At 63.8% G+C, this 57671-nt stretch carries 47 protein-coding genes and 3 pseudogenes (1 of these 50 running past the window's edge); 34 read left to right on the forward strand and 16 right to left on the reverse strand.

The annotated features are described in order from the left end of the window. The 12 genes and pseudogenes from IEY60_RS34520 to IEY60_RS34575 form a co-directional block, all read left to right on the forward strand. Positions 1–713, forward strand: a pseudogene (locus tag IEY60_RS34520) (hypothetical protein); the annotation flags it as partial. Between the two features lie 30 nt (positions 714–743). Further along, positions 744–1820: a glycosyltransferase gene (locus IEY60_RS34525; protein WP_189034759.1), complete on the forward strand. Its 1077-nt coding sequence runs from the start codon at positions 744–746 to the stop codon at positions 1818–1820. A 9-nt stretch (positions 1821–1829) separates the two neighbouring features. After that, positions 1830–3569: a DUF707 domain-containing protein gene (locus IEY60_RS34530; RefSeq protein WP_189034760.1), complete on the forward strand. Its 1740-nt coding sequence runs from the start codon at positions 1830–1832 to the stop codon at positions 3567–3569. 59 nt (positions 3570–3628) lie between these two features. Beyond that, positions 3629–4363, forward strand: a complete 735-nt coding sequence (locus tag IEY60_RS34535; protein ID WP_189034808.1) for a transposase — start codon at positions 3629–3631, stop codon at positions 4361–4363. A 116-nt stretch (positions 4364–4479) separates the two neighbouring features. Continuing rightward, entirely contained in the window at positions 4480–4827 is a 348-nt protein-coding gene (locus IEY60_RS34540; RefSeq protein WP_189034761.1) for a histone-like nucleoid-structuring protein Lsr2, read from the forward strand. 491 nt (positions 4828–5318) lie between these two features. Further along, a pseudogene (locus IEY60_RS36655) lies at positions 5319–5420 on the forward strand (hypothetical protein); the annotation flags it as partial. Then, positions 5402–6370, forward strand: coding sequence for an AraC family transcriptional regulator (locus IEY60_RS34550; RefSeq protein ID WP_268241510.1), 969 nt, complete (start codon positions 5402–5404; stop codon positions 6368–6370). The pseudogene IEY60_RS36655 and the gene IEY60_RS34550, both read left to right, overlap by 19 nt. 141 nt (positions 6371–6511) lie before the next feature. Then, the gene (locus IEY60_RS34555) at positions 6512–8107 is read left to right on the forward strand and encodes a flavin-containing monooxygenase (RefSeq protein ID WP_189034764.1); all 1596 of its coding nucleotides are present in this window, start codon (positions 6512–6514) and stop codon (positions 8105–8107) included. Between the two features lie 304 nt (positions 8108–8411). Next, positions 8412–9557, forward strand: a complete 1146-nt coding sequence (locus IEY60_RS34560; protein ID WP_189034765.1) for a zinc-binding dehydrogenase — start codon at positions 8412–8414, stop codon at positions 9555–9557. A 197-nt stretch (positions 9558–9754) separates the two neighbouring features. Beyond that, entirely contained in the window at positions 9755–11296 is a 1542-nt protein-coding gene (locus tag IEY60_RS34565) for a long-chain-fatty-acid--CoA ligase (RefSeq protein ID WP_189034766.1), read from the forward strand. Between the two features lie 1150 nt (positions 11297–12446). Continuing rightward, positions 12447–14192 carry an acyl-CoA dehydrogenase family protein gene (locus IEY60_RS34570; protein ID WP_189034767.1) on the forward strand — a complete coding sequence of 582 codons (1746 nt, stop codon included), beginning with the start codon at positions 12447–12449 and terminating at the stop codon, positions 14190–14192. A 46-nt stretch (positions 14193–14238) separates the two neighbouring features. Then, positions 14239–15246: pseudogene (locus IEY60_RS34575) on the forward strand (aldehyde dehydrogenase family protein); the annotation flags it as partial. Between the two features lie 246 nt (positions 15247–15492). On the opposite strand, the gene IEY60_RS34580 reads toward IEY60_RS34575, so the two are convergent. After that, complete coding sequence (locus tag IEY60_RS34580; protein WP_189034768.1) at positions 15493–17232, reverse strand: GMC oxidoreductase; 1740 nt, start codon at positions 17230–17232, stop codon at positions 15493–15495. A 342-nt stretch (positions 17233–17574) separates the two neighbouring features. Here IEY60_RS34580 and IEY60_RS34585 point away from each other — a divergent pair, with 342 nt between their 5' ends. After that, positions 17575–18384, forward strand: a complete 810-nt coding sequence (locus IEY60_RS34585) for a thioesterase family protein (protein ID WP_189034769.1) — start codon at positions 17575–17577, stop codon at positions 18382–18384. 539 nt (positions 18385–18923) lie between these two features. Here the strand turns inward: IEY60_RS34585 and IEY60_RS34590 are convergent. After that, a complete protein-coding gene (locus IEY60_RS34590) occupies positions 18924–19565 on the reverse strand; it encodes a TetR/AcrR family transcriptional regulator (protein WP_189034770.1) in 642 nt (213 codons plus the stop codon). A 299-nt stretch (positions 19566–19864) separates the two neighbouring features. After that, positions 19865–22081 carry a fatty acid desaturase gene (locus IEY60_RS34595; RefSeq protein WP_189034771.1) on the reverse strand — a complete coding sequence of 739 codons (2217 nt, stop codon included), beginning with the start codon at positions 22079–22081 and terminating at the stop codon, positions 19865–19867. Positions 22082–22153: 72 nt separating this feature from the next. On the opposite strand from IEY60_RS34595, the gene IEY60_RS34600 reads away from it, so the two are divergent. After that, positions 22154–23191, forward strand: coding sequence for a helix-turn-helix transcriptional regulator (locus IEY60_RS34600; RefSeq protein ID WP_229740388.1), 1038 nt, complete (start codon positions 22154–22156; stop codon positions 23189–23191). A 160-nt stretch (positions 23192–23351) separates the two neighbouring features. Here IEY60_RS34600 and IEY60_RS34605 read toward each other — a convergent pair whose 3' ends face one another. Both IEY60_RS34605 and IEY60_RS34610 read right to left on the reverse strand, forming a co-directional pair. After that, positions 23352–25007: an FAD-dependent oxidoreductase gene (locus IEY60_RS34605; RefSeq protein ID WP_189034772.1), complete on the reverse strand. Its 1656-nt coding sequence runs from the start codon at positions 25005–25007 to the stop codon at positions 23352–23354. Between the two features lie 12 nt (positions 25008–25019). Beyond that, positions 25020–27176 carry a molybdopterin-dependent oxidoreductase gene (locus IEY60_RS34610; RefSeq protein WP_189034773.1) on the reverse strand — a complete coding sequence of 719 codons (2157 nt, stop codon included), beginning with the start codon at positions 27174–27176 and terminating at the stop codon, positions 25020–25022. Between the two features lie 74 nt (positions 27177–27250). On the opposite strand from IEY60_RS34610, the gene IEY60_RS34615 reads away from it, so the two are divergent. Then, a complete protein-coding gene (locus IEY60_RS34615; RefSeq protein WP_189034774.1) occupies positions 27251–27877 on the forward strand; it encodes a TetR/AcrR family transcriptional regulator in 627 nt (208 codons plus the stop codon). 144 nt (positions 27878–28021) lie between these two features. On the opposite strand, the gene IEY60_RS34620 is transcribed toward IEY60_RS34615, so the two are convergent. After that, positions 28022–28639, reverse strand: a complete 618-nt coding sequence (locus IEY60_RS34620; RefSeq protein ID WP_189034775.1) for a TetR/AcrR family transcriptional regulator — start codon at positions 28637–28639, stop codon at positions 28022–28024. Between the two features lie 87 nt (positions 28640–28726). On the opposite strand from IEY60_RS34620, the gene IEY60_RS34625 reads away from it, so the two are divergent. The 6 genes from IEY60_RS34625 to IEY60_RS34650 all read left to right on the forward strand — a co-directional run bounded on the left by IEY60_RS34625 (position 28727) and on the right by IEY60_RS34650 (position 33017). After that, positions 28727–29437: an SDR family oxidoreductase gene (locus IEY60_RS34625; RefSeq protein ID WP_189034776.1), complete on the forward strand. Its 711-nt coding sequence runs from the start codon at positions 28727–28729 to the stop codon at positions 29435–29437. Positions 29438–29523: 86 nt separating this feature from the next. Then, positions 29524–30333, forward strand: coding sequence for an oxidoreductase (locus tag IEY60_RS34630; RefSeq protein WP_189034777.1), 810 nt, complete (start codon positions 29524–29526; stop codon positions 30331–30333). A 95-nt stretch (positions 30334–30428) separates the two neighbouring features. Beyond that, entirely contained in the window at positions 30429–30797 is a 369-nt protein-coding gene (locus IEY60_RS34635; protein WP_189034778.1) for a DUF1330 domain-containing protein, read from the forward strand. Positions 30798–31031: 234 nt separating this feature from the next. Continuing rightward, positions 31032–31817, forward strand: coding sequence for a crotonase/enoyl-CoA hydratase family protein (locus IEY60_RS34640; RefSeq protein WP_189034779.1), 786 nt, complete (start codon positions 31032–31034; stop codon positions 31815–31817). 10 nt (positions 31818–31827) lie between these two features. Next, positions 31828–32565: an SDR family oxidoreductase gene (locus IEY60_RS34645; protein ID WP_189034780.1), complete on the forward strand. Its 738-nt coding sequence runs from the start codon at positions 31828–31830 to the stop codon at positions 32563–32565. Continuing rightward, positions 32562–33017: a MaoC family dehydratase gene (locus IEY60_RS34650; RefSeq protein WP_189034781.1), complete on the forward strand. Its 456-nt coding sequence runs from the start codon at positions 32562–32564 to the stop codon at positions 33015–33017. Before IEY60_RS34645 ends, IEY60_RS34650 begins: the two co-directional genes overlap by 4 nt. A gap of 93 nt (positions 33018–33110) precedes the next feature. Here IEY60_RS34650 and IEY60_RS34655 read toward each other — a convergent pair whose 3' ends face one another. The 5 genes from IEY60_RS34655 to IEY60_RS34675 form a co-directional block, all read right to left on the reverse strand. Beyond that, positions 33111–33665: a TetR/AcrR family transcriptional regulator gene (locus tag IEY60_RS34655; protein WP_189034782.1), complete on the reverse strand. Its 555-nt coding sequence runs from the start codon at positions 33663–33665 to the stop codon at positions 33111–33113. 281 nt (positions 33666–33946) lie between these two features. Continuing rightward, on the reverse strand, positions 33947–34777 hold the full coding sequence (locus tag IEY60_RS34660; protein WP_189034783.1) for an MBL fold metallo-hydrolase: 831 nt from the start codon (positions 34775–34777) through the stop codon (positions 33947–33949). A 53-nt stretch (positions 34778–34830) separates the two neighbouring features. Then, positions 34831–36051, reverse strand: coding sequence for an acetyl-CoA C-acetyltransferase (locus tag IEY60_RS34665; RefSeq protein WP_189034784.1), 1221 nt, complete (start codon positions 36049–36051; stop codon positions 34831–34833). Positions 36052–36102: 51 nt separating this feature from the next. After that, positions 36103–37752 (reverse strand): acyl-CoA dehydrogenase family protein, encoded by a 1650-nt coding sequence (locus IEY60_RS34670; protein ID WP_229740389.1) that lies wholly within the window; start codon positions 37750–37752, stop codon positions 36103–36105. 86 nt (positions 37753–37838) lie between these two features. After that, a complete protein-coding gene (locus IEY60_RS34675; RefSeq protein ID WP_189034810.1) occupies positions 37839–38621 on the reverse strand; it encodes an SDR family oxidoreductase in 783 nt (260 codons plus the stop codon). A 99-nt stretch (positions 38622–38720) separates the two neighbouring features. Between IEY60_RS34675 and IEY60_RS34680 the strand changes: the two genes are divergently transcribed. Next, a complete protein-coding gene (locus IEY60_RS34680) occupies positions 38721–39626 on the forward strand; it encodes an enoyl-CoA hydratase/isomerase family protein (protein ID WP_229740390.1) in 906 nt (301 codons plus the stop codon). 53 nt (positions 39627–39679) lie between these two features. On the opposite strand, the gene IEY60_RS34685 is transcribed toward IEY60_RS34680, so the two are convergent. Then, the gene (locus IEY60_RS34685) at positions 39680–41701 is read right to left on the reverse strand and encodes an NADPH-dependent 2,4-dienoyl-CoA reductase (protein ID WP_189034786.1); all 2022 of its coding nucleotides are present in this window, start codon (positions 41699–41701) and stop codon (positions 39680–39682) included. Between the two features lie 53 nt (positions 41702–41754). On the opposite strand from IEY60_RS34685, the gene IEY60_RS34690 reads away from it, so the two are divergent. The 9 genes from IEY60_RS34690 (at position 41755) to IEY60_RS34730 (ending at position 49923) form a co-directional block, all read left to right on the forward strand. Next, on the forward strand, positions 41755–42408 hold the full coding sequence (locus IEY60_RS34690; protein WP_229740391.1) for a PadR family transcriptional regulator: 654 nt from the start codon (positions 41755–41757) through the stop codon (positions 42406–42408). 146 nt (positions 42409–42554) lie between these two features. Then, entirely contained in the window at positions 42555–43460 is a 906-nt protein-coding gene (locus IEY60_RS34695) for an alpha/beta hydrolase (protein ID WP_189034787.1), read from the forward strand. Between the two features lie 206 nt (positions 43461–43666). Continuing rightward, on the forward strand, positions 43667–44548 hold the full coding sequence (locus IEY60_RS34700) for an MBL fold metallo-hydrolase (RefSeq protein ID WP_189034788.1): 882 nt from the start codon (positions 43667–43669) through the stop codon (positions 44546–44548). Between the two features lie 102 nt (positions 44549–44650). Continuing rightward, on the forward strand, positions 44651–46114 hold the full coding sequence (locus tag IEY60_RS34705) for a class I adenylate-forming enzyme family protein (RefSeq protein WP_189034789.1): 1464 nt from the start codon (positions 44651–44653) through the stop codon (positions 46112–46114). Positions 46115–46356: 242 nt separating this feature from the next. Then, positions 46357–46794, forward strand: a complete 438-nt coding sequence (locus tag IEY60_RS34710) for a tautomerase family protein (RefSeq protein WP_189034790.1) — start codon at positions 46357–46359, stop codon at positions 46792–46794. A gap of 155 nt (positions 46795–46949) precedes the next feature. Next, positions 46950–47354, forward strand: coding sequence for an SCP2 sterol-binding domain-containing protein (locus IEY60_RS34715; RefSeq protein WP_189034791.1), 405 nt, complete (start codon positions 46950–46952; stop codon positions 47352–47354). Between the two features lie 158 nt (positions 47355–47512). After that, positions 47513–47965 (forward strand): hypothetical protein, encoded by a 453-nt coding sequence (locus IEY60_RS34720; RefSeq protein ID WP_189034792.1) that lies wholly within the window; start codon positions 47513–47515, stop codon positions 47963–47965. Positions 47966–48141: 176 nt separating this feature from the next. After that, positions 48142–48549 (forward strand): SCP2 sterol-binding domain-containing protein, encoded by a 408-nt coding sequence (locus IEY60_RS34725; RefSeq protein WP_189034793.1) that lies wholly within the window; start codon positions 48142–48144, stop codon positions 48547–48549. Positions 48550–48930: 381 nt separating this feature from the next. Further along, on the forward strand, positions 48931–49923 hold the full coding sequence (locus IEY60_RS34730) for a helix-turn-helix domain-containing protein (RefSeq protein ID WP_229740392.1): 993 nt from the start codon (positions 48931–48933) through the stop codon (positions 49921–49923). Position 49924: 1 nt separating this feature from the next. On the opposite strand, the gene IEY60_RS34735 is transcribed toward IEY60_RS34730, so the two are convergent. After that, entirely contained in the window at positions 49925–50662 is a 738-nt protein-coding gene (locus IEY60_RS34735) for a TetR/AcrR family transcriptional regulator (RefSeq protein WP_229740393.1), read from the reverse strand. A gap of 180 nt (positions 50663–50842) precedes the next feature. On the opposite strand from IEY60_RS34735, the gene IEY60_RS34740 reads away from it, so the two are divergent. From IEY60_RS34740 to IEY60_RS34750, 3 genes are all read left to right on the forward strand, one after another. Then, positions 50843–51421 carry a TetR/AcrR family transcriptional regulator gene (locus tag IEY60_RS34740; RefSeq protein ID WP_189034795.1) on the forward strand — a complete coding sequence of 193 codons (579 nt, stop codon included), beginning with the start codon at positions 50843–50845 and terminating at the stop codon, positions 51419–51421. 66 nt (positions 51422–51487) lie between these two features. Further along, positions 51488–52129: a lipoyl(octanoyl) transferase LipB gene (gene lipB / locus IEY60_RS34745; protein WP_229740394.1), complete on the forward strand. Its 642-nt coding sequence runs from the start codon at positions 51488–51490 to the stop codon at positions 52127–52129. Between the two features lie 102 nt (positions 52130–52231). After that, entirely contained in the window at positions 52232–53071 is an 840-nt protein-coding gene (locus tag IEY60_RS34750; protein WP_189034796.1) for an enoyl-CoA hydratase/isomerase family protein, read from the forward strand. A gap of 117 nt (positions 53072–53188) precedes the next feature. Here the strand turns inward: IEY60_RS34750 and IEY60_RS34755 are convergent, their stop codons facing one another. From IEY60_RS34755 to IEY60_RS34765, 3 genes are all read right to left on the reverse strand, one after another. Beyond that, positions 53189–56644 carry a serine/threonine-protein kinase gene (locus IEY60_RS34755; RefSeq protein ID WP_189034797.1) on the reverse strand — a complete coding sequence of 1152 codons (3456 nt, stop codon included), beginning with the start codon at positions 56642–56644 and terminating at the stop codon, positions 53189–53191. Positions 56645–56848: 204 nt separating this feature from the next. Next, complete coding sequence (locus IEY60_RS34760) at positions 56849–57388, reverse strand: hypothetical protein (protein ID WP_189034798.1); 540 nt, start codon at positions 57386–57388, stop codon at positions 56849–56851. Positions 57389–57427: 39 nt separating this feature from the next. After that, positions 57428–57671, reverse strand: the final stretch of a protein-coding gene (locus IEY60_RS34765) for a hypothetical protein (RefSeq protein WP_189034799.1). Its footprint extends 419 nt past the window's final position; 244 of the gene's 663 nt are visible here — the last part of the coding sequence; its start codon lies off the right edge, out of view; its stop codon occupies positions 57428–57430.

Below are 57671 nucleotides of genomic sequence, written 5' to 3' on the forward strand. Positions count from 1 at the left end.
GTAACGACAACAACAACAAGAACAACAAGGACGGCGACAAGCAACCCGGTGGCGGTGGCGGGACCGGAGGTGGCGACAAGAAGCCCGGAACCAGTGGTGGCGGCAGCGGCGTCGGGAAATCCGGCGGTGCCCCCACCGGCAGCAGCACCGGCGGGAAGGGCAGCAACCTCGACCCCTCCGCCTTCACACCCTCCTCGAAGTCGGCCACCGAGAAACCGAGCGGCGCCACCGGCCCGGAAGCCCTGTCCTCCCTGTCAAAAGCCTTGCAGGAGTTGATTTCCGGCCTGTCCGGCCCCACCGGCGCGCCACTGACCACCGCACCGGTGGGCGCCACCGGCCCCCTGGGCGCCACCGGCGCGGTCCCGTTCGGCTTCGATCTCGAATCAGCCGGGCTCCGCGGGGGCGGCGGCGGATCCGCGGGCGGGGGCGGCTTGTCGTCGCCGACCGCGAAAGCGGCCGAGGACAAGCTCTTTCCACGCGCGACCACGGCCGGAAAGACCACCGATGCGGTGGAAACCCGTGCCGGGATTGCCCCGTCGGCAGCGATGCCCTACGGCGGCGGCTACCCGATGGGTGGTGGCATGGGCGGTGGCGCGCAGGCTGGCCAGCAACAGCAGCAGCGCAAACGCGCGGCCTACCTCGACGGCACCGAGCACCTGGAGGAAGCCGTCGGCGAGGATCCGCTGTCGGTCCGGCCGATCATCGACCGCTGAGCCCCTTCGAACCCGAACGTGAGTCCCGCCATGCGTTTTCATGTCGTCAACTTCCCCAACACCCAGACCACCAAGCACTACCAGCCGTGCGCCTACACCCAGAAGATCCGGCGTTTCGCCATCATGATGACGGAGCTGGGTCACGAGGTGATCCTCTACGGCGGCGAGGAGAACGACGCGGCCTGCACCGAATTCGTCACCATCGTGACGAAGGCGGAGCAGGCCGAATGGTTCGGCAACACCGACCTTTACACCGAACCGAACAACCTCACCTGGAAGGCTTTCGCGCCGCACTGGACCACCACCAACGAGCACGCCATCACCGAGATCGCCAAACGCAAGCGGGATCGCGATTTCATCTGCCTGCTCGGCGGGATCTATCAGCAGCCGATCGCCGACCAGTTTCCCGAACTCATGACCGTCGAGTTCGGGATCGGGTACAGCGGGGTGTTCGCGCAGTATCGCGTGTTCGAAAGCTATGCCTGGATGCACTCTATCTACGGCGCCCGCAGCCCGGCCGACGTCATGAACACCCGCGGCCAGTTCTACGACACCGTGATCCCGAATTACTATGAGGTGGAAGACTTTCCGTTCTCCGACACGAAGGACGACTACTTCCTCTTCATCGGCCGCGTCGTCGAAGCGAAGGGCATCCAGATCGCCCTCGAAACCTGCCGGCGGCTCGGCGTGAAGCTCGTTGTCGCCGGCCCCGGTGCGGCGCCACCGCCCGAACTCGCCGACTACGTCGGCGTGGTCGACCATGTGCGCCGCGGTGAACTGATGAGCCGGGCCCGCGCGGTGTTCGTGCCGTCGCTGTATCTGGAACCGTTCGGCGGTGTCCACGCCGAAGCGATGCTGTGCGGCACACCGGTGATCACCACCGACTGGGGTGTGTTCACCGAAACCGTCCAGCAGGGCGTGCACGGCTTCCGCTGCCGCACGCTGCGCGAGTTCTGCGACGCCGCCGACGCCGTCGACAAGCTCGACTACCAGCGGATCCGCGACGACGCCGTCGCGCGATTCTCCCTCGATGCCGTCGCACCGCAGTACGAGGCGTACTTCGAGCGCCTCACCACGCTGTGGGCCGATGGCTGGTACACCGCCTAGGAGGACACGATGACACCACGGAGCCAGCGGCGCCGGAACCTGGTCGTCCTGCGCGCGGGCGAGGGGTCGCTGCACGAACAATGGCTCGCAGGATCGCAGCCGCGCACCTGGGATCTCGTCGTCAGCTATTTCGGCGACGACCCCGACCGGTTCCGCTCCGACGACGTCCTGCGGCTGGACCGCAAGGGCACGAAATGGACCGCACTGCATCATGTGCTGACCGTTGATCTGGCGGAGGTGATCGACGACTACGACTACATCTGGCTCCCCGACGACGATCTCGCCACCGACACCGACACCATCAACGACATCTTCGAATACACGGCGCGGTACCAGCTTTCACTGTCGCAACCCGCGCTCACCGAGGACAGCTACTTCACCCACGAGATCACGCTCGTCGACCGCCGCTACGAACTGCGCTACACGAATTTCGTGGAGATCATGGCGCCCTGCTTCCACCGCGACTTCCTGCTGCGCTGCCTGCCGACCTTCGCCGTCACCCAGACCGGGTGGGGCCTGGATTTCCACTGGCCGAAGTTCGTTTCCGACACCTATTCGATCGCCATTCTCGACGTGGCGACGGTGCGGCACACGCGCCCGGTCGGTGGCCCGAACCTCACGGCGGCGCGGGCGACGGGTATCGACCCGTGGAACGAGTACTGCGAATATCTGGTTCAGCACGAGATCTACGACCTCACCACCCGTGTGCACCAGGGTGTCGGGGTCGGCAGGCCGCGCGCGACCGAGGAGCCGATCGCCATCTGCGCCACCATCGACCGGTACTGGCCGGGCCTGCCCACCTGGCTCAACCATCATGGCGCCCAGGCGAACCTGCTCATCGTCTACTCCGGCGATCCGGCTGTCCGCCTGCTGGTCGAAGCAGCAGAGTTTCCGATCATGTTGTGCGACAACACTAGTGACGCGGCCGACCCCGACGCTCGCGAGGTCGCCAATATCGGTGCCGCGATCACCGCAGCGCGCACCGCCGAGATGGAATGGCTACTCCCCCTCGGCCCGCGCGAACTCTTCCACGATGACGGGAGCAGACACTGGCAGATCTCGGGCGCCGACCACGTGGTCTTCCTCGCGCACGAGGCCGTGCCGATGCCGCACCCGGTCGCCGACCCGTTCCGCGAGTGCACCGTGTTCCGGGTGAACGGACGCTCACCTTTCCTCGACGCCCCCGCCACCCGCAGCGCTGTCCGGCTCAGCGCAGCCGGCATCGCTCCGGCGGACAAACACGGGTTCACCGGATTCGCGGGCGCGAGCGGAACAGTCACCGCGCCGGTGATTCTGCACTATCCGTACCCGAGCTTCGAAAGCTGGCTCACCCGCGCGGAACAGGTGGGCAGCACGGGCGGCGCCGCGGCCCGCGACTTCGCCGACTACTCCCGCAACCTGCTGCACGTGGCGGTCGCGCACGGCACCCTCGAGGGCGCCCGCGCCTGCTTCCAGGCCGACATCCCCTGCGACGGCATGGTCGACCAGATGGTGCGGACCGGCGAACTGACCCGCATCCACCCCGATCTCTTCGCACCGCGCACACCACGGATCACCCGGCGCCCACCAGCGAACACGTCCTATCCAGACATGGCCGTCATCTACTGGTTCTACAAGGAACCGGAGGTGACCCGCAACCATCTGCAACTGCTCCGCGAACACAACCCCGACCGCCAGATCTTCGGCCTCTTCGGCGGCCGGATCCACGAAGCCGCCGCCTACCGCGACCTCCTAAGGGATGTCCCGTAAGTTGTTGAGTGGCAACAGGTATCGTGTCACCGGTGGTGATCTCGGCGGCTGACCCGGTGATGGTGGAGTTGTTCTCCGGGCTGCGGCCACGCACGTTCGCTCGCCTGATCACCCGGCTGCGGCGCGAAGGCGCCGACCGGCCGTTGCGAGGCCGGCCCTGGGGGTTGTGTTTCGAAGACCGGGTGCTGCTGGTGGCCACCTACTGGCGGACCAACCTCACGATGCGTCAACTCGCGGCGGTGTTCGGGATATCGAAATCAGCGGCGGCCCGGGTGATCGAAGACCTGGGACCGGCGTTGACGCTACGGCCCCGGGCCCGGTTCCCGCGTGGTGCGGTGTTGATCGTGGACGGCACCCTGGTCCCGACCCGTGATCACAACCTCGCCGCCCAGAGCAAGAACTACCGGTACTCCACCAACCACCAGGTCGTCATCGACGCCGACACCGAACTGGTCGTCGCGCTCGGAAAACCGTTGCCGGGTAACCGCAACGACTGCCGAGCCTGGACCGAGTCCGGTGCCGCCCACACCTGCCGCAACGCGGTGGTGATCGCTGATGGCGGCTACCAGGGCACCGGTCTGATCATCCCGCACCGCCGCTCACCCGGTGTCGAGCTGCCGGAATGGAAACAGGCTCACAACAAGTCCCACCGTAAGGTTCGCGCTCGTGTCGAGCATGCTTTCGCCCGGATGAAGACCTGGAAGGTCCTACGCGACTGCCGCTTACGTGGTGACGGGGTGGGTGTCGCGATGGCTGGGGTAGCGACTCTGGCCAACCTCGCCCACGCCTATTGATTCCTGGCCGGTGGACCTCTCGCCGTCAACAACTCAGACTTACGGGACAACCCTTAGGCACGCAGTACCATCGCGCGGGTACTACAGGCCCTCACCGAACGAACAGGACACAGGTTATGGCGCGCAAGGTAGTTGTCACTCTCATCGACGATTACGACGGCACCTCCACCGCCGAAGAAACCGTCACATTCGGAATCGACGGCGCGACCTACGAGATCGACCTTTCAACTGCCAACGCCGCCACACTGCGGAAGATGCTCGACCAGTGGATCCCCCACGCCCGCCGGACCGGCCGCGGCAAAGGCAAGCCCGTCAGCCGCAAAGACCACACCGCCTCGAACGGTTCACGCCGCAGCGATCTGACAGCGGTCCGCGCCTGGGCCTCAGAAAACGGACACCAGGTGTCCCGCCGTGGCCGCATCGCCGCCGAAACCATCCAGGCCTACCAGAAAGCCACCGCATAGGTCTCTGCCAGCGCCCGGTGCCGATCGACCAGGAGGCACCGGGTTTCAGCCAGCTTGCATCCAACCGCGACCAGTCGACGCCGGGATCGTCCTCAACCAATCACTCTGACCGAAGGGTGGCCTCCTAAGTGCGCACTGCCTGATGGCAGCGTCCGTGCTCAAGAGCCGATCGGCGAACCGCTCACCGGCCACCTCGACGTGGTGTACGCGCAGGCGTTGAGCCCCGATAACTGCCTGCTCGCTCCGAAGGGGCAGTTTGTCCTAGCCGGAACGGCACGACCGTTTCGCCACTCGCGCCAAGGTTCCTTACCTTGGTTGAGACGAATTTTCGTGCGTCTGAAGGTAACTCGTAATTGCGAGTTTTCCCTCCGCGACAACGGCGTCGTCACGAAGGTGAATGTCTCGGTACGCAAGTTCGAAGCGGGCATGTGTGCCCGAAATCGGTGGCGCTGGCCGATCTACGCAACGACCCGGATCGCTTGCGCCGCCCGATGCGTAAGGTCGACGGCAACTGGGTGGAGATCAGCTGGACCGAAGCCATTGATGCGGCGGCCGCAGGCCTGGCCATGGCGCCATCACCGAACTCGGAGGTGATGCCGCCGCTCTCCTCCGGTCCCATGGCATCGATCCGCTCGCAGCCGGCGACTTCGACCGGTATATCCGCTATGAAGACGCTGCCGCGGTTCTTGGACACGCGGCCCGCGAGTTCGACTGTCCCGACTTCGGATTGCGTCTCGGTGGCATGCAGAGCATCTCATCGCTGGGACCGCTGAGCGTCATCCTGCGGAATGCCGCGACAGTGGGCGAAGCGATCACAAACGTCTGTCGTTTCCTCGGAAACCTTGCTCCGGCCGACACGGCGCGGCTGACCACATCGGCGGGATCGGCGATCTACTCGTACTCGACGATCATCCACAACGACTTCGACCTGCGCCAAACGGTCGAGAAGAGCCAAGCAATGGCCATGAACGCGATCAACGTCATGAGCGGCGACAGAGTGGGCCCGATAAAGGTCACGTTCCAGCATGAACGGCTCGCACCATTGGAGTCCTACTTCGCCGTGTTCGCTTGCCCTGTGGAGTTCGGCCAGAGCCAGAACGCTATTCACCTGTCGCCGGCACATGTCACCCGCGCAATCGAGGACCGCGACGAAGCCGCACTCACACTTGCCCAGGAATACCTGCTCCGAGTGCATTCCTGCGTGGCGTTGACCGAGCATGTCCGCGACGTCACGCGGCGCTTGCTTGTGGTCGGCGAGGCGGGCCTCAGCCGGGTGGCTCGAGCTCTGTCACTGCACGAGCGCACGCTGCAACGCGAACTTGCGGCCGAGGGCACGACCTACGAGAAGATACTCGACGAGGTTCGCCGGGCGACAGCCTGGGAGCTCGCCGCAACCGGCTTGCAGGCCTCACAGCTCGCCTCCGCCCTGGGCTATGCCGAGCAGAGCAGCTTCACCCGGGCTTGCCGCCGCCGGTACGGGGAATCGCCACGCGCCCTGCTCAAACGGCGCCGCGGTAGCCGACCGGAAGATCCGATTCTCTAGTTGGTCGGCGCCCAACAGACACCCCCGCGCGAGGATCAGACGCCAAATGGCAAATTTATGTCGGCTGAGGACAAGTTTTAGTGCCACTAGGTTGCGACGCTGTAAGCATCGTCACACTTGAGCTCAACAACGGGAGTTGACATGCCTATCGCCCCTGCACCTGATTCGGGCCTATCATTCGATCACGTCGACGTCCTCGTCGTCGGCGCCGGCCTCTCCGGGATCGGCATGGGATACGCTCTCAAGCACTCACAGCCCGGTCGAAGCTTCGCGATCGTCGATGGACGCGAATCGATCGGCGGTACGTGGGATCTATTCCGCTACCCTGGGATTCGCTCGGATTCCGATATGCAGGCGTATGGCTTCGGTTTCAAGCCATGGCGTCGTGACAACTCGATTGCCGACGCCCACGAGATTTTGGACTATCTCCGGGAAACCGTCAGCGAAAACAGTCTGCAGCGCCACATCCATCTCGGCTTCACGGTCGTTCAGGCAAACTTCTCGACACCCGAACAGCGTTGGGTAGTCGCACTCGAGCGCGTCAGTGACGGAGTCCGACACCACGTGACCGCGTCGATGTTGTTCTCGGCAGCTGGCTATTACGACGTCGGCGAGGGTTTCACGCCGGAATTCGCAGGCCGTGATGACTTCGAAGGACAGATCATCCACCCGCAGCACTGGCCCGAAGACCTGGACTACTCGGGCAAGAAGGTGGTGGTCATCGGAAGTGGCGCCACCGCGGTCACGCTTCTGCCGTCGATTGCAGAGAAGGCCGAGCATGTCACCATGCTGCAACGATCCCCGTCTTACGTGATTCCCATCCCACGCAAGGATCCGATCGCGAACACTCTCCGAAAAATCTTCCCCGAGAAGACTGCCTACTCGATCTCCCGTGAGATCAGCATCCGGAAGGGGAATCTCGTCTACAAGGCCAGCCGGAAATTCCCTCGGCAGGCCCGCGCGCTCGTCCGCAAAATCACGGCCGCCGCCCTCCCTGAGGGCTTCGACGTCGACACTCACTTCCATCCTGAGTACGACCCGTGGGACCAGCGCATGTGCACGGTTCCAGACGGCGACCTGTTCAAAGCAATCGCGAGGGGCCGTGCGTCGGTTGTCACCGACAAGATCGTGCAGTTCACCGAAACCGGGATCGAACTCGAATCAGGCACACGGCTCGACGCCGACATCATCGTGACTGCCACGGGTCTGAATATGGTGCCTTTCGGAAAGATCGCATTCGAGGTGGACGGCCAACGGATCGATCTGCCCGATCACGTGGTGTACAAGGCAGCCATGGTGAGCGGCCTCCCGAACTTCGCGTTCACCGTCGGGTACATCAACCACTCATGGACTCTCAAAGCAGACCTCGTCGCACAGTGGTTCTGCCGACTTCTCGACCACATGAGCGAGAATGGCTACTCCAGCGTCGTACCCGTCGTCTCGGACTGCTCGATGCCGGTCAAGCGATTCTTCGAATTCGACGCGGGCTACGTCAACCGGGCGATGCATTTGTTCCCCAAGCAGGGCACCCACGGACCGTGGAAAGCTCCCCAGGACTTCAACCACGACCGCATCGTCCTCGGCAGGAACCCGATCAACGACCCCGAGCTTCGCTTCACGTCGGGCGCTTCACCCGCCGCCGGTTTCCCGGACGACTCGACCGAGCAAGTCAAAGAAGTCGTGCAGCGAACCACGCGCCGACCACACATGAGATTCCCGCAGTCGATCCAAAGCTGAGCCGCCGTATCTAATTCAGAGCTTTGCCGACGGACTGGCGTGTTTCACTTCCGCCTTCGGGTGCCGTCGAGAAGGCAGTCTTACGATCCGAGATCATCGGCGTGCCGACCGACCGTCAGATGCCGTCCGGACGCCGGTCACTGCGGAATCAACGGGATCGGTTGTCCCGCACTACTTTTCACCACCTGCTGGCAGCAGGAAGAAGATCGCAACCTTCTGACCGCTACAAACGCGACGCCCACATGTCCCTGTCGTCTCTCGCGTTCAGGATTCAATTTTCATCGAAGCATAGGAGAAAGACGCGATGAAGGCCGTTGTCTGTACGCAAGGCGAACTCAGCGTTCGTGAGGTGAGGACACCCGAACCAGGTCCGGGTCAGATCCTGATCAAAGTACTGCGGACCGGGATCTGCGGATCGGATCTGCATGCCAAAAAGGACGCCACCGAGGTGAATGCGTTGTTGCTCGAATCAGGCTACGTAACAGCGATTCTTCCGAACCAAGAGGTAATTCTCGGCCATGAGTTCATAGGCGAGGTGGTGTCATACGGCCCGAAGACACGCGGCCGCTGGGCTCTAGGTACGACCGTGGCAGCGCTCCCCGTCCTGCAGACAGAGGTAGGAATGCATATGACGGGCTTCGACATCCATGCAGCAGGTGGCTACGCCGAATACACCGTTGTGGAGGAAGCTCTGACATTCCCCGTTCCTGACGGCGTCTCGCCCGACAAAGCCGCGTTCACCGAGCCCCTCACCGTCGCCCGGCACGCAGTACGGCGATCGGGAACGGGTAAGAACCGCCCCGCTGTCGTAATCGGATGCGGGCCCATCGGCCTAGCAGTGATCCTGATGCTCAAGGCCGCGGGGGTCACCAGGGTTATCGCCTCCGATCTCTCTCCCGGCCGCCGGAAGCTCGCCAGCCAGTGCGGTGCCGATGTAGTCATCGACCCCAAGGTCCAATCGCCCTGGGAAACCCTCGCCCTCGACGACCCGGTCAATTCGACGCCGGAACTTCTCGCCTTCGCACTCGAGATGACCAAAGCCGTGCGTAGGATCCCGCTGATCCCGGTGGAGAAGATCTTCTTCGGCGCCGATCGACTCGGGCAATCCCCGAGCGGCCCCGTCGTATTCGAATGTGCCGGCGTCCCCGGAATCATCGATCACGTTATCGCCAACGCGCCGCTACGTACGCAGGTGACAGTGGTCGGAATGTGCACCGAGGTCGACAGGTTCCGACCAGCTGTTGCCCTCAGCAAAGAGATCGACCTGCGCTTCGTCTTCGGTTACGACCCCGGGGAGTTCAGCCAAACGCTGGGCATGATCGCATCCGGCAAGGTCGACCCATCGCCCCTGCACACTGCGACCGTCGGCCTCGACGGCGTCGCACAGGCGTTCAACGACCTGGGTGATCCCGAGCGCCACGCGAAGATCCTCATCGATCCTTCCCGGTGAGAGTTCGACATCCAGTGTTGCCATCGGGCGCATAGTTCGATTCCTTCCCACCGCCCGTCATGTGCCGCCGGATCTGATTGCATGTCCGGTCAAGGTTTGCCCACCCGTGCCACGCTGAACTCGATCGACTTCGCAAGTGAAGGCCTCATCGCGGAGCAGTTCAAGCGTCTGACAACTACTCACGACCCAGGAGAACAATGTTGAATCTGTCTGCCCTCCTCGAAGATTCAGCGCGTAGGTATCCGTCCAAGGACGCGCTGGTCCTGGGCAACACCAAGCTGACGTACGCGCAGGTTGACCTAGCAGCGAATCAGGTTGCGAACCTGCTGGTGGAACGCGGCGTCCATCCTGGCGACAAGGTGGCGCTGAGCAGCCCCAACCTCCCCTGGTTCCCGATCGTCTATTACGGCGTCCTCAAGGCTGGGTGTGTTGTTGTTCCGCTGAACATCCTGCTCAAGAGACGAGAGGTGGCTTATCACCTGACCGACGCCGACGCCGTGGCCTTCTTCTGTTTTGAGGGCTCCGAAGAACTCCCAATCGGAGTGGAGGGATACGCCGGATTCCAGGAGTCGATCACCGAGAACTTCTTCCTCATTACCGCTGACCCGGCGGCACCAAGCCCAATCGACGGCCTAGAGACGCTCGGACAGGCCCTCGCTGGGCAGTCGGGCGTATTCGAATCTGTTCCCACCGAGGCCACCGACACCGCCATCATTCTCTACACCAGCGGCACCACAGGCCAGCCCAAGGGCGCGGAGCTCTCTCACGCCAATACACTCCTGAATGTCCTCACATGCAATCGACTATTTGATAACAAGGCCGCAGATACACACATCGTTGCACTCCCGCTCTTCCATACTTTCGGTGCGACGGTGCAGATGCATGCCGGCTTCTCGACTGGCGCCACGCTACACCTGATACCACGCTTTGACGCCCGTCAGGTCATCGATCTCTTCCAGAGAGAAGACATCACGTTCTTCGCGGGTGTTCCGACAATGTGGTGGGGATTGCTCGAGTCGCTCACCGCCGATCTCGACGTCGAGCGAATCGCCCGCAACCTACGGATCGGCCTCTCGGGCGGGGCGAGTCTTCCTGCCGACATCATCTCCCGGGTGCAGGACAAGTTCGGCGTGCAAGTTCTGGAAGGCTACGGACTCTCCGAGACATCACCGCTGGCAACCTTCAATGAGCCCGATCTCGGGACGCGCCCCGGTTCCATCGGTGTCCCAGTCTGGGGTGTGGAGGTCAAGCTCATCGACAACGAGTGGAATGAGATCACCAAAATCGGCGACGTCGGCGAGATCGCAGTCAAAGGCCACAACGTCATGAAGGGCTACTATGGGCGCCCCGCAGCCACCGCGGAAGCCATCCGCGGTGGTTGGTTCCGTACCGGCGACCTTGCCCGAAAGGACGACGACGGCTTCTATCTCATCGTAGACCGATCCAAGGACATGATCATCCGCGGCGGCTACAACGTCTATTCACGGGAGATCGAGGACGTCCTGATGACTCACCCAGAGATCAGTCTCGCCACGGTCATCGGGGTTCCGCACGAACGTCACGGCGAGGAAGTCAAGGCGTTTGTCATCCCCCACGCCGGAGCCACCCTTACGGGTGATGAGCTCATCGACTGGAGCAGGGAGCAGATGGCGGCATACAAGTACCCCCGGATCATCGACATCGTCGACTCATTACCCACGACAGCTACTGGAAAGATCCTCAAACGCGAACTCACCTAACCGTGCACCGCTCGATACCGGCGTTCTGCAGTACCTGCCATATTGGTCTGCGAATGCCGGTGTCGAGTTTGCCGTGGCTGTGGTGGTGCCGGCGATCACCGAGAATAGCCACCAACCCTAGAGTCATATCGCTCGAGTTTCCGAAAGCTGAGCACGCTGCGAAGCGACTACCGGATCGCGTGTATTCCCTTGCGGCCAGAGGAGGGCGGCACCACTTCCCAACCGGGCCAGTTCGCGACATCTATGAATCCAACTCGGCTACAACTTTGGCCAACACCGCACGACAGATGCAACCTCTCGCCATCCGCTGATTTTCGTTGTAGCCAGCTTGCGCCCCAGCTGCCGGTACACCTGAGCCTGGCGGCGGTATCGGCACGGCGAGTAGCCATCGCGTGTCGTCCACGCCGGTATTGCGGTTGGTCGGCCTGCCACGCTGGCCGCCGAAAAGGGTTGCCACTGGCTCCCGCCGCAGCGCCGTATGGGACGCCCCCGATCCGCAGTCGAGATTACCCACACGCGACGGAAAGGGACCTGCACTGTCCTCGGTGCGCTCCTTCTGGGGAGTTCGCGCATACTTGGTGGACTCCGCGAGCAGCTCCATCGCTATCAGCATGGATAAGAACGCTGACCTGCCAGTCCGTCTTGCATTGGCGGCAGCACTGCGTTAAAGGATGTTCGAGAAGCGGCAGCGCCCCGTGGTCGCGTCATCGGGCCCGCGCATCGCTTGACCGCAAACTTCATATAGGTCGCCGAGCCAAGCACGCTGGATGTGCTCACAGCACACCGCCAAGGGCTAGGAAGGCCTTGTTGACTGACACCGGCCGTTTGTAGGTTGACATCTCATTCTGAAGCGCGACCGAGGAGTCCGGTATTGACCACTGAGCGGGTGGGTCCCTGTGCCAAAGTCAGCCGTGCCACGGTCTACCGCCGCTTCAGGGGCGCGACGCTCTGGTGACCGCGATCGCGATGATGATGTGTGAAAGCCGCCGCCTCACAGCGCGTGTCGCCGAGGGAATGGCTAGCACCCAGGCTCCCGAGCAGACCGTCGAGGACTCCACCACCGCGATCCGCTCGCACGTACCTATTCCGACCCACCGTGACCGCACCCGATGTGCGGACATCCAGGACTCGTAGAGAAGAGGAAACACTGATGTTGCCGACAAACGACGGGTTGTTGCTCAATCCGGTGAAGTATGCCCCGGAGCATTTCGATCCGGAGACACGGCGGCTGCTGCGCGCGACGATCGACTGGTTCGAACACCGCGGCAAGAAGCGACTGACCCAAGATTATCACGATAAGGTCTTCTTTACCGATTTTCTGGAGTTCGTCGCCAACGAGAACCTGTTCGCGACGTTTCTGACACCCGCGCGGGATGGCGCCGGCCATCCGGACAAGCGGTGGGACACCGCGAGGGTAGCGGCTCTCTCGGAAATCCTGGGCTTCTACGGTTTCAACTACTGGTATCCGTGGCAAGTCACTGTGCTCGGGTTGGGCCCGGTGTGGCAGAGCGGCAACGACGAGGCCCGCGCCCGGGCGGCGCGCGCTCTTGCTGATGGCGGTGTCGCCGCGTTCGGCCTCTCCGAGAAGGAACACGGCGCCGACATCTACTCCACAGACATGGTCTTGACCCCCGACGGTGCCGGGGGGTACCGCGCGAGCGGGTCGAAGTACTACATCGGCAACGGTAATTGCGCCAGCATCGTGTCGGTGTTCGGGCGCGTGGCCGGAATCGAGGGCCCCGATCAATACGTGTTCTTCTACGCCGACTCCGGACACCCGAACTTCCACGTGGACAAGAACGTCGTCTCGGCGCAGATGTTCGTCGCCGAGTTCACCCTGCACGACTACCCGGTCACCGCGCAGGACATCCTGCACACCGGTCAGGATGCGTTCAACGCGGCGCTGAACACCGTCAACATCGGCAAGTTCAACCTGTGCTTCGGCGGTATCGGCACGGCGACCCACGCGCTGTACGAGACGATCACCCACGCGCACAACCGGATTCTGTACGGGCGCCCCGTCACCGACTTCCCGCACGTGCGCCGCCAGTTCGTCGACGCCTACGCCCGACTCATCGGGATGCGGCTGTTCGCCGACCGCGCGGTGGACTACTTCCGCACCGCGAACCCCGACGATCGCCGGTACCTGCTGTTCAACCCGATCACCAAGATGAAGGTGACCAGCGAGGCGCAGAAGGTGGTCGCGCTGCTATCAGAGATCGTGGCCGCCAAGGGTTTCGAGAAAGACCAGTATCTGCTGCTCGCGAAGATCGACGTCGACGGACTGCCCAAGCTCGAGGGCACCGTCGCGGTGAACCTGGCGCTGATCGCGAAGTTCATGCCCGCCTACCTGTTCGACCCCCAGCCCTACCCGCCAGTGCCTACCCGGCTCGAGGCCGCCGACGACGAGTTCCTGTTTCGCCAGGGACCCGCCCGCGGGCTGTCGAAGGTCCGGTTCCACGACTGGCGCGCGGCGTACGCCGCATCAGCCACCATCCCGAACGTGGCCCGCTTCACCGCCCAGGCCGAACACCTGGTCGCACTGCTCACCGAGGCCGCCCCGGACGCCACCCAGCAGAGCGACCTCGACTTCGGGCTCGCCCTGACCGAACTGTTCACGCTGATCGTGTACGGACAGCTGATCCTGGAACAAGCCGAGATCGTCGGCGTCGACGCCGACCTGGTGGACCAGATCTTCGACGTACTGGTCCGCGACTTCAATACTGCGGCAGTCGGATTGCATGACAAACCCTCCACCACCGAGGCCCAACAGCAGCTCATTCTGGCAGCGATCGACAGACCCGTAGTCGCCGCAGAGCGGTTCGACAGCATCTGGCAGCGCGTCGTCGCGCTGTCCGGCGCCTATGAAATGAACCAAGGACCCCACCAAGGCTGAGCCTCACCACATTTCTTAGCCGGGCCCGGTCGCACAGAAGAGCTGAGCCGAGCGCCCGGTTGCGGAACGTTCCGCCATCTTTCACCGCTACCACGACCTAGTGCTGCAGAATCGCGGTGACCTACTGGACATGGCACAGGCCGAGATCGGCAAGTCGCGCGCCTCCGCCCAGGCAGAGGTCCGCGACATCGCCATGACCGCCCGGCACTACGCGCGCGCCGCACCTAAAGCTGTTGCGGCCAAGCCGCGTAGCCGGAATACTGCCGGGCCTGACCAAGACCGTGGTGCGGTACCAGCCCAAAGGTGTCGGCAGGGTGATCGCCGTGGAACTACCCGATAACTCTCGCGGTATCGGGTAGTTCCGCGGCCCTTCTCGCCGGCAACGCCGTGGTCCTCACACCCGACAGCCAAACCCCATATTGCGCGGTCACACGTGGCGAGCTGCTGTACCAGGCAGGCCTCCCCCGCGATCTATTCGCCGTGGTCCCCGGACCCGGTGCGCTGGTGGGCACCGCCCTAGACCAAAACGCCGACTATGTGATGTTCACCGGATCCACCGCCACCGGTCGGCTGCTCGCCGAACAAGCCGACGCCCGTCTCATAGGCTACTCCGCCGAACTCGGCGGCAAGAACCCGATGATTGTGATGGCCCAGGCCAATCTGCGCGAGGTGACCGACGCCGCAGTGCGCGCCTGCTACTCCAACTCCGGCCAGCTGTGCGCCTCCATCGAACGCACCTACGTCGAACAGTCCATCGCGCCCGAGTTCACCCGCATCTTCAGGGAACGGGTCGCCGCCATTTCGCTGGCACTGACTACGAATTCGGCATCGAGATGGGCAGCCTCATATCGGAAGAGCAGCTCAAAGCCGTGGCCAGTCATATCGATGACGCCGTCGCCAAGGGCGCCACCGTCATCGTCGGCGGCAAAGCACGCCCCGACCTCGGACCGCAATCTTCTACGAGCCAAACGTGCTCAGCGACGCCGAATGCTGCCGCGACGAGACCTTCGGACCGCTCGTCTTGATCTTCCCGGTCGCAGACGTCGATGAGGCTCGCTGACGTTCCAATGACGCAAATCGATGGCATACACCGGCGAGCCCGGAGCGTGCTCCGGATGCGGTCCCGGCTCGCAGATCTACCGCAACGACAGCCCAGCGCGTCCGGCCCAGTCCCGCCAATTCCTCGAACGAGACCCCGTGCGCAATGTCCTGGAGCATCACTGGCGCAAGCGAATGCACGGATCGGGCCGTTACTGGATACCCTCGGCATGGCATCCAAAGCCTCGACGCCGTCCCGATCTCATGATCCCAGATTCGGTTCAGGGGCGAACTGCTGTAGCTTCAATGCACCTGGAGCAGTGGCGGGCACCGCGGGATACTCCGGCCGAATGGGTGCGAGCTGCTTGTAAGGCTGCCCCTGGGCCGGCCGCACGTCTTCCTGTCCCTTGTTCGGCCACAGCGATGCCGCTCGCTCGGCTTGCGCCGCGATCGAAAGCGACGGATTCACACCGAGATTCGCGGAGATAGCGGCACCGTCGGTGACGTAGAGGGTCGGGTAATTGTACACACGGTGATACGGATCGACGACGCCAGTCTCAGCACTGTCGCCGATCGCCGCACCGCCGAGGAAATGCCCAGTCAGCGGGATGTTGAACAGTTCACCCCAACTGCCAACCGCGATGCCGCCGACTTTCTCGGCCATCCGCCGGGTCACCTCGTTGCCGACCGGAATCCAGGTCGGGGTGGGCTCGCCGTGGCCCTGCTTCGAAGACATTATCCGGATGCCGGCCGGTCCGCGCTTGATGAACGTGGTGATCGAGTTGTCCAGGTTCTGCATCACCAAGGCGATCAACGTGCGCTCGCTCCACCGTTTCGGGATGAGCATATTCAGCAGCAGAGCCGGCCGGGTGCGGCTCTGGCCCAGGAATTGGCTCCAGCGCGGCACGTCGGTGCCCTGCGGGCCGGCACCGTCGGTCATCAGGGTCTGCAGCATTCCCATCGCGTTGGATCCCTTGCCATACCGGACCGGTTCAATGTGAGTGTCCGGCGTCGGGTGGATCGACGAGGTGATGGACACCCCGCGAGTGAGATCCAGATCGGGTGACACCCTGACGGTTTGAGCACCAACGATCGATTCCGAGTTCGTACGGGTCAACATGCCCAGCCGCTCGGACATCTTTGGGAGCCTCCCGGTGTCACGCATCTTGAACAGCAGCCGCTGGGTGTTATACGTGCCCGCGGCGACGATCAGGAACTTGGCGGTGAAAGTTCGCTTACTGCGCCGCGCCCGACCGTTGGTGCGACGGGTGGCAACCTCCCACAGCCCGTCGCCCCGCTGCTGGAAGCTGGTCACCGTCGTCAGTGGATGTACCTGGGCCCCAGCGCGTTCAGCCAGACCGAGGTAGTTCTTCACCAGTGTGTTCTTGGCGCCGTATCGGCAGCCAGTCATGCACTCACCGCATTCGACGCAGCCCGTACGCGCCGGACCTGCCCCGCCGAAGAAGGGGTCCGGCACAGTCATGCCTGGGGTCTTCTCGCCGTCGGGCCCGAAGAACACGCCGACCGGCGTTGCGACGAAGGTGTCACCGCAGCCCATATCGTCGGCGACCTCTTTGATGATCCGGTCGGCGTCGGTGAACGTCGGGTTCTTGACCACGCCGAGCATGCGCTGTGCCTGCTCGTAGTGCGGCATCAATTCGGCGCGCCAGTCGGTGATGTTCTTCCACTGCGGGTCGTTGAAGAACGGGTCCGGTGGAATGTACAGCGTGTTGGCGTAGTTCAGGGAACCACCACCGACGCCGGCGCCAGCCAAGATCATCACGTTGCGCAACAGGTGGATCCGCTGGATACCGTACATGCCCAGTTTGGGCGCCCACAAGAACTTTCGCAAGTCCCACGAGGTCTTGGCGAAGTCAGCGTCCGCATACCGCGGACCAGCCTCCAAAACTCCGACCCGATAACCCTTCTCGGTGAGCCGCAGAGCGCTAACACTGCCGCCGAATCCTGACCCGACAATCAGTACGTCATAATCAGGCGTCATGGCAGTCTCCAAACACTCAGCCGACGGTCGTGAGAATGACGTGCAGCGAGGCTACTGCGGGAAGCTAGGAGTGCTGAGTCGTCGTCGGCGTCCGACTCCTCTTCGCGTGTCAGATGGAATGTCTCGAAACCTATAATCGGCGGCTATGCGCCATCAAGACCCCCGCAGCCCTTGCCGATGTGCTCGGAGCACATCCACCGCGAGGTAGGGGACGTTGATATATACACCCCTCGAGAGTCATGCTCATAGCCCAAAGAACCGGCACCCGGATTTCGACCGCGCGCCGAGGCGGGCGCCTACGCTGACTATAGTGAGGTGATGCCAGGGTGCTAGTGTTTCAAGATGACTATCGACAGCGCCGCTGCGCCTCGCAGGACTGCTGCGGACTTCCTTGCAGCTCGTCCAGATGGCCCGATGTCCGCCGACAGGCACCTCTGGGGGTTCGGCGGACTCCACGGCGGACTCAGCCTCGCCTACGCCGCGTCTGCAATGGGCGACCACGCCAGCGACAGGCCTCTGCGTGCGGTCACTGCCCACTTCCATTCACCAGTCAGAAGTGACTTCGCTGTCACTACTGAGCAGATACGCGAAGGCCGCTCGATGACAACGGTAAGCGCAGTCACCGCGACAGCTTCTGGAGTCAACCTCACTGCAACTGGCGTTTTCGGGATCGCCCAGCCACACGGCTCTCCGAGACTGGCGCCCCGGTTCCCTGATGCCGTAGGGCCATCTGAGTGTGAACCGTTCGTCGTACCGCCCGATTTTCTTCCTGTCGCCGAACAAACCGAGGTCAGATTTGCTGGCGCGCACCGCCCTTACTCAGCGAGCGCCACTCCAGAACTTCTCGCTTGGGTTCGCTACGCCAACAACGACACCACGCCGGACATCTACCGACTCATCGTCCTTCTCGACGCCGTAGCACCGTCCTACTCGGTTCTCCTCGACCAACTCATTGCGATCCCCACTGTTGAATTCTCGGTCTATCCCAGCGGACGGCAGGTACGCGTTCAATCGCCGTGGGTACTAGTGCGCGCCACAACCGAGATCGCTTCGTCCAGCGGATGGCTGATTGAAACTATTGACGCTTGGAGCGAGGACGGCACCCATCTCGCGGGCGCACGCCAACTCCGGGTGGCCGTCACCACCCACTAAGTCAGTGTGCTCACCTGCGCGAAAGGTCGTAGGATCTCTCGGCCATTTCCGCCCGCCTCCAGCACGCAGCGGCCAGCACTGTGCACCCGTGAAGGCAATCTCGCGAAGTCTTGTGCCGTGCAGGTCAAGCAGCTCACTCATCGCGGCAGCACTGTCGGCAACTGAATATCGTAGCGCTTGATATCGGCGACGAGGTCTTTCGCGACAGACTTACGTACTCGGCCGGTGCCGGCGACCGGGCGCAGACCCCGCAGCACTGTGGCGGCGTTCGCTGCAGTCAGATCCGTAGGCACACCCACCGGCCAGCAACTCACGCAGCAACGCATGCAACGATTGACCGATCGAGTTCTGTTGCTGGACAGGTTCTTGCGTCGGTCGTCGAGCAGCGCGAGGCATCGATTCTGATCGCCCTCAGGTCAGTACCTCTCCCGATCTCCTGCGGCACGCTACGTGCAGCCGACCCCGGACCACGCAACCGCCCCATCAGACAAGTCGAGGTTCACCTTGACAAACGCAGCGACGACGCCGAGTGACCAGAGTCAGTCGATTGCCTCTGAAGGCAGAATATCGAGATGCAGCAGGCTCGCGAGAACTCGGCGAATCTGTGCAACCGCTTGGTCGACGCGACCGCGCGGCTGATGAAGATGGCTGAGGGTCAGCCGAACCAAGACTTCAACCGAAAGGTCCACCGCCTCGTCGCTGGCAAATTCAGACATGTATTGCTCGCGCACTACCCCACCGATCGCGCGGATCGCACGCATGAAGACAGTTTCGGGATCTGTAATCAGAACTGGGAGAAGCCCGTTGCCTTGGCCATCGCACTCGGAGAGGATCGCCTGCAGTAGGGCGTTGTTGATGCCGAATCGCAGTGCAAAGCGAACGGCCTGCACCATTCCGTCCACAGCGTCTTCTGGGTTGCCCCGAAGCCCTTCCACCACACCCGAAAGGAAAACGTCGACTTCGCGGCCAACGAGCGCCTCCGCGAGCGCCTGGCGCGAACCGAACTCCCGGTAGAGGGCCTGTCGGCTTATGCCGATCTCTTGGGCGACGTCGGACATCGTCACTGCCGACCACCCATCGGCGCATACCAATCCGCGCGCGGAATCGAGCGCCCGCTCTCGCAACAGTGTCCGAATTTCGCCGTGGAAACTCAATGCGCCGTGCGCATTTCGGTTCGCCATCGCTCTCCCTGATCCGACATCATCCAATAGCCAGCACGCCCAACGCCCCGCGCTCGCAAGCTTGGGTACACGGTCGTCGCAACACAATCGAATGAGAGGTTGCGGCGACCGCGTTGTCTTTCGAGAAGTGGTTCAGTTCAGTGGGCAGCTGGTCCGGCTGGTTGATTCAGGAGTGACGGAAATTTTGTGCTACCGACCAGCATGGAAACCACCCGCAGGGCGCGAGACTGGACCGAAACCACCTGGACGCACGAACTCGTATGGAATCTGCATTGGTCCGCGCTGGGAGCGGCTACGAGTCAGAGGTCCAGCTCGATGTCAGAGCAGGCAGTGCTCGTGCACACCGTGATGCGGTCCAATCGCAGACCGTCGACTTCCTCGCGCGTTGTGCCGTTCAGCTTGGGCGTGACGCATGCACGGCACAATCCTCGTTCACATCCGGTGGGCACGCGGATGCCGACACTGGTCGCCGCCTCCAACAGCGTTGTCGCGCCGTTGATCTCGACGGAGCGGTCGCTTCGACGGAATCGGACTGTGTATCGGTGTCCGTCGTCGGCAGGACGTTCCAGCTCAGGGGGCGTGAACGATTCGGCGTGGAACCGTTCGTCGGGTAGGCCGAGTTCGCTCATCCAGCCGCGGGCCAGGTCGATCATCGCGGGTGGTGCGCAGACGTAGGTTTCACGGTCGGCCGCGTCGCCGACACAGCGCCGAATGAGCTGACGCGAGAGCCGTTCTGGAGCAACGTGACTTCGCAGCGAAGGCACATCGGTGAACAGGTGCACCCTGACCCCGGACTTCCTGGCGAGTTCTCGTATCTCGTGCTCGAAGATGATCGACTTGTCATCTCTGTTGAAGTAGAGCAGCACCGCATCCGAGTTCGGCGCGTCCCGGACAATCCGGCGGAGCAAACTGATGATCGGCGTGATGCCCACTCCCCCTGCGATGAAGAGAGATTTGCTCGGAACAGCGTCCATCGCGAGGCCCCCAGACGTCGTAGGTGCCCCGACCAGAGTGACATACTTGCCGGTCCGCAGCTCGTCGTTGAGGCGATTCGAGACCCTGCCTCCTTCCACACGTTTGACGCAGATCTCCATTGCGTCCGAAGAGTCGCTGTCGTGGACCAGACTGTATTGGCGCACCAGCACCTCATCGCCGATCTCGACTCGAACAGACACGAAGGCGCCCGCATCCCAACGCACCGCATCCCACCCGCGCGGCATCTGCAGTCGTATCGATCGCGCCTGGCCATTCGCTACCAGTGTCGAGGACACGACCTTCGTCCGCACGTTATAGAACCCTGCCTTGTTCCGGTACGGCGATTCCGGCAGGGATCTGTAGCCGAGACCGAAAACGACTCGGCGCAGGAGCGAAACCGGATGCGCCAGCAATCGCAGCGGTCGGCCGATTTCCTGCTCACCGAGCGGAACAGACAAGCGTGCCAGCGCCTTTCCGATCATCGGCACCGTGTCCAGCAGAGCGGTCTCGTGATAAGGCATCCCATTGCGTTCTGCGATCGCACGCACCGCCGACGCGACCTCACGCTGTTTGGTCGGCGGAAGGTCCGGAAACATGTGGTGCTCGATATGGGTGTCGAGGCCGCCATAGAAGATACGGAAGTCGGGACGGTTGTCGAATGGCACCTCTTCGACCAGCACTCGCTCGAGGTAGGCATCCAGTCGAGGACTGCGAAGAAAGTTCCTCGTCGCGCGGAACTGTCGCTCGTAGTACTGGTCCGGGGTCTCGTCTGGGCCCGGATCGCTGAACATTTCCAGCTCACCCGCATGGTGTTCGATCATCACCAGAAAAAGCACTGCCGCATACCCGGCGACGCCACCGAGGTAGTTGCCGAAAAGCGCAGGTAGGAACTTCGGCCCCGCGGCCACTGGCTCCCGCACATATCTGCGCAGCGCGTCGCGCGCCGCGATCTTGACAGGATTCCGCAAAGTGTAGGCGCTGAAAAATCGTCGACCCTCGACTTGCCGCGCGATATTGGCCAGGGCGAACGGTGCCGATTGCGGTAGGACGGCGACGATTGCACTGATGATCGCGGTCTGGAAAATGTGATGGCCGAACCAATCCTGACCGTCCATGCCACGCATGATGCTGTATCCGAGATCGTGATCCTTCCCGAGGATATTGGTGTTCGGGTGGTGTCCCACATGATGCATGGTCTTCCAGTGGTCCACATCAACATTGAAGTCCCACCGGTACCGCTCCGAGTGATACTCGCCGTTGTCTGCCACCTCGTCGTAACTACCGTGAATGATGTTGTGGCCGAGCTCGGAGAACTGCATCAGCCGGTACAACATCTCCAGCACCACGGCGCGACCGACCGCACGCGGGCTGCCCTCGCGCAACAGCTCCAAGCGGCGCGCATCGATCGCCTGCCCGTACGCGGTGACATGGCGAATATGCGCCAGGTCTGCCGCACCGACCTCACTCTTGGTCTGGAGGTAGAGCTGTTGGAGCTCGTCGGCGAGACCCAGTTCGGTGCCGACGTCGTTGGCGGTTGTCATAGTTGTGAGGTTAGGTACTCTCCCCGGAGAGGTGAATGGCCCTTCCGGGCACAAATTTGGTATTTTCGGACAGTGGAAATCTCTCCGGTCTGGGCGGTGCCGCGCGGCACCGAAGGCGTGCGCATCATGGTGCAGGCAGGCGTCGCTCACGGCGTACCCGCCGCCGATTGCCTGACCGGCACGGGGCTTGCCGAACAGGACCTCGACAACGAGGACGCCGAGATCTGGGCACATCAGGAATTCGAGGTGATCCGCAACCTCATCGCCGCACTCGGCGACAGACCCGGTTTGGGCGCCGATGTCGGCGGATTCTCCACCCTCGGCCGGACTGGTGTCATCGGTTTCATGATGTTGGCGGGACCAACTTTTCTGGACGCGGTCGAGCGCGCCATTCCGTACCTCGCACTCTCGCCGACACATTTGCGATTCGCGATAGACGTCGGCGAGAATCACGCGCAACTGATAGCCTCGGGCAGCGAATTGCCAGCGGATGTCAGAACTTTCATCATCGAGCGGGATCTAGCTGGATTGGCAGCCGCGTTACGCGGTGCGCACATCGACCTGGCGCCGTTGAGTATCGACACGACGCTCGACCCCACACGCGCCGCCATGCTCGGGCAGACGTGGCGAGTCACGCCCGACCACATTCGGGCGAACCAGGCCGAGAATCAGCTCGTGATTCCGCGATCGATTCTCGATCTTCGCTTGCCGCAGGCAGATGCGAACACCGCGCGTATCTTCGAGCACCAATGTCGCCGTATCCTCGACCGCCGTCTTGCCCGAGTCGGCGTCACTGGGCAAGTCCGCAGCCGTCTCCTGCACAACCCTGACCAATGGCCTTCGATGGACACCGTCGCCGCCGAGTTGCACATCGATCCTCGAACTCTGCGCCGCGCATTGACCAAGGAGGGCGCATCCTACCGAGCGTTGGTTGACGAAGTTCGCCACCAGCGCGCCATTGACATGCTGAGGCTGGGCCAGCGGGTGGACGAGATCGCCAGACAACTCGGCTACGCCGAAACGGCGAACTTCACGCACGCATTCAAACGCTGGGAAGGCCTCGCACCCAGCCACTTCCGCAATCTGAGTGGTAGATCGCCCCGGGATTGATGCGCACTCAGTCATCTGAATCCTCGATCGGCCAATCAGAGCGACTGATCGTGAATGTATCTGCACATCGTCGCAGTACCGGGCTCCGACCCTCGAGGTCCAGGCTCCCACTCGGCCAATCCAGCTATCGGGGACCAGTTCGAAAATGGGTTCGGTAGCTCTACCCCTGACGTCCCAAAGCGGCGTGAAGGAGATCCGCCCTGCTCGTCAGCTTCCGCCGGGGTTTGCCTGCGTTGCGTCCCAGTTCTGTTTCGCGGTCGTGTATGCGACGCCAGCCTGCCAGGTCGACCACGTTCGGCTGACGTTCTCGAATGAGTGTGTCGAAGATGTCATGGTCGTGGGACCGAGACTGCAGCTCTCCGTCGGCGTGGTCGTCGAGCAGGTGGCGCACGGTGTCGCGCGCACATTTCCGATTCGTTCCGATCCCGCCGGTCGGACCGCGTTTGATCCACCCTGTGACGTACACGCCGCGGATCGGAATGCCGGTGGCCGGGTCCAGGACGCGGCCGTCCTCATGGTGGACCACGGAGCGGTCGGCGTCGAACGGCAGGCCCTGAATCGGCGTGCCCCGGTAGCCCACGGATCGGATGATCAGACCCGTCTCGAGGGTTTCCTCGGTGCCGGTGGGGACTGCGCGAATGCCGCCGTCGGGTCCCCTTTCGAGCCGGGTTCGCGCGACGCGGACGCCCTGTGCGGTGATCTCCGCCGGGGATGCGAAGTAGCGGAGGATGATTCGCTTGTTGCCCGGGGTCAGCTGCCCGCGCGCGCAGTTGGCGGCCAGGTCGGTCTTGATCCGTTTCGCCGGTGCGTTGTCGAGTTCTTCCCGGCTGATGGTGTCGATCGCGACTTCGTCGGGCAGCGTGATGATGTCGATGCCGGGGACATCGCACAGGCCGATGAGTTCCGGTGTGGTGTAAGCGGCTTGCGCGGGCCCCCGTCGTCCGAGCACGACGATCTCTTCGATGGCGCTGGACGCGAGGGCATCGAGGGCGTGGTCGGCGATGTCGGTGGTGGCGAGTTGCTCGGGTCCGAGAGCGAGCATTCTGGCGATGTCGAGGGCGACATTGCCGTTGCCGATGATGACGGCACGCTGTCCGGACAGGTCGAAGGCACGGTCGGCGTAATCCGGGTGGCCGTTGTACCAGTTGACGAACTCGGTGGCCGAGACACTGTGTGGCATATCGGCACCGGCGATACCGAGCTGTCTGTCCTGCGCGGCGCCGTAGGCGTAGATCACGGCGTCGTAGTGGCGGACGAGCTCGTCGTGGCTGATGTGCTTGCCGACCTCTACGTTCAAATAGAAGCGGAACCGGCCGTCGTCAGCGGCCCGCTCGAAGACCTTCGTGACGTCCTTTGTGTGCTGATGGTCTGGGGCCACGCCGCCGCGGACGAGACCCCATGGTGTCGGCAGCTGATCGAATACCGTCACACTGACGCCTTCGGCGGCCAGCAGCTCGGTCGCGGCGTAACTGCCTGCGGCACCGGAGCCGACGACAGCAACGCTGAGCCGCGCCGAGCGCCGCGCGGCGAGGTCGGCGACGGGCAGGCCGGAAGGCAGCGGATTGCCTTGGTAGAAGGCGGTGGCCAAGCCGAGGTAGGTCTGCCCGGCTTCACCTAGGCGGGTATCGCGGGAAATCGCTCCGACGGGGCATTCGGAGACGCAGGCGCCGCAGTCGATACAGCTCGCGGGGTCGATGTAGAGCATCTCCGCGGTGGCGAAACCGGGCTCGTCGGGCGTGGGATGGATGCAGCCGACCGGGCACACGGGCACGCACGATGCGTCGTTGCAGCACGCTTGTGTGATGACGTGGGACATGTGTTCTCTCGCTCAGGATGAAGGGAGCGGCTCGACCGTGACGGGCGTGCCGCTGAACGCCGCGTTGCCACTGATCGTGTCGAGTCGCTGGGGATCGGTGATGTCGTTGACGCTGGCGCCGGGCACCTGGCTCGCGGTGCCCATCCGGATTCCGTCGACCGTATGGCCGTACCCGTGTGGCAGGCTGACGGTTCCTTCGATGATGTCGGTGGTTTGCTGGACATCCACCCGCACCGCGCCGACCCGGGAGCGGAGCAGCGCGGGCCCGTTCGACACACCCAGCCGGGCCGCGTCCACCGGGTGCATCAGCAGGTGATGCCGGTCGGGACCGGCAACCAGACGAGCCGAGTTGTGCATCCACGAATTGTTGGTGCGCAGATGCCGTCGCCCGATCAGCGTGAGGTTGTGCCCGGCCGCGGGGGCAGCGAGGTCTTTGCGCAACTCGTCAAGTCCCGTACCGAGTTCCTCGGGAACCAGGCGCAGGACCCGGCCCGGTGTCCGCAGCCGGTGCTCGACCCCCGGCTGCAAAGGTCCGAGGTCGACCCCGGACGGCGTGCCGAGCACCTTGCGCATCGACAATCGGTAGGGGCCGATGCGAAGCAGCAAAGCGACGAGGTGGCGCGGTGGCACCCTCAGACGTCCCACTGCGGCCAGCGCCGCCGGCTGCAGGCGGCGCAGTAGCCCGCGCCACCCCAGTCCAGCGTTGTGCCGGTGATAAGCAGCGCCGAGGTCACGAAAGATTTCCCAGTCATGGCGCGCACCAACAGGTTTCGGCACCACCGCAGGGCTGTACTTCGCCGTGTTGCGGACGCCGAATGCGCGGAAAATGAGGTCGTACTGGTCCCGTTCGAGCTGCGTCGTGGGGGGCAGGATGATATCGGCATGGCGGGTGGTCTCGTTGAGGTAGAAGTCCACCGCAACCATGAAGTCCAAACCCTCGAGTGCCTTGTCGAGGGCGGTGCCGTCGGGCGTGGACAGCACCGGGTTGCCGGCCACGGTCAGCATTGCGCGGATTTGTCCGGTGCCCGGTGTGGTGATTTCTTCGGCGAGTGCCGCGACCGGAAACTCGTTGCCGAACGAGGGGAGACCGCGCACGCGAGAGTGGCGTTTACCCAGGCCGCCGCGCCCGAGCAGGCGGGTCAAGTCGACTGCGGGATCGGTGAACATTGTCCCGCCTGCGCGCCCGAGATTGCCGGTGACGATGTTGAGCGCTTGGATAGCCCAGTGGCACAGGGTGCCGTGGCGCTGCGTGGACACACCCATTCGGCCGTAACATGCCGCGGCGTCCGCATCGGCGAACGCCAGCGCCAGCCGCTCGATAGTGGCGGCGGGAACACTGCTGAACGCGCACGCCGCCTCAGGAGTGAAGGGTTCGACTGCGGATTTCAACTGGTCGACCCCCTCTACATAACTGGGTAACTGGATAGGCCGATCACGGAGGATCACATGGATCATGGCGAGCAATACCGCCGCGTCGGTGCCCGGACGGATGAAAATATGCTCGTCCGCGTAGTCCGCCGTCTCGGTGCGGCGAGGATCGACCAGGGTGACACGACCGCCGCGTTCCTGGATCTCGCGAAGCCGGCGCCCCATATCGGGCGCGGTCATCATGCTGCCATTGGACGCACGGGGGTTGGCGCCGAAGATCAGTAGGTGTCGTGTGCGGTCGAGGTCGGGCTCCGGGAGCAGAATTTGGTGCCCGTACAGCAATGTGGAGATGACGTGGTGCGGAAGCTGGTCGACCGACGTCGCGACGAAATGATTGTGGGTGCCGAGCATCTCGGTGAATGGCAAACCGTGCGTCATGGCGCCGAGACTGTGCGAGACCGGGTTGCCCAGATAGACAGCCACCGAGTCGGCACCATTGCGGGCGCGCACCATGGCCAGGCCTGCGGCCGCCGCGTCGATGGCTTCCGCCCAGCTGATCTCCACCCACTCGCCGTCGACCTTGCGCAACGGGCGGCGCAAGCGATCCGGGTCGTTGCGTAGATCGGCCAGCGCCACCGATTTCGGGCACACATGCCCGCGGGAGAGCGGATCCGCAGCATCACCTCTGATACTTCGGATCTCGTCGCCCGCCACGGTCACTTCGATGCCGCAGATCGCCTCGCAGAGGTTGCACGCACTTCGGACGGTGCGGACGCCTGCCGCCGCGGACAGCTGTTTCATGGGATTCCCGCTTCCGGTGCCAGAACAAAACGTGACATGACGTCATGTTACGTTCTAGGTCTACCATAGGAAGCATGCCGACGGCCAGCCCTCTCAGACGCCCACCCAGTCAGGCGCGAAGCCGCCAACGAGTCCGCCGCATCATCGATGCGGCGGGGACGATCGTGGAAGAACAGGGGGTTGCCGCCGCCTCGGTTCGGGCCATCGCCGAACGCGCCGGTGTCTCGCCTGCCACGCTGTATCAGTTCTTCGCCAACCGGGATGCCGTGCTGGAGCAGCTACTCGGGCAGGAACTCGAAGATCTCGATGCGCGGCTAGCCGACGCCCTGGCCGCACGGCCGGCGAGTTCGATCCGCGAGGCCGTCGACGCCCTCTTCGACGTGCATGAGCGGCACTACCTCGACCGCCCCGCCCTGGCCGCGCTCTACTACTCGGCGCGCGAGAGTGGCGCCGTGCGCGCGGAGGTACAAGCGCATCTCGCGCGCATCAGCGCTGCCGTATACGAGGCCATGGTCGCCGCGGAGCTGTTTCGGCCGGACACCGAGCGCCGCGTCATCGACGTCGCCATCGCGCTCGGTGACCGCATCTTCGAACTCGCCTACCGAGACGTCCACCACCGTGACGACGCCGTCATCGCAGAAGGCAAACTCGCGATCACGAGTTACCTTCAGACGTACGAGAATCCGTCTCAACCGAGATAGGAACACCGGCAGGCCGCCCGGTGCCGCAGGCCATTGGGGAAGTCCTGATGCAGAAGCCCGTTCGTGTTTGCGTTGGTTCCGCGCTGCCAGGGACTGGCCGGGTCGCAGAAGCAGACGGCCACGTGTGCGGATCAACAAAGGCGGCTAGGCCAACCGAGAGTCGGCCGGAGCCTCCGATGACGAGACGCCGGCCGCGTCAACGAGAGTGCTCGCGGTCGTGACAGCGAGGCCGTCGAGATCCTTGGCCTGGATCACCGACTGGGCGCTGGCGCCGTCGAAGACCAGGGTCAGCTGACGGGCGAGCAATGCAGGGTCAGATGCGCCGCCACGTTCGGCCTCGTACCGAAAGAATGCAGTCAGCTTGTCCTTCTGACGGCGAGCGACCCGACTCGCCGGATGTTCTGATGACTTCACCTGGATCGCCGCGGCGACGAACGGGCAACCGCGGAACTCATGGTCTCGCTCGAGGTACTCCAGCCGTTCGAAGACATGAAGGATCCGAGCCCGCGGCGATCGGCAGTCATCAGCCGCCGGTAGCAGGTCCAGCTCGAAGTCCGGCGCGGAGCGCTCCAAACTGGCGGCCACCAGCTCGTCCTTGCTGTCGAACAGTTTGTACATCGAACGCTTGGACACACCGGCGGCGCGGCACAGCGTGTCGACGCCGACGTGGACGCCCTCTTCGTAGAACAACTGGGCGGCGGCGTCGAGCAGCCGGTCGCGCGTCGACGCGGTCGCGACTGCGGGCGGTGTCGGCTCGGTCATAGCCACAAGATTACCTACACCCCTTCCCTTTGGAAACCGATCTGTTTACAGTTAGCGGAAACAGAACGGTTTCCAAGGGAGGTATCCGTGACCAAGATCAAGGATTCGGTCGTACTCGTCACCGGCGGTAGCCGCGGCATCGGCAAGGCGCTGGTGGAGGAGCTCTACGCACGTGGCGCGGCCAAGGTCTATGCCACTGCCCGCGATCGACGATCGATCACGCACTCGGACGCGATCCCGCTGGCCTTGGAAGTCACCGATCCCGACTCCGTGGCGGCCGCGGCGGCGCACGCACCGGACGTGACGATCGTGATCAACAACGCCGGGGCGACAACCGGGGCCTCGTTCCTGGATTCGCCGATCGCCGATATCCGCCGGGAGTTCGACATCAATTTCTTCGGAGCGCTGCACGTCAACCGCGCGTTCGCCCCGGTCCTGGAAAAGAACGGCGGCGGACACATCCTCACCATTCACTCGGTGCTGTCCTGGATCGCGATCCCTGGCGCGGATGCCTACGGCGCGTCAAAAGCCGCGCTGTGGTCGCAGACCAACGCATTGCGTTTGGCGCTCGCACCTCGTGGTATCGGCGTCACCGGACTTCATGTGGGTTACGTCGACACCGAAATGACAGCCGGGGTCGACGCACCGAAAACCGCCCCGAGCAGCGTCGCCGTACAAGCCTTGGACGGGATCGAGAACGATGCCTTCGAAGTTCTCGCGGACGAGCTCACCCAGCAGGTCAAGGCAGGTCTCGGAGCTGACCCCGCTGCGTTGTATTCCCAACTCGCTCGACAGTAGAAGTTCGCCCAAACGGTCGGCGATGCCAAAACCGGGTCGCCGTGCAAACCGACTATTCGCGCATCCCTCGACGTTCAGGAGCCACCATGACAACTCAGCCTGTAGCCCTGGTAACGGGCGCTTCTTCCGGCATCGGCAAGTCCGCCGCCATCGCGCTGGCGCAGAAAGGTTTCCGGGTGTTCGGAACCGGCCGCGTCACAGCGCATCTCGCCCCGCTCGAAGGGGTGACATTCCTGGACCTCGACGTTACCGATGACGCAGCGGCGACCGCCGCGGTCGCCACGGTCATCGCGCAGTCCGGGCGGCTCGATGTGCTGGTCAACAATGCCGGTATCGGATCAGCCGGTGCCGCCGAGGAAAACTCGGCTGCCCTGGCGCGGAATATCTTCGACATCAACGTCTTCGGCGTCATCCGCATGACGAACGCGGCTTTGCCGCATATGCGTGCGCAGGGCAGCGGCCGCATCGTCAACCTGTCCTCCATTCTCGGGATCATCCCGCAGCCGTACATGGCCGTATACGCCGCGTCCAAGCACGCGGTCGAGGGCTACTCCGAATCTCTCGACCACGAGGTCCGCGAGTACGGCGTGCGGGTTCTGCTCATCGAACCCGCCTATACCAACACCGCATTCGACGCCAACAGCGTGCGACCCGACCGCCCCCTCCACACCTACGCACTGCAGCGACGAGTGTTCGAGGAATACCTGGCCGAGTCGATCAGGGCCGGTGACGACCCCGCCGTCGTCGCCAAGGCGATCGTGGCGGCGGCCACCGATACCAAGCCCAAACCGCGCTACCCCGTGGGCCGAAGCGCCCGGGTCAGCACCATGCGCCGCCTGGTCCCCGCCGGGATTTTCGACAAGCAGCTCCGCAAGCTCAACCAACTTCCCGCCTGACACCGCCGACCTCCTGTCAGACCAGATGATCTATCAACCAGCCACTCGGAGACTCCGGCAGTCGGTCTCAGTGGCATCCAGCGAGAGGTAAGGGCATGGGCGAGAAGTCGCGCGGGGGAAAGTTCTACGCACTCAATCTGTTCGACGTGGCTGACAAGGAGAAGTACCTCGCGTATTTCAGCCGTCTGCCCGAAGCTGCCCCGCCATATGGTGGTCGAATGGTGGCGCTCAGCCGCTTCCGGGACAACGTGTCCGGTGACCTCGCACCACGGCAGGTTCTGTTCCTCGTCGAGTGGGAGTCCGAAGAGGCGTTCAAGAGCTTCCGGGACGATCCGGACTTGGCCGACCTGCATCCGCTGCGCGAGGCCTCGACGGCGTCCTATATCTGGCAGACGTTCGATGGTCCCGATATGAGCGACCCCGACCTTTCGCTCGCCGATGTACTGCGGGTGCTCGAGCCTTGATCCTGCTCAATGCAGCGTGCGGGCCGGGTAGTCATTGATAGATCACGCACCGCTCGGCCACGGTCCCAGCCGAGCGGTGCGTGTTGATGGCCGTCCCCGCGCAATCGCGGTCGGCCACCGGCCCGATGGTCTGTGGACGTGCGCGTTTGTTGTTGACCATAACGTCTAGACGATTTAGTCTAGACGTGAGTCCCACGCAACTGTCGCAACATTCACCATGAGCAAGGAGCCTTCATGAGTCACGACCGCGAGCCGGGCAAGGTCACGTTCGAGACCGACGGCAACATCGCCTTCATCACGGTCGAGAACGAGTCGAAGATGAACTCCTATACGCCAGCCATGATGCGTCAGCTCGCCCAGCACCTGACGACGTTCGACGAGGACGACTCGCTGTGGGTCGCGGTGTTCTGCTCCGCAGGGAAGCACACCACCGCGGGTTTGGACATGCCGAAGTTCTTCGGTCCTGACGCAGAGGAGTGGGAGGACCAGGCTCTGGTCGACCCCTTCGCACTGGGCAGGCGGTCGACAAAACCGATCGTCGCTGTGGTTCAAGGCATCACCTTCACCGTCGGCATCGAGATGATGCTGGCCGCCGACATCGTGGTCGCCGCCGACACCGCGCAGTTCCAGCAGCTAGAGGTCGCCCGCGGGATTGCGCCCCTCGGGGGCGCCCACTTCCGCTACGTGGCCCGTGCCGGCTGGGGAAATGCCATGTACCACCTGCTCCGAGCCGACAAATTCGACGCCCAGCGCGCCCTCGACCTCGGCTTCGTCCAGGAAGTCGTGCCGTTCGGCCAGCACATCGAGCGCGGGATCGTCCTGGCCCGCGAGATCGCCGCCAACGCCCCGCTCGGGGTGCGGGCCACCAAGGCCGCCGCACTGAGGTACCTCGACCAGGGCGAGTCCGCCGCCGTCGCCGCAATCGACGACGTCAAGGACACCGTCTTCAACAGCCACGATGCCCACGAGGGAATCCAGTCCTTCATCGAACGCCGCCAGGCCAACTTCCAGGGCAAGTAGGAATCCCGACATGACCAATCTGAGTTTCGACTACGACGGCCGCACCGTGGTCGTGACCGGCGCCGGACAAGGGATCGGCAAGGAGATCGGCGCGCTGTTCGCACGCGCCGGCGCCGACGTGATCCTCGTCGACCTCGACAAACAAGCCCTTGACCAGGCAGTCAGCGAGATCGGTGCCCGCGGTGTGGTCGCCGACGTGAGTGACACCGACGCGGTTGCGCGGGTCGTGGACGCGGCCGTGTCCGACACCGGGCGTCTCGACGTGGTCGTCAACAACGCCGGCATCCTGCGCGACAAGCTGTTGTGGAAACTGACCGACGACGACTTCGAGCGAGTACTCGCCGTCCACGCCGGAGGCACATTCCGGATGACTCGTGCGGCCGTCCCGCAATTCCGCACCCAGAACTACGGCCGGGTCATCAACGTGACGTCCTACACCGGGCTGCACGGCAACATCGGACAGTCCAATTACGCCACGGCCAAGGCCGGTATCGTCGGCTTCACGAAGACCGCCGCCAAGGAACTGGCCGGCTTCGGCGTCACGGTCAACGCTATATCCCCCAACGCCGACACTCGAATGATCGCCGGCATCCCGGAGGCCAGGAAGGCCGAGATCGCGGCGCAGATCCCTGCGGGACGATTCGCACCACCCAGTGAAATAGCTGCGGCGGTCGCCTTCCTCGCCTCCGAGGAAGCCGCCTACATCACGGGCATCGTGCTGCCCGTCGACGGCGGGATGTCGATGTGACCAGGACATTCGACTCGCTCGACGACATTCGCGCGGCGGTCGGCACCGACCTCGGCAGCAGCCGCTGGTTCGAGCTCACCCAGGACCGGATCAATGGTTTCGCAGACACCACCGAGGATCGCCAGTGGATCCACGTCGATCCCGAGCGAGCCGCCGATGGGCCGTTCGGTTCGACCGTGGCTCATGGCTTCCTCACCCTGGCACTGGTCGCCCCCATATTCGAAGAGATCGTCCGCACACCATGGGCTACCGCCGGGATCAACTACGGCCTCAACAAAGTCCGGTTCCCCTCCCCTGCGCCGGTCGGTAGCCGCGTGCGCGGACATATCCGGCTTCTGGAAGTCACCGACATTTCCGGCGGCATCCAGTTGGTCAGCCAGGTCACCATCGAGCGCGAAGGGGCAGACCGGCCGGTGTGCGTGGCCGAGTCAGTGACCAGAATCCTCGCCTGAGCCGTTCCTTCGCGCCGACTGGTACGCCCGACAACAGGACCGGACCGAGAATCGCGAGTTGCACCGCACTCCTGATGGTGGGCGCACCGTCGTCTATTCAGGCATGATGCGGAGATCGTCGACGAGCTCCCGAGACCACGGCGCCGGAACTGCGTCGGGTCCTGTCAGCCGCAGTGCGGCCGTCGTGGTCAGTAGCATCACATCGGCAAGAAAATGGTGCGCGACTTCTATTTCCTTCATGTCGACCATGGAACGGGCCAGCATATAGAACCGCCCGAAACGGTCGCGAACAGCTTCCCGTATCACCGGATCCGAACTCGCGGCGAACCCCTGCAGCAGCATATGCAGCACCGCGGGTTCGGATAGCACCGCATCCAGAGCGGTGGGCGGCAGGTCTCTACTGTGCTCATGTTCGTCGCGGGCGTGGTAATCGGTGCTGTGCAGAAGGCTGCCTTCGAGCCGATCCCATGCGTAGTACAGGACGGCGAGAAAGAGATCCCGCTTTCTTCCGAATAGTCGAATTACGTACGGTTGGCTGATTCCCACCTTTTCCGCGATCTCGTACGTACCGGTAGCGACATATCCCTTTTCCGCGAAAATAGGCAGCGCGACGGAGAGCGCCTGCTCTCTTCGCTTATGCGCGCTCATTCGACTGTTGCGAGGATTCATCAACCGGCCAGTGCCCTCGTATCGAGGTTGACGCCCGCAGAGACCGCAGCGACGAGGAATCCGGCGCCCGCTGGGAACGTCCGATCGAGGCACGACCACCACGCGCCGTCGAACGAGACATTGGTGCGCAGGGTCACCTCCACACGCCCGTCGGCGAGCGATAGCACCCGGCGACAGGCCCGTCAGCGGCACCGACAACGGGTCCGCTGGCGCTTGGAACGTCATGATCTCCCTTGTCGTCGACCACCGAAACCATGGTTTCAGTCGTTGGCTTTCTTCCGTTTGAATGCGGTCACCGCCGAGACCACCAGCGTCGAGGGGTTGGCGTGGTTGGGGTAGCGGGACTGCATGTGGGTGATGAGTTCACGGGCGCTCTGCAAGCCGTCGACCTTGGTGACGAATTCCTGCAGGTAGTCACGTGTTTCAGCGATGCAATCGGCCGGGTCGCCGAGTTCGGGACGCTTGTGTCCGGCCACCACGGTGGTGGGGTTGAGCGAGGCGAGGCGGTCGACACCGGCGATCCAGTTCGGCCAGTCGCTGCGTTCGGTCATCGCCAGCATGGGGTTGACCCCGTTGTAGACCACGTCTCCGGCGACCACCGCTTGCAGGGTCGGGATATGGAGGATGGCGGTCGGCGCGGTATCGGCCTGTTCGATCTCGATGGCCACCAATTCCACGCCATCGATAGTCAGGACGAGGTTGTCGAGCGCCTCGGGCACTGCGGCGTTGTCGAGGGCCAGCCCGCCGAGGAATTCGCGCACGTATGCCCGGTCGCTCTCGAGGTTGGCCGCGATTTCCTTGGCCACGGCCGGTACCGCCACCGCGCGGGCGTCCGGGAAGCGGTTCAACAGCCGCTCCAGACCGAAGTAGTGGTCGAAGTGCCCGTGGGTGATGAAGATCGTGGTCAGCCGCTTACCGGAGTCCTCGATCTGCTCGATCACCTCGTCGACATCGGCGGCGCGGAATTGTGTGTCGACAAGGATCGCTTCTGTGGGACCGGTGATCAGGGTCGAGGTGGTGGGTGAGAACTGTCCGCCACCCGGCAGGTCGAAGACGTCGCAGGTGTAGACGTCGAGTGCGAGATCGCTCATGGGAATTCGTGCTTTCTGTGGGTTCCGTGCTTCGAGATTCGTGCTGACGCAGGTCAGCTCAGACGTTCCAAAACCATGGCCATGCCCTGCCCGCCACCGACGCACATGGTTTCCACACCGAACTGCTTGTCGGAGGTCTGCAGGTTGTTGAGCAGGGTCGTGGTGATGCGGGCGCCGGTCATGCCGAACGGGTGGCCCAGGGCGATCGCGCCGCCGGAGATGTTGAGTTTGTCTTCGTCGATGCCGATTTCACGTGCGGAGCCGAGAACCTGGACCGCGAATGCCTCATTGATCTCGAACAGATCGATGTCGGACACCGACATGCCCGCCAGCGCCAGCGCGCGTGCGGTGGCCTCGATCGGACCAAGGCCCATGATCTCCGGCGACAGTGCCGAGACCCCGGTCGACACAATGCGCGCCAGCGGGGTGGGGCCGAGTTCCGCGGCTCGAGTGTCGGACATGATCACCAATGCGGCGGCACCGTCGTTGAGGGGGCAGGCATTTCCGGCGGTAATAGTGCCGTCGGGACGGAACAGCGTCCGCAACCCGGCGACAGCCTCGTAGGTGGTACCAGGTCGCGGCCCGTCGTCGGCGGTGACGACCGTGCCGTCAGGCAAGGTGATCGGCGTGATTTCCCGGGCGAAGAAGCCGGACTCGACCGCCGCGACCGCGCGATTCTGGCTACGCACCGCCCAACGGTCCTGCTCCTCCCGGGTTACGCCGGTGGCCTGGGCGACGTTTTCAGCGGTCTGGCCCATAGCGATGTAGACGTCAGGGAGTAACCTCTCCTTGCGTGGATCCACCCATTCCGGTGCGTCCGCACCGGCCCGTGCTGCGGTGCGTTCGGCAGCAGCGGCGAACCGGTCGTTCATGGTGTCCGGGCTGGAGTCCGCGGCACCGTTGCCGAATCGGCTGACCGTTTCGACACCACCGGACAGGAAGGCGTGTCCTTCTCCGGCTTTGATCGCGTGAAATGCCATTCGGGTCGTCTGCAACGACGACGAACAGTAGCGGTTGACGGTCGTGCCGGGCACGGTGTCGAGTCCGGACATCACAGCGACGACCCGGGCCATGTTGTATCCACCCTCACCCGCAGGCGAGGCAGTGCCCAGGATCAGGTCATCGATATCGGCGGGATCGAGCGCCGGCACCTTCGACAGTGCCGAACGCACAATCTGGGTGGCCAGCTCATCAGGCCGCATCTGAGTCATCGACCCTTTGCCCGCGCGCCCGATCGGGGAACGGGCGGCGGCGACGATAACGGCTTCAGGCATGGTTGTTCCTTCGATCGAACGTGGTGGCGGGCGCATCGACAATCAAGCGGCTCATACGAGTTCACCTGCACTGATGGCCTCGGCGAGGGCATGGACACGGCTGAGGTGATGGGCGCCGTAGAAGTCGGCCTCGATCAGGCGCTGCCGGTCGGCGGCGGACAACTCGGTGTGGGCGAGCACGGCGGTGACCATGCGGCCGTGCATCCACGCTCCGGCAAGCAGGCTGAGCAAGGTCAGGTAACTCACTGATCCGGCATAGGCGTCGCGCGGGTTCGCCGCGGCCAGGGACAACAGTGCTTGCGTGGTTTCACGTGCCGTGCGCAGGGCGCGTTCGAGCCGTTCGGCGGTGCGCGCGGCCACCGGATGGCCGCCGGATCGAAGCGGAGCAAGGCTGGAGTCGATCAGCTCGAAGAACCGTCGTGCTGTCGCACCATCATCGCGAACCAGCTTGCGGCCGATCAGATCGTTGGCCTGAATTGCGGTGGTGCCCTCATAGATCGGCGTGATTCGCGCATCGCGATAGTGCTGCGCCGCACCGGCTTCCTCGATGAAACCCATGCCCCCATAGATCTGGACGCCATCGGAGGCGATGCGCACCGCCTCCTCGGTGAACCAGCCCTTGAGAACCGGAACACAGAAGTCGGCCAGCTGTCCGGCCTCGGGCGAGTCGGAACGCTGTGTGCGGTCGAGCCACTCCGCCACCTGCATCGAGAAGCCGCGCATCGCCGAGATCGAACTCGACATCGACAGCAGCAGACGGGCAACGTCGGGGTGGCCGGCGATGGGGGTGCCGGCCGGGCGTCCGACCACCATGCCTTGCACCCGCTGCTGGGCGTAGTCGCGGGCCTCCTGGTAGGCGAGGTCGGCCAGACCGAGGCCCTGCAGCCCGATACCGATCCGCGCGTTGTTCATCATGATGAACATCGCCGCCAGGCCGCGGTGCAGATCCCCGACGAGGTAGCCGGTCGCGTCCGCGTAATCCAGCACGCAGGTCGGACTGACATGCAGCCCCAGCTTGTGCTCCAAGGCGACAGTGGTTACGCGATTGCGCTCAGCGATCCCTCCTTCGCTGTCGACCAGGAACTTCGGCACTACGAACAGCGAAAGGCCGCCCAGCCCCGGAGGGGCGTCCGGGGTACGCGCGAGCACGAGATGCACGATGTTGTCTGTCAGATCGTGATCACCCCAGGTGATAAAGATCTTCTGCCCGGTTACTGCCCACGTGCCGTCCCAGTTGGGGCGGGCGTTGGTCCGGATTGCGGACAGATCGGTGCCGGCCTCGGACTCGGTCAGGTTCATCGTGCCCGTCCACTCGCCGGAAGCGATCTTCGACAGATACACGTCCTTCAGCTCGGGGCTGGCGACCGCGTTCAAGGCGGCTGCCGCACCGGTGGACAACAGCCAGCACAACGAGAACGCGGGATTGGCGGCGAACCACAGCTCCATGACCGCCTGCCGGAGCAGGAAAGGCGCGCCCTCACCTCCGATCTCGGACTCGAGGCCGAACCCGATCCAGCCGGCCCCGGCCAAGGACCGGTAGGCATCCTGGTAGCCGGCCGGGGTTCGCACGACACCGTCGGACAGCACGCTGCCGACACGATCGCCGACGACATTGAGCGGATGCAGCTTGTCGATCGCGAATTCCGCTGCGGCGGTCAGGACTTCGTGAGCGTCACTCGCTTTGAGTTCGCCATCGGTCACGACCTCGAGAATGTCCGAGCCGAGGACTTCGCTGTAGAGGAAGTCATAGTCGGCGATGGGGGCTTTGTACATGGGGCGTGGTCCTTCTAGAACTTGATACCGATGGTTGTGGTGAGACCGCCGTCGAGCGGGATGACCGCTCCAGCAATGAAATTCGAGGCGCGCGAGCTGAGGAATACGGCCGTCGCCGCGATATCGGCCGGTTCACCGATTCGACCGACCGGGGAGGCGGCTTTCAGTTGATCGCCGGCCTCCGCCAGCAGCGCTGCCGTCATCTTCGACGGGAACGGTCCCGGGGCGATGGCATTGACCAGAATGGTGGGTGCCAGTTCCGCGGCCAGGTGGCGGGTGAGGTGGTGAATGGCGGCTTTGGACGCCGAGTAGGAGAAGTTGGGGACGCCAGGCACCGCCAGCCCGTCGATGGAGCCGATATTGATCACCCGGGCCGGGTCCTGCTCGGTGGAGGCCTTCTCGAGGAGTGGGCGCGCCACGCGGGTCATCGTGAACGGCGCTTTGACATTGGCGCCGAGCACCCTGTCCCACGCGGCGTCGGGAAACTCGTCGAGCGGCGCGCCCCAGGTGGCACCGGCATTGTTGACCAGCACGTGCAGCTTCGGTTCGCGGGCCGCGATCGCGTCGATCAACGCTTGACACTGGTCCTCGCTGGTGACGTCGCACGGGATGGCCTGCACCTCACCGAATTCCGAGAGCGCGGTTGCCGCCTCGGCGCAGGCGGCTTCCTTCCGCGAGGTGATGTACACGCGGGCACCTGCCCTCAGGTATCCCTCGGCGATCATGTAGCCGATGCCGCGGGTACCGCCGGTGACCAGGACCGTCTTGCCTGACACGGAGAACAGTTCGGGGAACATGGGGGCCTTTCCTGAGTGCAGAGTCGGTGGCGACAACGGTTCACTGAACAGTAGAGAGCGATCGCTATCATGGTCAAGCATTCGTAACCTTAATGCAACTTGTTGCATAATGTCGACCCCGAGGTCGATCATCGTTGTGACCCGCACACCGAAACTGGGAGAGAAACGACCATGACCCGAGTAACCGATCGATCGACGGCAGGACCGACCGAGGACGAGTTGCGCACAGCAGGACTGCGATTCGCCCACAACGGGCCGATCGCCGAGATCACGCTGTGCAAACCGGAACGGCGTAACACGCAGACTCCGGCGATGTGGCGGGCGCTCGCTTCGTTGGGACGGGCGATGCCGGCCGATGTGCGCGTTCTGGTCGTGCGCGCCGAAGGGCTCAGTTTCTCCGCCGGCCTGGATCGCTCCATGCTGGACGTCACCGCAGGCACCGAAACCCTGGCCGGCCTGCTAGAGGGTCCCGACGCTGCGATCGCTCAGGCGATACACGAGTACCAGGAAGGCTTCCTGTTTCTCCGCGATCCGAATTTCATCTCGATCGCCGCTGTTCAGGGGCATGCCGTCGGCGCCGGGTTCCAACTCGCCCTCGCCTGCGATCTCAGGATCGTGGCCGAGGACGCCGTCTTCCGCATGAAGGAACCCGCCCTCGGCCTGGTGCCCGACCTGACCGGCCTGACGCCCCTGGTCCGACAGGTCGGGTACGGGCGCGCACTCGAAATCTGCGCTCGAGCACGTGCGCTCGACGCCGTCGAAGCGGCAGCCCTGGGATTGGCCCACTCCGTGGTGCCCTCCGGAGATCTCGAACGCGAGGTCGAGGATTGTGCGCATGCCCTCCTGCAGCCGGATGCCGGAGCCGCTCGCGAACTCAAGGCGCTGCTGCAATCGGCCGAAATCTCCGACCTCGAACAGCAACGACAGCGTGAGGGCGCGGCCCAAACGCGCCTGCTGCGCGCCCTTTCCGCTACCACGGACGACCCCGGCCGACGACCGTTCTGAAGCCGTTGCGCGCAACCTCCACAGCAGTCGAATCCACACCGGCTCGATGACGGTCAGATCCGTGCAGCCAGCTCCGCACCCTCGCGAATCGCGCGTTTGGCGTCGAGCTCGCCCGCGACAGCTGCCCCGCCGATGAGATGGGTCGGTATCCCACGGCTCAGCAGCTCGTCGTGGATACCGCGCTCGGACAGCTGGCCCGCGCACACGACCACCGTGTCCACGGCCAATGTTTCGGCGCGGCCGTTCACGGTGATATGCAGACCCGCATCGTCGATGGACTCGTAGGTCACCCCGGTCATCATTCTGACCCCGCGTGACCCGACGTGCGCCCGATGGATCCAGCCTGTGGTCAACCCTAGGCTCGCACCCATCTTGTCCTGCTTGCGCTGCAGCAGGTAGACCTCGCGTGCGGACCCGGCCGCGACCGGTGCCCGAACTCCACCCGGCACGTCCGGATCGACATCCACTCCCCAGTGCCGGAAGAACTCCTCGAGGCGGTCGGCCTCGGGGGTCTCCACACCCGTAACGAACGTGGCGACATCGAATCCGATGCCACCGGCGCCGATGATGGCGACCCGCGCACCGATCGGTGCCACACCCCGGAGCACATCGACATAGCTGACCACCGACGGATGCGAGGCACCGGCGATCGATATCTCGCGCGGCTTCACTCCGGTCGCGATGACGATTTCGTCGAAATCCTCCGCGATCAGCATTTCGGCGCAGGCCTGCGTCTCCAGCCGGACCGAGACGCCTGCCTCCGCCAGCTCGCCCTCGTAGTACCTGATCGTCTCGCGATACTCCGACTTGCCCGGAACCCGCCAGGCCAGATCGAACTGTCCACCGAGGGTCGGCCGGCTTTCGAACAAGGTCACCTGGTGACCACGCCGCCCAGCGAAGGCACTGAACGCCATTCCCGCCATACCAGCGCCCACCACGCCGATGCGTTTGCGCGCTGGTGGCGGTGTGACCATGAGGGTGAGCTCATGGCCCGCGCGCGGATTCACCAGGCAGGTCGTGGTCTTCTCGGCCAGCGTGTGGTCGATGCAGGCTTGATTACACGCGATACAGCCATTGATCCGGTGCGCTCGCCCGGTGCGTGCCTTGTTCACGAACTCCGGATCAGCCAGCAGCGGACGCGCCATCGATATCAGGTCGGCGGCACCGCTGTCGAGAATCTGCTCGGCAAGTTCCGGGGTGTTGATCCGATTGCTCGCTACGACCGGAATACTCACGGCCGCACGGATTTTCGCGGAGTAGTCCCGGAACGCTCCCGGCGGAACCGGCGAGGCGATGGTCGGGACACTCGATTCATGCCAACCGATCCCCGTGCTCAGCATCGACACTCCGGCCCGCTCGAGTTCACGGGCCAATTCGATCGTCTCGGCGAAGGTGGAGCCGTCCGGAACCAGATCGGTGAGGGAGATCCGGAATGAAATCAAGAGGTCTTCGCCAACGGCTCGGCGGGTGCTGCGAACGATCTCGAGCGCGAAGCGGGCCCTGTTCTCGAAGTCTCCACCCCATTCGTCGGTCCTGAGGTTGGTACGTGGCGCGAGAAACTCATTGATGAGGTACCCCTCGGATCCCATGATCTCGACGCCGTCGTAGCCGGCGGACCGTGCGAGCACTGCCGCGGACACGAAATCCTCTATCGTACTGACGATTTCGGCCGGATCCAGTTCGCGCGGCACGAAGCGGTTGATGGGAGCTCGTACCGCGCTCGGTGCCACCAGGTCGGGATGCTTGGCATAGCGGCCGAAATGCAGAATCTGTAACGCGATGCGCCCGCCGTCGGCGTGAACCGCATCGGTCACCAGCCGATGCTGCCGCACATCTTCGGCCGAGGACATGGTCGCGCCCAGCTCGAACGGCCTGCCAGCGTGATTCGGGGCGACACCGCCGGTAACGATGAGGCCGACGCCACCCCGTGCACGTTCGGCGTAGAACGCAGCCATCGCCTCGAATCCGCCTTCGGCCTCCTCCAGACCCAGGTGCATGGAGCCCATGACCACCCGATTCGGCAAGGTCAGCGGGCCGACGTCGAGCGGTTCGAACAGTTTGGGGAATGGCGTCATCGATCTTGTCCTTCAGTGGGGTTTCGGAAGCGTCCGGGTTGCGACGATAGCGGTTGTGCAACTTGTTGCACAATAGCGGCTGGGGCACCGTAGGTAAGGTTGGCGGCGCCTGTTCATCGCACACCATCAACGGAGGTCAGCGAACGATGTCACTGCGGTGCGCGATTCTCACCGCGCTCATGGAGCGCCCCGCTACCGGCAAAGAGCTGACGCGGCGATTCGACTCGTCGATCGGCTACTTCTGGCATGCCACCCATCAGCAGGTCTATCGCGAACTCAAGGCCATGACCGACGACGGCCTGATCCACCCGCACGCGAGCCAGGAAAGGCTCCGCGGCGCGCCGCGTACCTATGAGATCGCCGAAGCCGGGGTGCGACATTTGCGGGAATGGGTCGGCACCAACCAGGGCCCGGTACCGGTCAGGGATCCGCTACTGGTGCGCCTGCGCGCTGCCGCCGTCCTGGGCGACATCGACCTCAGCGATGACATTCAACAACATCTGGACTATCACCGGGCGATGCTCGAGACGTACCGCGGTATCGAGGATCGAGACTTCAACCGCCCTCCGACGACGCGCAGGGAACGGCTCCAGCACCTGATCCTGCGGGCGGGCATCGACACCGAATTGTCCTGGACCGAATGGTGTGCGAAGGCGGCCGATCAACTGGCAACCGATCCGGCCGAGAGCGATCATCGATCGTCCTGACCGCCGACGCGGATCCGGTAGACCGCCCGTTCACGATCCTGGCGCACTCGTACCAGTGGACGGCACACTCGTTCTATAGGAGACGGCCCGTGCATTCCTAGGTTGGTGGTGTCCGACACACAACCCGGCGTGAAGAGGAAATGCACATGACTCGCGAAGACATCGAATTCAACGGCGAAGGTGGTGTCACCCTCCGCGGCTGGTTCTACCCGGCGCAGAACACCACCACCCCGGCGCCGGTCGTCGTCCTGACGCACGGCATGTCCGGCGTCAAGGAAATGTACCTGGACGAATACGCCAGTGTCTTCGCCGAAGCCGGCCTCAACGCGCTCGTCTACGACCACCGGAATTTCGGTGACAGCGACGGATCTCCTCGTCAAGAGCTCGACCCGGTTCTCCAGGTTCGGGACTATCGGAACGCGATCACCTACGCCACCACCCGCCCGGAGGTCGATAAGGCCAGGGTCGGTGCCTGGGGCACCAGCTTCTCTGGTGGAATCGCTCTGATGGTCGCGGCGATCGACAGAAGGGTGAAGGCCGTCGTCGCCCAGGTGCCCATGATCTCGGGTCCGGCCACATTGGACCGGCTGATCCGGCCGGACTTCCTGCCCCACGTCCGCGGGAACCTCGACGCCGACCGTCTCAACCGGTTCGCCGGTGGTGAGCCCGCGATGCTCCCGGCTGTCTCAGCCGACCCCATGGGACAGGCCGCAATGCCTCAGCCCGATGCCTACGAGTGGTTCACCAAGGTATCGCTGGACCGGGCTCCGAACTGGAAGAACGAGATTACGGCGCGCAGCCTGGAGATGGCAGGCGAATTCGACCCCGGCAGCTTCATCGCCCAGATCTCGCCAACTCCGCTGCTGATGGTCATCGCCGACGAGGACGCTTGTACGCCTTACGCTCTCGCGTTCGACGCCTACGAGCGGGCCCGCGAGCCCAAGCAGCTCGTCGTCACCCATGGCGGGCACTTCGACTTCTACGAAGGTCCCGGCTTCGACGAGGTCTCCGCAGCCGCGCGAGACCACTTCGTCAAGCACCTGCGGGCCTGAGACTCCCCCGCTCGAACGATCCGTGGCTCCCAGGCAACCGCCTGGGAGCCACGGCCCGTTGCGGGGTCGGCGAGGATCTGGCGCTCCCGTACCAGCGCCGGGCACGCTCGTTCTACGAGACGGGGATCACTCTTTTCTACCGTGGGTATAGGTCGGCGCCGTAGCCACGGGCCGCTGATCGATCACTCTGCAACTGGAGGTTTCCTATGAGCACCGACACCAATGCGCCTGCGGTACCCATCCGCGCGACGGTCTTCGTCAGTCGCTGGCCGAATGTCCCGGCCTTCGAGTTTCCCGGCATTCCGAATGGCACCTTCTCACCGACCACAGCCGTCCTGGTGAGTGGCGCGACGGAGGTCGTTCTCATCGACGCGCTGTACCTGAAGGACGACGTCCAGGACCTCGGCGATCTGATCGAGCGCACCGGTAAGAAGCTGACCACGATCTACATCACCCACGATCACCAGGATCACTACCTGGGCATCGGACCGCTCAAGGAGCGCTTCCCGGACGCGAAATGCGTTGCGCTGCCGCATGTGATCGAGTCCATGAAGCAGACCATGGACCTGCAGACCATGCAGTGGAATCTGCTGTTCGGCGACGCGGTCGTACCTTCGGGTCCGCTTCCGGACCCGTTGGAGACCAACACCCTCTACGTCGACGGATCCCCCTTGCACATCATCGAGGTGAAGCAGGCCGACGTCCATCCCACCACCATCGTGCACATTCCCGAGATCGACGCCGTTATCGCCGGCGATTCCATCTACAACGAGATCTTCCCGATGCTCGGCCTGTCGACTCCCGAGGAATGGCACGACTGGCTCGACACCGTCGATGTCGTGGAGAAGCTCCAGCCGAAGATGATCGTCTGCGGACACCGCAGGCCAGACGGCGACGACTACGCGGTCGAGACCATGATCGCCCAGACTCGTTCATACATCAAGGATTTCATCGCTGCCTTCCCTGGTGCGAAGGACGCCGACGACCTGGTGTCGATCATGAGCGCCAAATACCCCAACCACGCCAACCTGTGGACTTTGCAGTTCTCCGCCATCAACGCGATCGCGGCACGCGACGGCGCGCAATAGACCTCTACGCCGCGCCGTGACCTGGCCGACCACGCCCGACTCGAGTCGTGGTCGCGCCAAGCCCGTGCGCTCCCAACACACCTCCACCCGATAGGTACGCCAATGCATTTCGCTGCTCTGCCCGACCACCGCGCCGATCTGGACCCGCATGGGCCGGCGATCTCCGATGGACGCAACTCGCTCACCAATGCCGAGTTGCTCACTCGGGTACGGGCGGCATCACGCCACCTGCATGATCTCGGGATCGGTGCCGGCGATGTGGTCGCCATAAAATTGACCAACCGCCTCGAGTTCGTCTTGCTGCTCTTCGCGTCCTGGCGGATCGGCGCCACGGTCACCCCGGTAAATCCGAGCATGACCGCGATCGAAGTGGAACGACAGCTCAACGACTCCGGAGCACGCCTGCTGATCATCGAGGACGACTCGACCACACAGGGCACTCCGACCCTCGCCGCCGACGCGCTGTACACAGACCCCGAGGCATTCGATCCGGTACCGATCTCGGACTCGGACGCGCTATCGCTTCTGGTCTACACCAGTGGCACGACCGGGACACCGAAGGGCGTCATGCTCGACCACAGCAATATCTCGGCCATGGCGGAGATGATGGGCGTCGCGCTCGCGTTGACACCGAACGATCGCTCTTTGCTGATCCTGCCGCTGTTCCATGTCAACGGCATCATCGTCAGCATTCTGTCGCCACTGCTCGCAGGCGGTAGCGCGGTCATCGTCGGTCGGTTCGACCCCAAGACCTTCTTCGACCTCGTCGAGCATGAGCGGCCCACCTATTTCAGCGCAGTGCCGACGATCTACAACATGCTGGCCGCGCTCCCGCCAGAGGTCGTGCCCGATACGTCTTCCCTGAGGTTCGGTGCCTGCGGTGCCGCACCAGCCTCGGATGTCTTGCTGACCCGGTTCGAGCAGCGGTACGGGTTCCCCATCGTCGAGGGTTACGGACTGTCCGAAGGCACCTGCGTCTCGACGTGCAACCCGGTCGACGGCCCCCGGCGTGCCGGCAGCATCGGTCTGCCGCTGGTCGGTCAGGAGATACGGATTGTCGACGAGAGCGGCGCCGAACTGCCGAACGGCGAGGATGGTGAGGTGATCGTGCGCGGGCCCAACATCATGCGCGGCTACCTCGGTCGCCCGGAGGAGACTGCGCGAACGGTCGTGGACGGCTGGTTGCACACCGGTGACGTGGGCCATTTCGACCAGGACGGCTATGTGGTCCTGGTCGGACGGTCGAAGGACATGATCATCCGGGGCGGGGAGAACATCTACCCCAAGGAGATCGAGGACGTCCTGACCACAGACCCGTCGGTGCTGGAGGCCGCGGTGATCGGCGTGCCGGACGAGAAATGGGGCGAGATCGTCGTCGCCTATGTCCAACCGCGACCAGGTGCGGTCATCGATACCGAAGCACTGACCGTACTGTGCGAGCAACACCTCGCCGGCTTCAAGCGGCCCACGACTTTCGTGGTGGAGGCCATTCCCAAGAACGCGGTAGGCAAGATCGATAAACCCACCTTGCGGAAAGCACACGCCGCAGTCTCCGCCGACGCATAAAAGTGTAACTCCAACTACATACGCAGACGGCTCGTCGACGGCCGGATCCGGGAAACACAGCCATGGATCCGGCCGTCGTGCGTGGTATCGACAGGGGCCTGTCCGCTCAATTCTCAGGCGTGGAAATACCGTCGCCCGTCGTGCTGATCCTATTGACCACCACTCGAAATTCGTAGTCTTGGATGTGGCACAGACCACAACGGATGGTCGGAATGCCAGCTTCAAAGGACAAGGAGAACGACATGCCGATGTGGAAGATTTACGTACCCGAAGGTGCGTACAGCACGGAACAGAAGAAGGCGTTTTCGGACGCGATCACCGACGTCTACGTAGACTTCGCAGGGCTGCCGCGGTTCTATGTCGTGGTCGTGTTCCACGACCAGCCGGCCGACTCGATCTGGATCGGCGGGGAAGCGGCGAACGATTTCGTCCGCATCACGATCGATCACATTGCCCGTCGGATGCCGGAGTCGGACGATTTCCGGGAGCTTGCCATGTCTGCATTCGAGGACGCAATCGCGCCCCACGTCAAGGATCGCGGTTTCCGCTGGGAGATCCATATCGACGAAACCCCGATCCAACTGTGGCGGACCAACGGGATCAAGCCGCCGCCGGGAGACTCTGAAGCGGAGCGGGAATGGGCGCGCATCAACGCCGCCGTCGAGTGGGAGACCGTCTAGCGGCTCGAGCCGCGTCGAGGGTGGGCGTCCACGCAGCTACCGCCGGACATTTCGCCTACCCGACCGTGTCAACACGTTACAACTTTCATTATGAATGATCGGCGACATCGTTGCCGCCCGGTCGTGCCACGGCCGTCACGAGAGGATCCAACCGAATGTCCACATCCCCCAGCGCCGAGGACCTGTACAAGTACATCGGACTGACGTTCGAACAGGCCAAGAGCGATCCGAAGCTCGTCCAGAAATTCTCGAGCGGCGAGGGTGTGCTCAAGGTAGTCACCACCCAGCCCGACGGCGTCGTGATCATCGACATCCCGCGCATGACGGCAGTCCAGGGCAGCGCCGACGACGAGTCGGACTGCACCCTCCGCATGACCGGTGATTTCGCGAACCGCTTCTGGCAGGGCGACCTGAATCTCCTCTTGTCCGTGACGTCGGGCGAGATCGGCATCGAAGGGAAGATGTCCACCTTGGCCAAGGCCATTCCGACTGCAAAAGAACTGTTCCCGACCTACATCAAGCTGCTGACGGACGCCGGTAGGACCGACCTTCTCGCTTGATGATGCCGTTCGGACGACGAAACACGGCGTCGTCAAGAACGATTCGGCGACGACGCTCGACCTGCGCCAGGTCGAGCGTCGGACCGAGGGCGACGTCCATCGGCACCTGTCGGCCCGCCCTCTCCTGCGCCCACGCTTACTCCGCAAAGGCAACTTGCATGACACAAGCTACCGAAGACCAGTATGAATGCACATTCTATTCGGGCGGTGATGCCAACGGCTTGGCAATGCTGACCGGGCTGCTACTCCAAGAGAACTTCCAGAGTTTTCCGGGCAGACGTAGGACAGCCACGAGAATCACTCGCCCAGTCGCATTGCGCGAAGGCGTCTCCGGATCGGCATGCACTATTCTCTTCGGCTTCGATAATGCCTTGGTCCTGAACGATGTAGTCGGGCGGCCCAGCGTTACCGTGATCGACGTGACTGGCGATCAATTGATGACCGTGTCCCAGCTGTCGATGCGAGCAGGCGGGATGCTCCCGACCGGCTTCTTCAGTAGACAGGGAATGGCAGTGATCCGCGCAATTCTTCGCAAGGAGCTCATCGTCAAGGGTCTGATCACACACCCGATTGCGGTTCTCCGGTTCATTGCATTGATGTCTGTCAAATAGCCTACTTTCGGGTCAGTTGACGCCGGGCCAATTGCTGGAGTGGCGTGGGAATACCGCCACCGGTCGTCCTTGTCCTATTGAGCACCGTGCTCCCGTTCGTAACGTGGATTGCGACCCAGAGCACATAGCGTTGCCGCCCGGCCGTGCCACGGCCGTCACGAGAGGAACAACCAACAATGACCACCACGCCCACCGCCGACGAACTGTACAAGTACATCGGCATGGCTTTCGAACAGGCCAAGAGTGACCCGGACCTGTACGAGAGGCTCTCGAACACCCCGGGTGTCTTCAAGGTGCTCACCACCGAACCCGACGGCTGCATGATCATCGACATTCCGAATCTGAGTGCTGTTCCCGGCGCAGGGGACGAAGAGGCAGATGCCATCTTCCGGATGACCGGAGAATTTGCGAACCGTTTCTGGCAGGGCGACCTCAATCTGACCATGGCGGTGACCCGGGGCGAAATTCGCCTCGAAGGGAAAATGGCAATTGTGGCCAGAGCCATTGCGGCGCAAACGAAGCTGTTCCCGGCGTACATCGAGCTGCTGAAGAACGACGGGCGGACGGACCTGCTCGTCAAATGACGCCGCCCGGACGATGGCGCGCAACATCGTGAAGACGACGAGTTCTAGGTGCTCGACCTCAGCCAGGTCGAGCACCTAGGCCGTCGGGCAGCACAGCAACGCCCGCCCGTTCGAGCCCGATACCCGCAGACCCATCCTGTGCGCGGATAGTTGTGACCCTTGCCACAGTCAGAGCAAGCGCGTATCGTCTCTGTAACTTCGTTACAACTTTCATTATGGAGCTACCGGCAACATCGTTGCCTTCCGGTCGTGCCACGGCCGTCACGAGAGGAGTCATCAGATGCCCACATCCCCCAGCGCTGAGGGTCTGTGCAAGTGCGACGCCGTCCGGGCGGACCTGCTCGCATGATGACGGCATCTCGGACCATGGGACACGGCATCATGAAGAACGACTCGGCGACGGCGCTCGACCTCCGCCAGGTCGAGCGCCGGGATCGCCGGACAGCATGGGAGCAGGCGATGGCGGGCCGGCTGGTGCCGATGGATGTCAACCTTCCCGCCGACGCGGACGAGGAATTCCACGGGATGTTCCAGTCTTTCGACCTCAGCGATATCAAGGTCACCCAATGGGAGTGCCCCGAACTGACCGTAGTTCGCACGAAACGCCTGGTCGAGGCTTCGGATACCGAGTCGCTGATCCTCCTCACCGCATCGTCGGGCAGTCAGTTCTTCGAATTGGATTCGGGAACCACGCGCATGGAAGCCGGGACCGCCCTCATTTCTACAAGCCGAGTGGCCTACTCCTCCACTGTTTCGAGCGGGCTCCGGAAGCGGAGCGTGGCCTTCCCGTTCACCGCGCTCGCCCCCTACGACACCGGCGGCGCGATCCCCGACGGCCTGATGCTCGACCAATCTCGGCCGCTGGCACGCCTGCTGATCAGCTTCGTGGAAAGTATGGGAGAACACGTCGCGTCCATGGATGCCGCCGAGGTCGATGCCGCGCGGGAGGCGCTGCTGACCTTGGTTGCCGGGGTGATCCGCAGCAACACGCGCGCGACGTACGACGGACCGGCATTGCTGCCTGCTCTCCGATCACAGCTCGAACAGTGGATCAAGGAGCGTCTCCAGAGCGGCCCGATCCGCGTGGTCGACATGGCCAAGGCGTTCAATGTGTCGAGCCGCACGGTACATCGCGCCTTCTCCCTGACGGGAGACACCGTCGGATCGGTCGTTCGCATGCAAAGACTCGCCGGCGCACGCCGCGATATTGCAGCGACCAGTCTCTCGATCGGGTCCATTGCCCATCGTTGGGGATACTACGACGCCAGCCATTTCGGTCGCGAGTTCAGGACCTTCTTGTCCATGTCACCGAGCGACTACCGAGAAGCGCTGAACCCACGCTTCGCACCAACCGTCGACGAATTGGCCAGCTGAATCAATCCCGTCGGTCGACTAGCCGGTTCCGGTCCGAAGACTCCGACTGCACACGCACTGCGGTGACGAGTGACTCGCGGGCAGACTCCGCGGCGTCGCCCAGCCCAACCATTATGTTCACCAACATCGACTGCAGGACCTGACCCACGGGATCCCGGAACTGCGCGAAGTGATCGCCTAGCTCGAGGGTGACGAATCCGTGCACGCAGCTCCACAGCTGAGTAGCTACGACCTCCGGGTTCTCGTCACGACGGATACGCCCGCTTTCCACAAAGCGGGCACATTCCCGCACCAGATGCGAGTATGCCGCCTGAAATGCCTCGGATCGGGCCGTCGACCCAGGGCGCGAAGGTCGCAGCTGTCGATAGCCACGACGTGTCGAGAGACCGAACATCAAATCGTAGAGGTGCGGGTTGGTCTGAGCCAGGCGGCGGCATGCCAATGCTATTCCGAAGAGATCCGCCGCGGGATCCTCGCTGCGTGGGACCGCCCTGAACACTCGATCGAGCTCCCGGAATCCGTTGTCGACCACAGCTTGAAGCAGTTCGGGTAGGCCGCCGAGGTGGTAGTAGACCGACATCGTGGATACCTGGGCCGCCTCGGCAACCGAGCGTGCCTTGATCTGCGACGGCCCTGCCTCTGCGAGCAGCTTCGTCGCCGCGTCGACCAGCCGCTCGACGATCTGTTCGGACGTCAACCGGACGTCGCCATCTTTGCTGTGTTTCGGCATCGAAGCCATGCACCTCCCCATCGTCCCGTCGCCAAGAAGGCCTCGTGTAACGACGTTACAAGACAGATGCCAGCGGATGCGGCGATGGACGGCATCGCTCCTGAACAGGTCATGGTAAAGAACACTCGCTATACTGACTCCATGGCGAATGCGGCAAAAACCCACGACAAGCCACCTCGGGATCGCCTCATGACCGCGGCACAGCTGTTCTACTCCGACGGCATCCGCGCCGTCGGAGTCAACCGGTTGCTCGACGAGGCGCAGACCCCGATCATGACCCTGTACCGGCATTTCGGGTCGAAGGAGGGCCTCGTCGAGGCCTACCTGATCGATCGGGATCAGCGACTCCGCGCCAAGTTCGAGCGCGAGGTCGAACGGACCGGCGATACCGGCCGGGAACGCGTACTCGCTGCATTCGACTTCCTCGGGCGATTGACCGCAGACCCCGAATACCGAGGCTGCGCGTTCATCAATGTCGCGGTGGAAATGGCCGACCCGGAACACAGCTTCGTGGACATCGCGGTGGCTCACAAGAACTTCGTGCGCGAGATCTTCGCCAGGTACCTCACCGAGGCGGGCCTCCGGCACACCGAGCCCCTGGCCTCGCAGCTGCTGATTCTGATGAACGGTGTTTTCGTCAGCGCGCAGATGCACTCGAACTTCAAGGAAGCGGCAGCGCAGGCACGCGTGGCCGCGGAAGTGCTGCTCGATGCCGCACTTGCCGCCGAAGCGAACGAGCAAACCGGTCCCGAGTCTGCGGCCTCCTGACATGGTCATTAGCCACGATCCTGCTGTGCCGACCGGGTATGCGCAGAGCACCCGAGAGGTTTTGATGTGAGCGAGTCCGAGCTGGAGTGGCTCGATCTCGGCGAGGTCCCCTACCTCGAGGCCGCTGCGCAGATGGATACCTGGGTCCGGGAGCGGCGGGAAGGACTGATCGCGGATCGGCTGGCATTGCTCACTCATCCCGCAGTGATCACCTACGGTGCCCGGACCCCACGTCACGAATTGCCTGTGCAGACCGATATTCCCCTGGTCGAGGTAGACAGAGGGGGCCAAGCGACCTACCACGGTCCGGGGCAGCTGATGGGTTACCTGGTGCTCGATCTCCGTCAGCGTGGTCCTGGGGATATCGTCCGATGGCTGGAACAAGGTTTGATCAGCGCCTTGGATTCGCTCGGCCTGCGGACTGTTCGACGCGATACGCCGACCAAAGCGCAGAGCCTGGTCGGAGTCTGGACATTGGAGCACAAGAAGGTTGCCTCGATCGGCATGAGGATTCGCGGCGGCGTGACGAGCCACGGGTTCGCGCTGAATATCGCGCCAGACCTGGCGGCTTTTTCGGCATTCACGGCCTGCGGACTGCCCGAGGTGGCGATGACCTCGATTGCGGAGATGACCGCGGCCATGGGAAAGCCCACCCCTACGGAAGAGGCGGTGCGAGCGGCCGTAGCCGCCGCGCTCGGAGCAGCTTGACGTTGGCAGACCGGTGCGGTGGGGTGTCGCACTTGTCCTATGAGGACGGGCGACACCGCTCAATCATGGAGATGCACCTCCAACGAAAGGCAGCACACCGGTATGGCGCCGACATCTACCAACCTCTTCAAGGTCGAAGAAGCCAATGGCGTTCTTGCGGTCACATTTTCGTCTGGCGAGCCGCTCAACTATCTGACCATCGCAGCGCTCAATGAGCTGGATCAACTCGTGACCGAATGGGCCGATCCACAGTACAGGGCGATCGTGATCCAGTCCGATCCGGACGAGGTCGGGTTCATGACCCACTTCAGCGCCGAAGAACTCTACGGAATTATCAAAGCGCCTGAGACGTCACGCTATTCGGCGATTGCCGTCCGCCAGTTCAAGTCGCTCTTGGACAAGATCGTCGCGTTGCCCAAGGTCGTGATCGCAGCCCTCAACGGGGACACGATGGGCGGTGGCCTGGAGCTGGCGCTCGCCTGCGATATCCGCATCGGCGAGAGCGGCGATTTCCGATACGGCAATCCAGAGGTGCGGCTGGGTATTCTGCCCGGCGCCGGCGCTACGCAGCGGCTGAGCAGGCTGATCGGTCACGCCAAGGCGGTGGACTTCGTGCTGCGGGGTCGCGTCGTCACTCCGTACGTCGCCCTGTCGCTGGGCATTGTGAGCGAGGTGGTACCCGACGCGACGGCACGAGCGCACGAAATCGCCACTGAGATCGCACAGTTCGCACCGCTGGGCGTCGCCAATGCGAAACGCGCCCTCTACCTCGGCAATGACGGCGACCTGCAACGCGGACTCGAGGTCGAGGGCTTGGCGTGGCTGCACGCCATGCAGTCGGTCGACGCGAAGACCGCCATCGAAGACTTCCTCGCCATCCCGTTCGAGAAGCGCCGTATTTGGCTCGAGAGCGGCCCGTACCCGACCTACATCGGCAACTGACCGCGACCAGGCCACCCCCTAGTCGCGACCGCGGCACAACCGCGAACAGCGCCGCCCCGAGACACTCATGAAGCTCTCGGGGCGGCGCGTCCCAGGTGACTTCGGGCGCAACCGGCACTAACGGTGCGTCTCGTGTTCGCTCGTACCGCCACGCTTCGGTGGGACCGACTCGTATTGGGCTAGGGTCTGCATCAGGAACGAGCGCGGCAACTGGACGGTCGACGGTGCGCCGGCGAGCGTTTCGAGGACGGGCTGCAGGTGGCGGCCGCTATCGACGACCAGCCGTACCAGTCCCAGTTTCGCGCACCTGGTCAGTGCCGGGGCCAGGAGTTCGGCGGCGCGCATATTCTGCCCGGTTGCCGATAGGCAGCAGCCATGCATTAGTTCAGCGAGAAGCAGGGCTCTCGGCCGCTCCTGACGACTGATCTCGCGCACGAGGTGTTCGGCCATATCGCAGGCTCGCTGGGATGCTGCGGGTGTTTGCTCGGCGAGCAGCAGCCGGATCGCGGAATCGTGGGCGAGTTCGAGAGCGACGGCCAGGGGGAGATCGGGTTGCGCGGTGTACGGGGGAAGACTCTCGAGGCGCTGTCGTTCGGTGTCGGGTATCGGCAGACCGAGGCGGACACGTTCGTTGACCATCCGCGCCGCCAATCGAGGCTGCGAGAGGTCCGCGGCGATCTCCGCGCCGGCCGCCAGGCGCTGCTGGGCGCGGTCGAGGTCGCCCCGCACGGCGGCAACGCGCGCACCGGTCCCGTAGGTGGCCAAGAGGAATTCGGCGGCGCCGCCCTCCGGGCCGAGCCCGATGGACAGCAATTCCTCCGCCTCGATGAACTGTCCTCTCTCATAAAGCAATTCGCCGAGCAATGCACTGGCCAACCGGGTGGCGTGTGACTGCTTGCCGGTCTGCAGTGCCAGACTCATAGCGGTCCGGCAGCAGGACTCGGCAGTGGCGATATCGAGTTGTTCGGCGGCGGCCATGCCGGCAATGCAATCGCAGTACATCACCGAGAAGGGACCGGAAGTGCGATCCCGATATGGGGCGATCCAACGATGCCAGCGGTGTACCTCCTCGAAGTCGAACCGGTAGAGCGCCGACGCGGACGCCGCGATCGCGGTGGTGGTGCAGAGGAACGGGCTGGCCGACTTCCGTACTCGCGCCAACAGCGGCGCCGGGATTTCGGAGTAGCGATCCGCCGCCAGATCGTTGCAGCTGCGGGCCACGGTGGCCGCCAGGCCGATCTCCTCGGCCTGCTCGTCGTCGACGGTCCCCGCGGCCACCGCGGCATCGGCTCGGTCGAGCGCGGCGCTCGCGGCCGCGGGCCGGAGCAGGGCGATGTTCGCCCAGGCAATCTGTACCTGGAGCACCGGGTTCAACGCTGTCAGCGACCCGGGCAATTTCGCGCTCAAGCCCAGCAGGGTCGCCATCCGGGAAGCCTCGAGCAGCTGCTCGGCGCGCTCTTGCACCAGGCACATGGCCAGATCCGGGTCATCGGCAGCGAGCGCGTGGTCCACCGCCTCGATCGGCATATCGTGCTCGGCGAACCACAATGAGGCCCTCCTGTGCAACTGCTCGAGTAGGCCGGGGTGTCGCAGGACGAGGCGGCGGCGCAGGAAGTCGGCGAACAGTCCGTGATAGCGGAACCATCGAAGATCGTCGTCGACATTGCGCAGGAACAGATCCCGTCGACGAACTTCCTCGAGCAATTCCTGGCCGGGTGTCCGTTCGGTCAGCACTTCAGCGAGCTCACCGCAGATGCGTTCGGTGACCGAGGTGCGCATCAGGAACTCGAGCATGTCCGGTTCGAGCGAGTCGACGACATTCTCCAGCAGATATTCACCGATCGCGTAGTGGCGCCCGGAGATCTGACTGATGTACGTGCCCGGATCCGGCTTTCCGCGCAGCGACAATGACGCCAGTTGCAGCGCCGCAACCCAGCCTTCGGTCGAGCGGCGCAGGTTCTCCATATCGGTGGCCGCCAGTGCCAGTCCGTTCATCCCCGTCAGAAATTCGGTCGTCTCGGTGGCGTCGAATCGCAGTGCGGCCTCGTCGATTTCGAGCAGTTCGTCGCGGACGCGCAGCCGACTGAGCGGCAATCCCGTGCGGGTGCGACTGGCCACGATCAGGCGCAGGTGATGGCAGCCGCGGTCGAGCAAGAATTCCATGGCCGCGATCGAGGATCGGCTGGTCACGCGATGCCAATCGTCTACCACCAGCGCGATGGTTTCCCCGCTGTCGTGGATCTGGTCGATGAGCGCGGTCATCACGTGTCGCCCGGCCTCGCTGGACTGCTGCTCGAGCAGTTCCGTCAGTCCCGTCGCCAGCCCAGGACTGCCGCGCCGGATCGCATGGACGATATGGGCCAGAAACCACACCACGTTGTTGTCGTCGGGATCGACGCTCAACCAGGCGACGCGGACACCCTCTGCCTCGAGCGCATCACCCCACTGTGCCGCCACGGTGGTCTTCCCGAAGCCGGCGGGCCCATGGATCAAGACCAGTCGCCGTGTCTGCGCCTCCCGCAGGAAGTTCAGCAGCCTGGGCCGCTCGACCAATCGGCGCAGCGATGTCGGCGGCCGATACCGGGTCTCCGGTGTCGGAAGTGGCTCTTCCGGCACCCGTGTCGCCACCACCGGGACCGGTAGCGCCTCGGGCTGGACTGAGTCGGAGGCTCTAGAGCCGCGAGGCAACGCCATGGCGTCGACCGGAAGACCACTCGCGAACTGCACATTTCGGAGTCGCTCACCGAATTCCTGGACGGTGTCGGGACGGTCCGCCGGGTCGGCAACCGCCGATTCGATTGCCGCGCACAGCGATCCGGGCACACCCGCCGCGCGCAGATCGGGGATCGGCTCGGAGCTGATTCGCAGAAACTGCGTCACCAGCGATTCCCCGGCCTGGCGCTCGAAGGCCGCATGACCGGTCAGCAGGCAGAACAAGCTGGCACCGAGTCCATAGATATCCGAGCTCGCCGAAGGTTCACCGCCCCGCAGGATCTCCGGAGCAGTGAACGCCGGTGTTCCTGCCACTACCCCGGCAGCGGTCTCGAATACACCACCGATACGGGCGATACCGAAATCCGCCAACTGCGGCTCGCCGTAGTCGCTGACCAGGATGTTGGCCGGGTTGACGTCGCGGTGCAGGATTCCGCACGCATGCGCCGCGGCGAGCGCACCGGCCACCTTGACCCCGATCGACAGAACCTCCGGCCAGGGCACCGGACCGAGGTCTCGAACCCGGCTCATCAGTGAACCGCGGCGATGTAGTGCCATCACGATGTAGGGACGACCCGTCGCCGTAATGTCGGCGTACATGACCTGCACGATGTGCGGATGTCCGGAAAGTCGGCCGAGTGCCTGCTGTTCGCGCAGGAACCGAGCCCGCTCCTCGTCGGAGACCTCCGAGGTCAGTACCTTCACCGCCACGTGACGGTCGAGCGAAGGTTCGACGCATTCGAAAACGACACCGAAACCACCGCGGCCGATCTCGCGAGCACTGTCGAAACCGGCGGCGGCCAATTCCGCCGCGATATCGAACCGCAGGTCGCGTTGAGTGCCTTCCGGATCATGCGGCATTCGACTTACACCTCGGAGAGGACGCACGAAGCGTCCACCACGCTGAACCGCCCTAGCGACAAGAACTCGCTGCTACAGCCTCTCATCATCGCACGCTGCCTCTCGACCCGGTAAGGCCCCGACAATTCGAGGATAGTCTCCAGATCTCGAGAGTCGGACTGACCCGGCGTACGGCCGGCCGCTGCTGTGGACGTTGCGCTCGGGTCAGTTCCCGATCTTCGGCAGCAGCAGCGCGATGCGCAGCTTCTGGTCGATCATCTGCGAAAGGACCAGCGTCTCGTCGAGCTTCTGACCGAGGGTCTGCGCGTTGGCGTTCGCCTCGTTGAGGGTAACCGTGATCGCGCCGAGCGGGTCGGCGGCCGCACCGGCCTGTCCGCCCGCGTCCCGGGCGGCCGCGATGGTTCCGACCAGGGGTGCATCGGCGGAGGTCAATGTGACGCCTAGGATGGCGAGCTGGTCACCGAGGGTTGCCAGTGTCTGATCCGCGCGGGTGAGCGAGTCGATGATGCCGACCACTTCCGGCAGGCCCTGTCGGGCGGCTTCGGTTGCCGCTGGTAGTTGGTGTGCCCCATCGAGCGCCCCATCGGTCGTGGTGTCGAGAGTTCGTGCTTGCATGACACCGTCCGCGAATGTGTCGCTGGTGATGCCCAGGTCCCTGGTGACAATCAGCAGACCGGTCAGCACCGCGATGGTGAACGCCAGGGTTATCGCCCAAGACAGTCGATATCTGTCAGCTTCAGGCATTGTTCGCTCCGTCCGAATATCGAATTGCCATCGGGACGCTCATGAATGAGGCAGTGGCGGTAGCGGTGGTGCCTCGAAACCCAAAGGCGGAATGCCGAGACTGTTGACTGGTGGGCCGATCACCGCCAGGAGCGGCCCGAACACCTGGACGTGTGCCGCTTGTTCCGCAATGACGGCCAGCGTCGCGGCAATGCCCGACGTCTTGGGGCCGAGCGCTTGCAGGGTGCCCCGGATGGTCCCGAGTCCCCCGTGGATCCCCTGTAGTTCGGTGGTGACGGACCCG

The sequence above is a fragment of the Nocardia rhizosphaerihabitans genome (genome assembly GCF_014646295.1).
In the GTDB taxonomy this organism is placed as follows: Bacteria; Actinomycetota; Actinomycetes; order Mycobacteriales; family Mycobacteriaceae; genus Nocardia; species Nocardia rhizosphaerihabitans.

Bases quoted from the DNA above. Each gene is read 5' to 3' on its own strand.
- IEY60_RS34605 (WP_189034772.1), bottom strand. From the start codon at position 25,007: ATGTCCCACGTCATCACACAAGCGTGCTGCAACGACGCATCGTGCGTG.
- IEY60_RS34630 (WP_189034777.1), top strand. From the start codon at position 29,524: ATGACAACTCAGCCTGTAGCCCTGGTAACGGGCGCTTCTTCCGGCATC.
- IEY60_RS34525 (WP_189034759.1), top strand. From the start codon at position 744: ATGCGTTTTCATGTCGTCAACTTCCCCAACACCCAGACCACCAAGCAC.
- IEY60_RS34755 (WP_189034797.1), bottom strand. From the start codon at position 56,644: ATGCCGCATGATCCGGAAGGCACTCAACGCGACCTGCGGTTCGATATC.
- IEY60_RS34590 (WP_189034770.1), bottom strand. From the start codon at position 19,565: ATGGCGAACCGAAATGCGCACGGCGCATTGAGTTTCCACGGCGAAATT.
- IEY60_RS34740 (WP_189034795.1), top strand. From the start codon at position 50,843: ATGACCGCGGCACAGCTGTTCTACTCCGACGGCATCCGCGCCGTCGGA.
- IEY60_RS34640 (WP_189034779.1), top strand. From the start codon at position 31,032: ATGAGTCACGACCGCGAGCCGGGCAAGGTCACGTTCGAGACCGACGGC.
- IEY60_RS34715 (WP_189034791.1), top strand. From the start codon at position 46,950: ATGTCCACATCCCCCAGCGCCGAGGACCTGTACAAGTACATCGGACTG.
- IEY60_RS34730 (WP_229740392.1), top strand. From the start codon at position 48,931: ATGAAGAACGACTCGGCGACGGCGCTCGACCTCCGCCAGGTCGAGCGC.
- IEY60_RS34655 (WP_189034782.1), bottom strand. From the start codon at position 33,665: ATGAGCGCGCATAAGCGAAGAGAGCAGGCGCTCTCCGTCGCGCTGCCT.
- IEY60_RS34585 (WP_189034769.1), top strand. From the start codon at position 17,575: ATGACTATCGACAGCGCCGCTGCGCCTCGCAGGACTGCTGCGGACTTC.
- IEY60_RS34685 (WP_189034786.1), bottom strand. From the start codon at position 41,701: ATGACGCCATTCCCCAAACTGTTCGAACCGCTCGACGTCGGCCCGCTG.
- IEY60_RS34760 (WP_189034798.1), bottom strand. From the start codon at position 57,388: ATGCCTGAAGCTGACAGATATCGACTGTCTTGGGCGATAACCCTGGCG.
- IEY60_RS34635 (WP_189034778.1), top strand. From the start codon at position 30,429: ATGGGCGAGAAGTCGCGCGGGGGAAAGTTCTACGCACTCAATCTGTTC.
- IEY60_RS34555 (WP_189034764.1), top strand. From the start codon at position 6,512: ATGCCTATCGCCCCTGCACCTGATTCGGGCCTATCATTCGATCACGTC.
- IEY60_RS34530 (WP_189034760.1), top strand. From the start codon at position 1,830: ATGACACCACGGAGCCAGCGGCGCCGGAACCTGGTCGTCCTGCGCGCG.
- IEY60_RS34570 (WP_189034767.1), top strand. From the start codon at position 12,447: ATGTTGCCGACAAACGACGGGTTGTTGCTCAATCCGGTGAAGTATGCC.
- IEY60_RS34675 (WP_189034810.1), bottom strand. From the start codon at position 38,621: ATGTTCCCCGAACTGTTCTCCGTGTCAGGCAAGACGGTCCTGGTCACC.
- IEY60_RS34595 (WP_189034771.1), bottom strand. From the start codon at position 22,081: ATGACAACCGCCAACGACGTCGGCACCGAACTGGGTCTCGCCGACGAG.
- IEY60_RS34710 (WP_189034790.1), top strand. From the start codon at position 46,357: ATGCCGATGTGGAAGATTTACGTACCCGAAGGTGCGTACAGCACGGAA.
- IEY60_RS34665 (WP_189034784.1), bottom strand. From the start codon at position 36,051: ATGCCTGAAGCCGTTATCGTCGCCGCCGCCCGTTCCCCGATCGGGCGC.
- IEY60_RS34535 (WP_189034808.1), top strand. From the start codon at position 3,629: ATGGTGGAGTTGTTCTCCGGGCTGCGGCCACGCACGTTCGCTCGCCTG.
- IEY60_RS34695 (WP_189034787.1), top strand. From the start codon at position 42,555: ATGACTCGCGAAGACATCGAATTCAACGGCGAAGGTGGTGTCACCCTC.
- IEY60_RS34580 (WP_189034768.1), bottom strand. From the start codon at position 17,232: ATGACGCCTGATTATGACGTACTGATTGTCGGGTCAGGATTCGGCGGC.
- IEY60_RS34615 (WP_189034774.1), top strand. From the start codon at position 27,251: ATGCCGACGGCCAGCCCTCTCAGACGCCCACCCAGTCAGGCGCGAAGC.
- IEY60_RS34645 (WP_189034780.1), top strand. From the start codon at position 31,828: ATGACCAATCTGAGTTTCGACTACGACGGCCGCACCGTGGTCGTGACC.
- IEY60_RS34610 (WP_189034773.1), bottom strand. From the start codon at position 27,176: ATGAAACAGCTGTCCGCGGCGGCAGGCGTCCGCACCGTCCGAAGTGCG.
- IEY60_RS34540 (WP_189034761.1), top strand. From the start codon at position 4,480: ATGGCGCGCAAGGTAGTTGTCACTCTCATCGACGATTACGACGGCACC.
- IEY60_RS34560 (WP_189034765.1), top strand. From the start codon at position 8,412: ATGAAGGCCGTTGTCTGTACGCAAGGCGAACTCAGCGTTCGTGAGGTG.
- IEY60_RS34725 (WP_189034793.1), top strand. From the start codon at position 48,142: ATGACCACCACGCCCACCGCCGACGAACTGTACAAGTACATCGGCATG.
- IEY60_RS34620 (WP_189034775.1), bottom strand. From the start codon at position 28,639: ATGACCGAGCCGACACCGCCCGCAGTCGCGACCGCGTCGACGCGCGAC.
- IEY60_RS34720 (WP_189034792.1), top strand. From the start codon at position 47,513: ATGACACAAGCTACCGAAGACCAGTATGAATGCACATTCTATTCGGGC.
- IEY60_RS34750 (WP_189034796.1), top strand. From the start codon at position 52,232: ATGGCGCCGACATCTACCAACCTCTTCAAGGTCGAAGAAGCCAATGGC.
- IEY60_RS34735 (WP_229740393.1), bottom strand. From the start codon at position 50,662: ATGGCTTCGATGCCGAAACACAGCAAAGATGGCGACGTCCGGTTGACG.
- IEY60_RS34700 (WP_189034788.1), top strand. From the start codon at position 43,667: ATGAGCACCGACACCAATGCGCCTGCGGTACCCATCCGCGCGACGGTC.
- IEY60_RS34565 (WP_189034766.1), top strand. From the start codon at position 9,755: ATGTTGAATCTGTCTGCCCTCCTCGAAGATTCAGCGCGTAGGTATCCG.
- IEY60_RS34660 (WP_189034783.1), bottom strand. From the start codon at position 34,777: ATGAGCGATCTCGCACTCGACGTCTACACCTGCGACGTCTTCGACCTG.
- IEY60_RS34705 (WP_189034789.1), top strand. From the start codon at position 44,651: ATGCATTTCGCTGCTCTGCCCGACCACCGCGCCGATCTGGACCCGCAT.